Annotated in this window: 35 protein-coding genes and 1 pseudogene (2 of these 36 cut by a window edge); 12 read left to right on the top strand and 24 right to left on the bottom strand. The window is 52.5% G+C overall.

All coding sequences use genetic code 11. The features are described 5' to 3' along the window. Both HF685_RS13685 and HF685_RS13680 read left to right on the top strand, forming a co-directional pair. On the top strand, positions 1–1,474 hold the 3' portion of the coding sequence (locus HF685_RS13685; RefSeq protein ID WP_168820475.1) for a lipopolysaccharide biosynthesis protein. The gene continues 29 nt to the left of window position 1, outside the view; the window shows 1,474 of its 1,503 coding nt (coding positions 30–1,503); its start codon lies beyond the left edge, outside the window; its stop codon occupies positions 1,472–1,474. A gap of 44 nt (positions 1,475–1,518) precedes the next feature. Beyond that, the gene (locus tag HF685_RS13680) at positions 1,519–2,322 is read left to right on the top strand and encodes a sugar phosphate isomerase/epimerase family protein (RefSeq protein ID WP_168820474.1); all 804 of its coding nucleotides are present in this window, start codon (positions 1,519–1,521) and stop codon (positions 2,320–2,322) included. On the opposite strand, the gene HF685_RS13675 is transcribed toward HF685_RS13680, so the two are convergent. Then, positions 2,319–2,747 carry a CBS domain-containing protein gene (locus tag HF685_RS13675; protein ID WP_168820473.1) on the bottom strand — a complete coding sequence of 143 codons (429 nt, stop codon included), beginning with the start codon at positions 2,745–2,747 and terminating at the stop codon, positions 2,319–2,321. The genes HF685_RS13680 and HF685_RS13675 overlap by 4 nt on opposite strands. A 162-nt stretch (positions 2,748–2,909) precedes the next feature. Here HF685_RS13675 and HF685_RS13670 point away from each other — a divergent pair, with 162 nt between their 5' ends. After that, positions 2,910–3,209 carry a hypothetical protein gene (locus tag HF685_RS13670; protein ID WP_168820472.1) on the top strand — a complete coding sequence of 100 codons (300 nt, stop codon included), beginning with the start codon at positions 2,910–2,912 and terminating at the stop codon, positions 3,207–3,209. Beyond that, positions 3,202–3,618 (top strand): acyl-CoA thioesterase, encoded by a 417-nt coding sequence (locus tag HF685_RS13665; protein ID WP_168820471.1) that lies wholly within the window; start codon positions 3,202–3,204, stop codon positions 3,616–3,618. Before HF685_RS13670 ends, HF685_RS13665 begins: the two co-directional genes overlap by 8 nt. Positions 3,619–3,642: 24 nt before the next feature. Here HF685_RS13665 and HF685_RS13660 read toward each other — a convergent pair whose 3' ends face one another. The 3 genes from HF685_RS13660 to HF685_RS13650 form a co-directional block, all read right to left on the bottom strand. Beyond that, entirely contained in the window at positions 3,643–5,217 is a 1,575-nt protein-coding gene (locus HF685_RS13660; protein WP_168820470.1) for a DUF4139 domain-containing protein, read from the bottom strand. A gap of 3 nt (positions 5,218–5,220) precedes the next feature. Further along, positions 5,221–6,600: a DUF4139 domain-containing protein gene (locus tag HF685_RS13655; RefSeq protein WP_168820469.1), complete on the bottom strand. Its 1,380-nt coding sequence runs from the start codon at positions 6,598–6,600 to the stop codon at positions 5,221–5,223. Between the two features lie 61 nt (positions 6,601–6,661). Further along, positions 6,662–8,230 (bottom strand): DUF389 domain-containing protein, encoded by a 1,569-nt coding sequence (locus HF685_RS13650; RefSeq protein ID WP_168820468.1) that lies wholly within the window; start codon positions 8,228–8,230, stop codon positions 6,662–6,664. Positions 8,231–8,406: 176 nt separating this feature from the next. Here HF685_RS13650 and HF685_RS13645 point away from each other — a divergent pair, with 176 nt between their 5' ends. Genes HF685_RS13645 through HF685_RS13635 form a run of 3 tightly spaced genes read left to right on the top strand, consistent with a single transcriptional unit; the run spans position 8,407 to position 9,822 of the window. Then, complete coding sequence (locus HF685_RS13645) at positions 8,407–9,045, top strand: TetR family transcriptional regulator (RefSeq protein WP_168820467.1); 639 nt, start codon at positions 8,407–8,409, stop codon at positions 9,043–9,045. Positions 9,046–9,076: 31 nt separating this feature from the next. Continuing rightward, positions 9,077–9,595: a sulfite exporter TauE/SafE family protein gene (locus HF685_RS13640; protein ID WP_168820466.1), complete on the top strand. Its 519-nt coding sequence runs from the start codon at positions 9,077–9,079 to the stop codon at positions 9,593–9,595. Beyond that, complete coding sequence (locus tag HF685_RS13635) at positions 9,592–9,822, top strand: hypothetical protein (protein ID WP_168820465.1); 231 nt, start codon at positions 9,592–9,594, stop codon at positions 9,820–9,822. The genes HF685_RS13640 and HF685_RS13635 overlap by 4 nt, the downstream gene beginning before the upstream one ends. 22 nt (positions 9,823–9,844) lie before the next feature. On the opposite strand, the gene HF685_RS13630 is transcribed toward HF685_RS13635, so the two are convergent. The 6 genes and pseudogenes from HF685_RS13630 to HF685_RS13605 form a co-directional block, all read right to left on the bottom strand. After that, entirely contained in the window at positions 9,845–10,348 is a 504-nt protein-coding gene (locus HF685_RS13630) for a VOC family protein (RefSeq protein WP_211051212.1), read from the bottom strand. Between the two features lie 111 nt (positions 10,349–10,459). Next, positions 10,460–11,107, bottom strand: coding sequence for a carboxymuconolactone decarboxylase family protein (locus HF685_RS13625; protein ID WP_168820464.1), 648 nt, complete (start codon positions 11,105–11,107; stop codon positions 10,460–10,462). 37 nt (positions 11,108–11,144) lie between these two features. Then, complete coding sequence (locus tag HF685_RS13620) at positions 11,145–11,414, bottom strand: CBU_0592 family membrane protein (RefSeq protein ID WP_168820463.1); 270 nt, start codon at positions 11,412–11,414, stop codon at positions 11,145–11,147. A gap of 27 nt (positions 11,415–11,441) precedes the next feature. Beyond that, positions 11,442–14,119: pseudogene (gene acnA / locus HF685_RS13615) on the bottom strand (aconitate hydratase AcnA). A gap of 218 nt (positions 14,120–14,337) precedes the next feature. Beyond that, entirely contained in the window at positions 14,338–16,605 is a 2,268-nt protein-coding gene (locus HF685_RS13610; protein ID WP_168820462.1) for an nSTAND3 domain-containing NTPase, read from the bottom strand. 123 nt (positions 16,606–16,728) lie between these two features. Then, on the bottom strand, positions 16,729–17,316 hold the full coding sequence (locus HF685_RS13605) for an SOS response-associated peptidase family protein (RefSeq protein WP_168820461.1): 588 nt from the start codon (positions 17,314–17,316) through the stop codon (positions 16,729–16,731). A 92-nt stretch (positions 17,317–17,408) separates the two neighbouring features. Between HF685_RS13605 and HF685_RS13600 the strand changes: the two genes are divergently transcribed. Further along, on the top strand, positions 17,409–18,077 hold the full coding sequence (locus tag HF685_RS13600) for a hypothetical protein (RefSeq protein ID WP_211051209.1): 669 nt from the start codon (positions 17,409–17,411) through the stop codon (positions 18,075–18,077). Between the two features lie 30 nt (positions 18,078–18,107). Here HF685_RS13600 and uxuA read toward each other — a convergent pair whose 3' ends face one another. The 12 genes from uxuA to HF685_RS13540 all read right to left on the bottom strand — a co-directional run bounded on the left by uxuA (position 18,108) and on the right by HF685_RS13540 (position 36,457). After that, a complete protein-coding gene (gene uxuA / locus HF685_RS13595; protein WP_168820459.1) occupies positions 18,108–19,298 on the bottom strand; it encodes a mannonate dehydratase in 1,191 nt (396 codons plus the stop codon). 16 nt (positions 19,299–19,314) lie between these two features. Beyond that, the gene (locus HF685_RS13590; protein WP_168820458.1) at positions 19,315–20,547 is read right to left on the bottom strand and encodes an Nramp family divalent metal transporter; all 1,233 of its coding nucleotides are present in this window, start codon (positions 20,545–20,547) and stop codon (positions 19,315–19,317) included. A 5-nt stretch (positions 20,548–20,552) separates the two neighbouring features. Beyond that, complete coding sequence (locus HF685_RS13585; protein ID WP_211051204.1) at positions 20,553–21,584, bottom strand: sugar kinase; 1,032 nt, start codon at positions 21,582–21,584, stop codon at positions 20,553–20,555. Between the two features lie 10 nt (positions 21,585–21,594). Then, a complete protein-coding gene (locus tag HF685_RS13580) occupies positions 21,595–22,242 on the bottom strand; it encodes a bifunctional 4-hydroxy-2-oxoglutarate aldolase/2-dehydro-3-deoxy-phosphogluconate aldolase (RefSeq protein ID WP_246218624.1) in 648 nt (215 codons plus the stop codon). A gap of 23 nt (positions 22,243–22,265) precedes the next feature. Beyond that, positions 22,266–23,021 (bottom strand): SDR family NAD(P)-dependent oxidoreductase, encoded by a 756-nt coding sequence (locus HF685_RS13575; protein ID WP_168820457.1) that lies wholly within the window; start codon positions 23,019–23,021, stop codon positions 22,266–22,268. A 37-nt stretch (positions 23,022–23,058) separates the two neighbouring features. Further along, positions 23,059–24,360, bottom strand: coding sequence for an MFS transporter (locus HF685_RS13570; RefSeq protein ID WP_168820456.1), 1,302 nt, complete (start codon positions 24,358–24,360; stop codon positions 23,059–23,061). A gap of 2 nt (positions 24,361–24,362) precedes the next feature. Continuing rightward, the gene (locus HF685_RS13565) at positions 24,363–24,731 is read right to left on the bottom strand and encodes a cupin domain-containing protein (protein WP_168820455.1); all 369 of its coding nucleotides are present in this window, start codon (positions 24,729–24,731) and stop codon (positions 24,363–24,365) included. Next, a complete protein-coding gene (locus HF685_RS13560; RefSeq protein ID WP_246218623.1) occupies positions 24,728–26,800 on the bottom strand; it encodes an alginate lyase family protein in 2,073 nt (690 codons plus the stop codon). The genes HF685_RS13565 and HF685_RS13560 overlap by 4 nt, the downstream gene beginning before the upstream one ends. Before the next feature lie 116 nt (positions 26,801–26,916). Continuing rightward, a complete protein-coding gene (locus HF685_RS13555; RefSeq protein ID WP_211051201.1) occupies positions 26,917–29,145 on the bottom strand; it encodes a polysaccharide lyase 6 family protein in 2,229 nt (742 codons plus the stop codon). Positions 29,146–29,322: 177 nt separating this feature from the next. Next, positions 29,323–30,063, bottom strand: a complete 741-nt coding sequence (locus tag HF685_RS13550) for a FadR/GntR family transcriptional regulator (RefSeq protein ID WP_168820452.1) — start codon at positions 30,061–30,063, stop codon at positions 29,323–29,325. Between the two features lie 212 nt (positions 30,064–30,275). After that, positions 30,276–33,332: a TonB-dependent receptor gene (locus tag HF685_RS13545; RefSeq protein ID WP_168820451.1), complete on the bottom strand. Its 3,057-nt coding sequence runs from the start codon at positions 33,330–33,332 to the stop codon at positions 30,276–30,278. 548 nt (positions 33,333–33,880) lie between these two features. Then, complete coding sequence (locus HF685_RS13540; RefSeq protein ID WP_168820450.1) at positions 33,881–36,457, bottom strand: TonB-dependent receptor; 2,577 nt, start codon at positions 36,455–36,457, stop codon at positions 33,881–33,883. Positions 36,458–36,737: 280 nt separating this feature from the next. Between HF685_RS13540 and HF685_RS13535 the strand changes: the two genes are divergently transcribed. Continuing rightward, positions 36,738–37,562: a Coq4 family protein gene (locus HF685_RS13535; RefSeq protein ID WP_168820449.1), complete on the top strand. Its 825-nt coding sequence runs from the start codon at positions 36,738–36,740 to the stop codon at positions 37,560–37,562. Between the two features lie 4 nt (positions 37,563–37,566). On the opposite strand, the gene HF685_RS13530 is transcribed toward HF685_RS13535, so the two are convergent. Beyond that, on the bottom strand, positions 37,567–39,294 hold the full coding sequence (locus HF685_RS13530) for an acyclic terpene utilization AtuA family protein (protein WP_246218622.1): 1,728 nt from the start codon (positions 39,292–39,294) through the stop codon (positions 37,567–37,569). A 161-nt stretch (positions 39,295–39,455) separates the two neighbouring features. On the opposite strand from HF685_RS13530, the gene HF685_RS13525 reads away from it, so the two are divergent. From HF685_RS13525 to HF685_RS13515, 3 genes are read left to right on the top strand one after another with little or no spacing between them, the layout of a single operon-like run. Further along, the gene (locus tag HF685_RS13525) at positions 39,456–40,262 is read left to right on the top strand and encodes a class II aldolase/adducin family protein (RefSeq protein ID WP_168820448.1); all 807 of its coding nucleotides are present in this window, start codon (positions 39,456–39,458) and stop codon (positions 40,260–40,262) included. Further along, the gene (locus HF685_RS13520) at positions 40,259–41,062 is read left to right on the top strand and encodes an SDR family NAD(P)-dependent oxidoreductase (protein ID WP_168820447.1); all 804 of its coding nucleotides are present in this window, start codon (positions 40,259–40,261) and stop codon (positions 41,060–41,062) included. Before HF685_RS13525 ends, HF685_RS13520 begins: the two co-directional genes overlap by 4 nt. Before the next feature lies 1 nt (position 41,063). Then, positions 41,064–42,512, top strand: a complete 1,449-nt coding sequence (locus HF685_RS13515) for a flavin-containing monooxygenase (RefSeq protein WP_168820446.1) — start codon at positions 41,064–41,066, stop codon at positions 42,510–42,512. Between the two features lie 493 nt (positions 42,513–43,005). Here HF685_RS13515 and HF685_RS13510 read toward each other — a convergent pair whose 3' ends face one another. Further along, positions 43,006–43,039 carry the end of a mechanosensitive ion channel family protein gene (locus HF685_RS13510; RefSeq protein WP_211051197.1) on the bottom strand. It continues 1,337 nt past the right edge of the window, so 34 of the gene's 1,371 nt are visible here — the last part of the coding sequence; the start codon falls outside the window, past its right edge; the stop codon is at positions 43,006–43,008.

The following is a 43,039-nucleotide window of genomic DNA, read 5'->3' as shown; positions in this document are numbered from 1 at the left end:
AGATGCCAGTTTCGGAAACCGCGTAAGAAGTGCGGTTTTCTGGCGTTCTGGTACACAAATCCTGGCACAAATCATTGCCTGGGGCTCAACTCTGGTTGTCATCCGAATTCTTGATCCGCATGACTACGGCATTTTCGCTATGACACAGGTCATATTGGTTTTTTTGAGCTTTATGAATGGTTATGGCCTGGCCAGTTCGATAATTCAGTCTGAAAAAGTAGAGCCGCTAGAGATTCGGCAGGCTTTTGGCATGCTTTTGCTGCTCAATGGCGGTATTGCGATTCTTCAACTGATTCTCGCGCCCTTCGCTGCAGAATATTATCGCCAGCCGATTATTGCCGATCTGCTGCGGGTTCAGGCACTTATACTATTATCGACACCCTTTCTGGTTTTGCCCGAAGCACTAATGACGCGAAACCTTGAATTTAGGAAACCCGCGATCATAAACCTTATCTCGGCGGCCGTCGGTGCAAGCACCGCCCTTTATTGCGCCTATAATGGATATGGCGTTTGGACGTTAGTCTATGCGCCACTCTCAATATTCTGGAGCCGCGCCATTTGCTTGGTGATCGCAGTGAAGTTCTACATATTGCCGACATTCAATTTCAAGGGCGCTGGCAAGATGTTCGGATTTGGTGCCACGCTTCTTGCAAGCCACCTATTCTGGACGATCCAGAGCCAGTCCGACATATTCATAGCAGGCCGCTATCTAAACCCTCATGATCTCGGTCTTTATGCAGAAGCGCTATTTCTCACCACGATTTTTGCTGCGAAATTTGTCCCGCCATTGAATGAAGTGGCCTTTCCTGCTTATTCACGCCTGCAATCCAATCCGCAAGCGCTGGCGTGGTCCTTCCTAAAAGCAATCCGCCTGATCATGCTGATCTCTTGCCCGCTCTATATGGGCATGGCGGTGACGGCCTATCCGCTGGTGGAAACTTTATTCGGACCCAAATGGACGGAAATGTCACCCTTCGTGGCGATACTTGCGCTCGCCATGCCGGTGATGACCCTGCAAATATTGTTCACACCCGCCAATAATGCCCTTGGCCGCCCGCAAATCACCGCCCGCACCAATATGTTCGGCGCGCTGCTAATGCCAGTCACATTTCTGATCGGCATCCAGTTTGGCGTCTATGGCCTCGCCTGGGGCTGGGTCATTGCTTTTCCGCTGCTCACGATTTTTACCTACCTGCAATCACACAAGCATATCGGGGTCGACGCGTGGGAAATCACCAAAGCGGTTTGGCCGGGCCTCTCGGCATCTGTCGCAATGGCAGCAGTCGTCTATCTCGCCGACCAATTTCTGCCGAACATGATTGCCTACAAAAGACTCGCCGTTCTGGTCATCATTGGCGCAGCAGCCTATGTCGGCCTGCTCTATATATTGGCGAAACCCACACTGATGGAAGTCATTCAGCTAATCGTCCGACGGAAACCGCCTGAACCGACGCCTGCCGAACTGGCCTCATAAAAGCGTCAATTGCCGTGCGTTCTGGAAAATCTAATCTGCGCAATATGACCCAGATATTATCACTCGCCGCCGGCACATTGCCGGAATTCCAACCAGCTCAGGTAGCAGACGCCGCCGGACAGGCCGGTTTTTCGCATGTTGGTTTCACAATAGAGGCTGACAAATGGGATACTGGAGCGATGAAAGCGACAAAAACAGCAATCGCAGCGCAAAGTCTTTCTGTACTGGACGTAGAAGTCCTATGGATTCCTGAGGGAGGTCAAGTCGGCGACGAACATCATCTGATTATCGATGCCGGCATGGAACTGGGTGCCTCCAATGCTTTAGTCGTAAGTGCGGAGCCCGATAAAGATCGGACAGCTGACGCTTTACACCAGCTATGCGAATGGGCTGATCCGGGCAATATGCGGGTTGCGCTTGAATTTCTTATGATCACCGCCGTGCAGTCTATGGACGATGCACTTAGTATCATCCAGCGCGCAGATCACTCCGCCGCCGCTCTGTTAATCGACACCATCCATTTCCAGCGCGCCGGGCATCAACCGAACGAGCTAGAAAATGTTGATCCGCGTCTCCTGCCCTATTCACAAATCTGCGATGGCAATCTAGCCTGCGAGGCGAGCTTTGAGCATTATCTGGAGGATGCTATCGATCTGCGTTCAGCACCCGGTGAAGGCGAATTGCCAGTTAATGAAATCCTTAGGGCATTGCCGGCGAACGTTCCGCTCAGTCTCGAAGTGCGTTCGAAAGCCTATCGCGAACAATATCCCGACGCGGCGGAGCGAGCGGAAGCGGTTCGCGCACAAAGTTTACGATATTTCGATGCGATCGGCGTATCCGTCAGCTAAGCAGATTGAATATAATCCCGCATCGCCGCCGCCTCGCTCTCGATCTTGTCGATGCGATATTTGACCAGATCGCCAATGGAGACAAAACCGACCAGCTTGTCATTCTCGACGACCGGCAAATGGCGGATGCGGCGTTTGGTCATTAATGATAACGAACCAATTGCGCTTTTGTCGGGTGCCACGGAAATAACATCGGCGGTCATCACATCTCTCACGTGTTTGCCCATGGCATCGCCGCCATATGTCCGGATGCAGTGCAACACATCGCGTTCCGAAAATATGCCTGCGACACGATCACCATCAAGCACCGGCAGCGCGCCGATACGCTTTTCCGCCAATATTTCTACTGCCTCAGCGACAGTCATGTCGGCGGTGCAACTAAAAATATCCCCGCCCCGGTCCTGCAATATCGTCTGAATTGTCATTCGCCTTGCTCCTCACCTTAATTTAGGCCCTCAAATATTCCAGTGAACCATTTTCCGATTCTTCCGATTATTGCACCGCTATAGCATATTTTAGAACCAAGTGGCACTTGAAGCGCCTATGAATAAGGTCCACTAAGGGCCTAACCGAAGGAGACGCTCCACGTGCCGACACCATCCCCTCTCGAGGACCCGCTCAATGCGCATATTGCCTGGACACGATACTGGCAATTGATGCGCTGGATGGCACTAATCACTATCGGCTGCGTCGTGGTTGCCCTCAGCATTTTATTTTATCTGCACGGTCTGGTTTCCATCCATATTTATATTGCTGCAGCGGGCGGTGTCTTTTTTGCGCTGATGCTCACTTCGGCCCTGATGGGGCTCGTGTTTCTTTCCAGCGGCAGCGGGCACGATGATTGTATCGATGATCCGGTCAGCAGGGATATTTCGCCAGATGAGTGAAGATGAATTGCAGGAGCTGGCGAAATTGCAACCGGTATTGCGGGTCGCGCCGCAGCCGCGCGATCTCAACAACAATGGTCATATTTTCGGCGGCTGGGTATTATCGCAGATGGATATTGCCGGCGGCATCATGGCAGCCCGCGTGGCACGTGGATCGACAGCGACCGTTGCCATCGAAGCAATGGAGTTTATCGCCCCGATTCTGACCAGAGACCTGATCTCGGTCTATGCCCGGGTGGAGCGAATTGGCCGCTCCTCGGTAGCTATTAGGCTTGATGTCATTGCATCCCGCAATTTGGGCGAAGAGCGTGTGCCTGTCACCAGTGGCCTGTTTACCTTTGTCGCCCTCGATGAAAATCATCAACCTAGAGAAATTCCGCAAAGCTCAAGAGATAAGTACCTAAACTAATTTGCAGGAATCGCCCACGCGAAACTATTGCCCTTGTACGCTGTAAGTTAATACCTGCTCGCTACTCGGCGGCAGGGTGACAATCCAGATATCGCGACCATCTTTTCTACCCAATTTCTGGTTTGGTTTTCTTATCCGTTCCTCGTCGCTTCGCCCCAATTTAATCTCTACCCTTGCTGCAGTTTCTGACGCATTGGACAGCGTCAACTTCATATCACGCCGAACATTGTTTTTGCCTTCTTCCTGACCCAATTGATCAACCTGCAACCGCACCAGCGGACTTTGGCCGATAGTCACTTCAACTTCTTCATCAATTGCCTTGTCATCCAGACTGCCCTCGCCGAGCAGCATCCGGGCACCATCGACCGTGCGGAATGCAACTAATTTTCCAGCCGGAAGCGGGACTCCCAGTTGATCACGTTTCCTGTTCTGGAACCGCAGGGTTATCGCCAGAGGCTGACTGGCTTGATAGTCCGTCGCCCAAATCTCGCTCTCATAAATCTGGACAAACGGGATCGCTTCTTTTTCTAGAAACGCGACCTGCTTCTGGCTTTGCGCCGCAACCGTAACCGGCACCGGGATGCGATAAAGCTTAAGATCGCCCAAGTCCCCTTGTTGCGCCATTACTTTGCGTGCCGTAACCATGATACTGTCGGCAGCTGCTTCCATCATCGGAGCCATGACGGGAGGGGGTGGTGGAGGCGGAGGTCCGCCAAAACGATTACGTTCTTGCTCGTAGCGAGTTATAATGTCGCTCGTCGTTCCCTCCGGCCAGCATGCAAGATTAACTGCACCACCGCTCGCTCGCGCAATAGTATCGCGGCCTTTATTGGGTTGTCCGGCAACCGTTTGGGTCTGCGCATCAGCAAAGGACGTCTCATCACCGTTGGCGAGTGTCAACCATGAGAACAGGTTGATGCGCTGCCCGTCATCAGAAATATCCGCAACATAATTGGCTTGCCAGTCAAAGCCGGTCGCGAGATATGACAATGTAACAGTAGCGCGTGTCGGTGTTGTGACGCGGCTTCTCACCGATAATGTTGGCTTGGCGGAGAGCCCTTCGGGGATTGCCGGATAGATGATTGCCTCGTTCAATCCGGTACATTGCAGCGCCTCGAACCCATCGGCGGTCTGCATGACCATTCCGCCGCTGGCATCGGTGCGGATGACTGCATCAAATTCCTGCACTTCGCCGGTTGCTCCGCTCGTTCTACGTATTGTAACACCCTGCCCCAGATAGCCATTGAGCAAAGCCGAAGGTGAAAGCAGCGCCGCATCGCGGTTTTTTTCGAGCACATTTTCCGGCAGTCCTGTGACAATCGCCGATTGCGGAATGATGCCGCCCGCCACGCCTTCAAAGCGCAAGTCAATTTCGCCAGCGGGAAGGTCTACCGTGCGCTGCTCCGTCACCAGCGCATAGCCAGCTAAATAACGGAGGTTCATATCATTCGCAGCGCGCCGGTTGGGGTTGCGGTAGATTGTTACAGAAACAGAGGCAGGTCCCTCGGATGTTACCACCTGACGCGAAAAATCGGCTTGCGCAGCGGCTGGTGCCGACAACGCAAAGAGTAAGAACGCAATGAGCGCTCTATACATCATCAACTAGAACCGGGTCTCGAACACAGCCGTCACGGTCGCCTGGCCATTGGCAGGAACAGGAACCTTCCAGACGATGGTATCTGATGAGCGCCGGGTGCTCGCCATGCTCTCCGAGACAATCCGTGTGTCAGCCCAATAGAAATCCAGGCCGTTTTGGATTAGCGAGACGGTTACGGCACCGGGTCGGGCGTTGCTCAGTTCATAGGTCATGCTGGTCCGCCACTTGGAGGGCGAAAGACGGCGGCGCTCGGTTACCGTCGGCTTGATTTTCACATCAAAAGCTTCACCGGTTTTCAGGCCAAGCTCGGACCCCATCGGCGTATGCCCGATATTATTCTCACCGATAAATTGTGGCTGGCCGGAAGCATCCTTCATGTAAACCCGCACTGTGCCAGCGGGCAGCGCATCACCCAGTCCGCCCTCTTTTGACGAACTGAACTCTAGAACAGTATCTGCACTTTGCGGTTCGGTTTGTGAACCGAGCCAGCGATTGGCAAATTCATAGGTCTTCTGTGCGGGCGCACCCATGACATCAAGGAAGCTCACCTGTTTGGTTTGCGCATTGGCAATCGTCGTGCGGGTGGCGAGCGGATAGAGATAAAAGTCTCCCAACGCTTCCCGGTCAGCCGATTCTGTTCCGGCGCGGCGGATATTGTTGCGCGGATCATAGTTGCTCTGGCCGTTAACGCTTGGCGTACCGGCGACCAGAAGGGTTTTCGCGTTATCGAATGTCGTGCCGGTGCTGTTGGTCAAAGTCACCCAGCCTTGCACATCCATCCGGCCCTTCGCTTCATCAAACAAGGCTACATAGTCGGCTTTCCAGCCCATACCTCCGGTTAGGTAACTCAGTTGGGCAGGGCGAGTACCGCTGCGCGAACTATTCAATGTCACAGACAGTGTCGGGCGAGCGCGCAGATTATTGGGGACTTTGTCAAAAATCACCCGTGTCGGCAGCCGGTCATCGCGCAAAACCTCAATGCGACTACCAATTTGCAAGACAACACCGCCATTGGCCGCCAGCACTTTCGCCCGCTCGCTGGTCTCCTTGCCCGTCGCCGGATTGATCCGCACAATGGTGACTGTCTCGCCTACCGCTTTTTCCATCAATTTCTGCGGGGAAAGCAGATCATAGTCGAAATTCTGCTCGATAATCCCGGTATCGTCCGCATTGAAACCCACCGTTTCGGCGCGAATTTGTCCCGATACGCCCGGAAAAGTCTGAACCGACCGGCCCGAAGGAATATTCAAGCGGCGGATATCCTGAACTAATGCCAGATTATTATTGTAGATCGTGACGGATATTTCACCTTGCCCCGATGATTGACTAATTGCCGGAGACGCTATGCTCGCAAGCAATATTCCGGTGAAAGCAAGAAACCGCATAAACTCTCTCCCCTATCGATGGCCAGAGGCTAAACTATTGAAACTGAACGTGACCTAAACATTATGGCGCAGATGTCTCATCCGGCGTGAGCCATTTTAGCCGTACGCCCCGAGAAGGAATGGCAATATCCGTTTTTCGCGTCGTCGGAATGTTTTTCTCTGCCAGCGCTGACTCGGCAATTGCAAGATTTTCCGGCGTACCGTTTATTCCCAACGGTAACCCGGTACGCTCCGCTGCCCAGCTTATCAGAGCCAGGGCTTGGTTCGATTTACCATCCAGCGCCCCATCTATAATAACAAGATCTGGCAAAGCAATGGCCGGGGGTTCAATCTGGATTGACCAGCCTTTTGCCTGCGCACTCACCCGCGCTTCCAGTGTTGCGTAAGTTTGCATAGTCGCTCCGGGTAGCGGCTTGGCTTTTACAACCGCCCGGCGCTTGGCAGCATCGATAGTCACCTCGTCGGCCGAAACACCGGCTATTAGAGCGAGATTATCGCGCAATTGAACCACGCGTACTTCCGCTTCGCGCGCTTGCTCCTGCGCTCGAATCGACGCCAGCTCCGCGCTTGCGGCATCGCTGCCCGTCTCGACCCGATATTGTTCAATCGCGACTGCAATCGGACGATCAAAAGTTCGGCTCAACACCCGTGCGCTTTGCTCTTCTGCCCTCGCGATAATCTTGGGAGTAAAGACCGACGCCGTAATCTTGATCGGTTGCGCATTAAAATCAATGTCCAGTTGTGACACCCGAGCCTGCGCACCAAATTGGTCCTTAATGTAGCCGTTTGCGGAGCGCGAAACATTGGCTTCCCAGGCAATCTGCTGGAGTGAAAACCCGAGCGGCACCGCCAGAGCCACAAACATGACCACCATGAATGCGATCTGTATTTGCGACTGACGTTCGGACAATGTCGACCGAAAACCATATAGCCGCGCCATTCCCGCTGCGGTCAACGCAATGGTCATAAGGTTGGTGAAGAACAAAAGCAGCGCCCCGCCAAATACCGACATGTTGAACGTCGCCAGACCAAAGCCAACCACAGCCAGAGGCGGCATCAAGGCAGTCGCGATGGCGACGCCGACAATAGTTCCCATTCGCCCCCTGATCATCGCATAAGCACCAGCCAAAGCCGAGAACAGCGCAACAGCCAGATCAAACAGATTCGGACGTGTCCGAGCCGCTATTTCGGTGGTGACGGTCTGGAGCGGGGAAAGCGTGACGACGAGTGCCGCAAATAGAATCCCGATCACAGTCCCGATCAAAATTGCCTTGGTACTTTCCTTCAGCCAGGCCGAATCTCCGATCGCCAAGGCAAAACCAGCGCCCATGATAGGTCCCATTAGTGGTGAAAGCAGCATGGCACCGATGACCACAGCTGGAGACGACAGCAGCAGGCCCAAGATCGCGATACCGGCCGACATACAGTTCATAAACGCATAATGCGGGCTAAAGCCCGAATCTTCCTTGATCTTGTCGATCACCGCCTGCTGATCCACACCGGATCGCACGGCCACCCGCCACCAGCGGCGAAACAGCCGGATGCTACCGGTCACAGGCGAAAGCGGGCCGGAATGCTTCTTTGGGTCCGTTTTTTTTGGATTAGCTGCGTTGGCTGGATTATCACTCATATCAACACTTTAGCGCCCGATAAGGCCAGCGAATAGAAAAACATTACCTCACCGGTAATTGAAAAATGAATTTTTTTCTCTTTTATCAGGAAACCGTATCGCTTATATACAGCACGTTGGCGATCAACAGTGGCTATTCCGCCGCAACACATGGAACTTCTCCCAGGAGTAAGAGAATGCCCCGTCCTGAAACCGATATCGAAGCTGGCCGCGAAAAATTGATCCATATGGCGGAGACAATCATCCGCGAGCGCGGTGCGATTTCCTTTACCATTACTGATCTTGCCGCCGAAGCCGGAATGTCGCAATCGAATGTCTATCGCTTCTTCGAAAATAAGGATCAATTGGCGGAGGTGATGGCGGGTCGCTGGTTTGCCGAACTGATTGCGATCATCGAAGATCTGGTGGAAACCGAAATGCCGGCAGAGCAAAAGCTCTATGAATTTTTTGCCCGGAGACTGGTGATCAAACGCGCGCGGTTTGAGGAAGACCCTGATCTGTTCCGGTCATACATGGAATTGGGTGATCAACATTTTGAAGTCATTCGCGGATATGTCGATCTCACCGATCATTACATGGCGAGCATTTTAGCCGAAGCGATGGAGGCAGGTTATTTCGAAGGGCTTGAACTCGACGCCGTCGTATCCTTAGTAAACACTATGGTTCAGCCGTTTTGCAATCCGAATTTGATGATGAACATGATGCATCTGGCTGATGAGGGTCGGTTGCGTCAGGTAATTGATACAATATTGACGGGTTTAAAAGCGCGCGATCATAGCGTTAGCGAAAAACCCGCACTGCATATCGCGCACTGAAGATAGCAATATCTCCGCGCTCGATATCTGGTTGACGGCCCATACCGGACTGTCCTTGCTCTCATTTCTGGCGGTGTGTCTTATCGTTGGCGGTGCCGCTTTTTTTCGCGGGTTGACCGGTTTTGGCTACGCGATCTTGTCGGTCCCCTTTGTCAGCCTTGTTGCGACACCGGAAGTGGCGGTGGTCATGGCGATATTGATGCAACTCATTATCGGGCCATTTGGTATTCGGCAAGCTGCAGGCGTGATTGATATCCCGATGGTCAGCAAGATCGCGCTGCTTGCCTGCCTCGCCACGCCCTTTGGCTTATGGCTTCTCGATATCGTCAGCGCTGATGTCGCACGATTGATAATCACCAGCATCGCCATTGGCAGCTTTTTCGCCTTCATGCTAAAACGCGCACCAGAAATTAATGGCTCGCCGCTGCATATGGCCATAGTAGGCATAGCGTCAGGCCTGCTAAACGGTTTCGCAGCCATGCCTGGCCCGCCGGTCGTCCTTCACTTTGTCCGCAAACAAGTGCCCCCGCCACATCGCGCGGTTCCATGATCACCATATTTTTTGCCACCGCCGCTATTGGCACCACCGTCGCCTTCTGGCGCGGCATGGTTGATATGCAACTGCTCGTTTTAACCGCTCTCACCTGCCCGTTGATGATCGGCGGCAATCATCTCGGATCGAAGTTTTTTGGCAGCGTATCGGAGCCGGTCTGGCGGGGTTTTGTAATCTTGCTGCTGGGAATAGCGGCAGTCGTGGCTTTGATCAGGGTGCTTTAAGCGTCCGCCGCCATCCATTGTTTCATTGATGCAGGCGGGGGGATGCTTGCATTTCTTTTTCGTCCAATGCTGCAATGGCGCGCTTGCGATCATCGTCGGTGAACGTGCCAGTGGTCAGGCAGAATTCGATCATATTGCCATTGGGGTCTTTGGTATACACCGAATGGCACCAGTTGTGGTCGATCTCCAGAACATCGAGCCCCGACGCATTCCATTTTTGACGCCAAGCAACAAGCTCTTCAGATGTATCGACCGAAAAGCTATAATGGTTGGTTCCCTGCGGTGTCCCAGCGGCTTCATTGAGATCAAATTTATAGCGACCCTCTCCCGGCGTATCCATCAACTCCCAAAAGGCGATAAATTTGCTATCATCGCCATCCATCCGGTAGAAAAAATGCTTACCCCAGCCGCCGCCCATGACCGGTGCGATTTCGACTTTGACCAGTTCAAAGCCCATCACGCCTTCGTAAAATGCGTGGATCGCTTTCATGTCTTTTGCGGCGAGCGCGAGGTGGTGGTAAGACATTATTTAGTTCCTTGTCTCATTTGTCATTGCGCGGAGCCGAAGGCGCCGCGGCAATCCAGAGAGGCGAACGATGCCCTGGATTGCTTCGCTGCGCTCGCAATGACAGTTCAGTTATTCCTTTTCACGCTTATCAACCATGCCCATGACATCAGCAGTCGCGCCATCTGGCGCAGGTACTTCCAACACGCGCTCATCGACATCATCAAACTCCAACTTAAGTGCCCGGCTCATCACAGCGTGCATCATATAGGTGCAGGTGATGTAGGTAAGCTCCAGTATTTCAACCTCGGAAAGATGCTTCTTGAGCACGTCAAAAACACCTTCCGGCACCCTACCCCGTTCCAGCACCAGACAATCAGTATAGGCCAGCACAGCGCGTTCCACCTCGCTGAAGCAATCGGCGGTTGACCAGTTCGGGATTGCTGCAACCTGCTGATCCGAATAGCCCTCAAAGCGCATCGCTTTGCTATGTTGCGAGTAAACAAACTGTGATCCCACAGCATAACCCGCCCGGATCTGGCCGAGTTCGCGCAATTTAGGATCGAGCTTGCGATTGGGAGAGCGATAGAAACCGAAACCTTCGGTGGTATGTTTGAAGGCATCTGGAACCTGCGCAAAGACCGTCCACCAGTTACCGGGCGTTCCTGTAGCCGTTCCGGGTTCCGTCACTGGATCGCGTTCGCCAAACAAGTTATTGTACAGCGCAAGGACATACTCGTCGGTTACTTCGGATCTCGGAATTTCGCGCAGTCTGGGCATATATATTCCTTCATATCATGGCGAGATGCCGACAAAATCAGGGTCGCGGACTTTCCGGGAGATGCTTCGCCAATTGCCAAAATGAAGCAAGACCAATTGCCATCCATATCACATTCACCGTGGCCGACGGAATGGCCCCATTATAGCCGCTATTGATTATGAAGCATAACGCGCCAATGACATTCAATCCCTGATACATCCGCGAATTGGCCGCGATTTTTCCGGCAGTCAATAATCCGTACCCGCCGAGTAGCATCAACGCACCGGACCAGCCGATAACCTCGACCGCGATTTTCATCCAGTCCATCACAGTTTCCCGTGAATTTTCCCTGCTCTACCCCGCCAGATTCCGCAGCACATAGTGCAGGATTCCGCCGTTGAGGAAATATTCCATCTCATTGGCGGTATCGATCCGGCAGACGGTATTGAAAGTCGCGGTCGTCCCGTCGGCGCGAGTCATCTCAACTTCGACCTCTTGCAGCGGTTTCAGCGTTGCGACACCCTTGATCGTAAAGCTTTCACTGCCATCAAGGCTCAGAGTTTCGCGATCCGTCCCCTCTGCAAACTGCAGCGGAAGAACGCCCATTCCGACCAGATTGCTCCGGTGGATACGCTCATAGCTTTCCACGATAACCGCCCGAACCCCAGCAAATTGGTGCCTTTCGCCGCCCAATCGCGAGAAGAACCCGTCCCATATTGCTCCCCGCCAATGACGACCAGATCATTGCCGTCGGCCTTGTGGCGCATCGCGGCGTCATAGATCGGCATGATCTCGCCGTTATACTTGGTGTAACCGCCTTCCTTGCCGTCGGCCATTTCGTTCTTGATGCGGATGTTGGCGAAAGTGCCGCGCATCATGACTTCGTGGTTGCCGCGGCGGCTGCCGTAGCTGTTGAAGTCCGCCTTGTTCACCTGATGGTCGCGCAAATAGGATCCGGCGGGCGAATCCTCCTTGATCGCACCGGCGGGGGAAATATGATCCGTAGTGATAGAATCTCCCAATAAAGCCAGTGTCTTGGCATCAATAATATCTCCCACCGGCTCCGGCGTCATGGTCATGCCTTCAAAGTAGGGCGGGTTGGCCACATAGGTGCTCCCAGCGCGCCACTGATAGGTGTCCCCGCCGGTCACTTCAATATCCTGCCACGCCGCATCGCCGTCATAGACATTGGCATAGCGCGACATGAACATATCGCGATTAACCGCCCCGCCCATCGCCGCATTGACCTCGTCATTGGTCGGCCAGATATCCTTCAGATACACATCTACCCCGTCCGATCCCACGCCAATGGGAGTCTCGTACATATCCTCGCGCACCGTGCCCTTCAGCGCATAAGCAACCACCAGCGGCGGCGAAGCCAGATAGTTCGCCTGCACATCCTGGCTCACACGCCCTTCAAAGTTGCGATTGCCCGACAATACCGAAGCCGCCACAATAGCATTATCATTAATCGCTTTGGAAATCGGCGCCGGCAATGGCCCGCTGTTGCCGATACAGGTCGTGCAACCATAGCCAACCAGATTAAAGCCGAGATAATTCAGATCCTCGCTCAATCCCGCCTTGTCCAGATAATCCGTGACCACCTGAGACCCCGGCGCAAGGCTCGACTTGACCCACGGCTTGCGCTGCAATCCCCGCTCCCGCGCCTTGCGCGCCACCAGCCCGGCGGCAATCAGCACGCTGGGGTTGGAGGTGTTGGTACAGCTCGTAATCGCCGCAATCGCGACATCACCATGGCCGAAATCATAATCTTCGCCATCGACAGCGACCCGCCCCGCCTTGTCATCCGCGCCAAAGACAGCGCCCAGATCGCGGTTAAAGCCCTCGTCCAGTTCCGCCATGGACACCCGCTGCTGCGGCAATTTCGGCCCGGCCAGCGATGGCACCACGCTGGTCATGTCCAGCTCCAGCTGGTTCGAGTAGATCGCATCCTTCGCTTCATCCAAGCGCCAGAAACCCTGCTCCTTGGCATAGGCTTCGGTCAGCGCAATATCTTCCTCGCTGCGTCCGGTCAGGCGCAGATAATCCAGCGTCTTGTCATCAATCGGGAAGTAACCGCAGGTCGCGCCATATTCCGGCGCCATATTGGCAATGGTCGCGCGATCCGCGAGGCTCAACGCCGCCACGCCCGGTCCGTAAAACTCCACAAAGCGCCCGACCACACCCACGGCGCGCAGCATCTGCACACAGGTCAGCACCAGATCGGTCGCCGTAATCCCCTCGGCCAATTCGCCAGTCAGCTTGAAACCAACCACTTCGGGGATCAGCATCGATACCGGCTGGCCCAGCATCGCGGCCTCCGCCTCAATCCCGCCAACGCCCCAGCCGAGCACGCCCAGCCCGTTGATCATCGTCGTATGGCTATCCGTGCCGACACATGTATCGGGATAGGCCACTTCGACGCCGTCCTTGTCCTTGCTACTCCAGACCGCACGCGCAATATTTTCCAGATTCACCTGATGGCAAATGCCGGTTCCGGGAGGCACCACGGAGAAATTGTCAAACGCTTTGGAACCCCATTTCAGAAATTCATAGCGCTCCATATTGCGCTGATATTCAAAGGCGACGTTGTTCTCGAACGCCTGCGGCGTACCGAATTCATCGACCATCACCGAGTGATCAATCACCAGATGCACCGGCACCTGCGGGTTGATCTTCTCCGCATCGCCGCCAAGAGCTTTAATCCCGTCGCGCATCGCCGCGAGGTCGACCACGGCCGGCACGCCGGTAAAATCCTGCATGAGAACCCGCGCCGGACGATATTGAATCTCCGCCGCGCTCTTGGCTTCCTTCTGCCAGTCAACCACCGCCTGCGCATCCTTGGCATCCACGGTAAACCCGCCATCCTCAAACCGCAGCATGTTCTCCAACAGCACTTTCAGCGTATACGGCAGCTTGTCAATATTCCCCAGCTTCTCCGCCGCCTTGGCGAGCGAGTAATAAGCATAATCCTTGCCGTTGACGGTGAGGGTTGAACGGGTGCCGAGTGAGTCATTGCCGGTGGTTGTCATGGTGGTTTGCTCCGTTTGAAAATGGTAGTTTCAACCGTTTGGCCTGCCAGTCATAGCCTTGGGGAAGGCTGGGGAAGGTGGCGCGCAAAACGGTTGATGAATCAGGTTCTTCAACGCTTTAGCTTATGTGTTGAAATTGTGAAAGTCTCTCCTCAGAGATGTAACTGATTTTGTTGAGTGGACCGCCCTAAGAAAATTCTACGCTTCAAATCCAATTGTCATATCAAAGTCGCGAATAAATCAGTTACGGAGTCATCCATCTGACTTTCCGCCATCCTCTCTTCCCAAATACTGCTATCAAAATCATCGTCATCTGCTTCATCATCTATCTCCTTAATCCTGTCCACTGCACAGCTTTGGACACTGGAATGAGACAGCTTACAATGTTTAGCTAAACGCTCCGCAATTTCCACAATTTCATCGCACTCAAACTCAAAATTGCTCTGTTGCAATTCTTCTAAAGCCCTTTCTTCAAGCCATTTTTCGACAGATTCTTGAAAGATAGCAGCTTCATCTTCATCTAACTGGCTCGAAGTGTTTTCAATATAATCCAGTGCATTGATCAGTTCTTGCCCCGTGCCCCATGAGGAAATTTCTTCCCAAAACTGCTTTTTAAGTTCCGAGCTCTCCGGATGAAGTTTTTCGTCCTCTTCGATCATAAGAAGTAGCTGTGCGATGCTCTCGATAACCAGCGAAGCATTGCGCCACCGAGGCAACAGTGTTTCGACAACGTTCTTGGTTGAAATGCCAAAATTTTGCAAACCTATTTCACGGCACATTTCGCAGATGGGGACGCTCATGCGCTGAGAGGCTGAAGCTCCTTGGTCAAATTTTCCAGTCTGGCGCTTGTTCATTTCGTCCAACGCATGGGCCATTAACGGCGCGATCGCTTCTCCCTCGTTTTTCAGAAAATCGCGCAATTTCTGTCCTTCGCTGTCCGAAGAAAATTTCCAAATCCTAGCTAGGCTTTCGAAACTAGGCTGAGATGAGATAAGATCCATCACATTTTCAGGCATATCAATGAAAAGTTCATTCATAAAATCGCCGATGGAAGGGTTAATATAGCGGAAAGCTTCCTTCCCCGGGAGAATGAAGCTGTCGGTCAACTCCGTTAACGCGGTCTCTAAGTCATCAACTCTAGTACTGAAATTGTATTTGGTTGCACGATGCCCATGGAATTCCTTAAACCGACGCTTGATCTCATTGTTCTTCAATACGCCATCATTGAGATGCATCAACAGCAGAAGAGACCTACCGGCCTCTGATATTTGTTTTTCAAATGCAAACTTCCAGATTTCACTTGGGTTTTCGAGCAAGCTCTCGATGAATATTGTATATCCATCAGCAGTTACATTATTTAATCTATTTTGGGATGTCATCCATTCAATCAGGCGTGGATTGAAATTTTCATGTTCAACGATTTTTAGATAGAATTCATTTTGTACAATTTTGCTTATGAAGTCCTCAGGCAGTTCCGAAAAATACATGTGGTTGTACAAGATAAGTGCTTTTTCGAACTTTCCATAACTCTTAATCTCCAGATTATATTTGGCCGAAGACAATTTTGAGTGCTTTATTCTTTCTGATTGTTCGAAAGATTGTTTTAAAATGTGTTCTCGTGTGGTGAGAATGAACAACTTATTTTCAGATTCAGTTATTGCATCCACCAAGTCTACAACCTCTCGGTCATGGTTTTTGCCGATAAAGGGACTATTTTCATTAAGAAAAGTCGCTCCCAGAAAATCATCAAAATAGAATGCTTGAGGCCGATCCGGCGCGTAAATCGATTTAGCTTCCGATATTCCGGATTTCAGCACAACCGGCTCGATTCCTCGTTCCAGCAAATAGAACAATATCATCTCTGCCAATGTAGTTTTACCTACACCAGGTGGACCACTGATCACCAAAAAGTGTTCCCGTTCCAAAATTTGCAGGGCATCAGTAAAAGCTGATGTTTTCACATATTTTTTTATATTGCGATGGATTTTTGCAACCTCAAAGTCTGTTTGACAGTGCACTGTACTATTTAGAATCTTCTCCAGCATGGTTGTACTGCCCAACCACAATTTAAAATGAGCCTTTTCTATTTGAGGATTGTCGCTGATCGCGGAGTTCAAATCGTCACACGACCAAATATCAGAGCGAACTAAATTAATTCCTTTCATCGTTTCAATAATCTGATCTTTGTCAAAACTATTCAATGGTAGGCTCGTTACCAGTATATATCTTTGCGCATTAATTTTTACCGCTTTTTCTGCCTCCTTTTTCAAGTTTGACTTGAGAGTTGAAAATTTGGAACTCGCATAATGCTTACATTGAACAATCGTACCATTTTCGTTTGAAGATTCAGCAAACCTTAAATCTACACCCCCATCCTTACCGGGTTTGAAGCGTTCAATCCGAACTCCTTCTTTTGCTTCCAAAAGGTCCGCAGTAAGAATTTCAAAATCATTCGGTGAAAGCTGTTTAAAATCGTAGATTGCCATAGTTAAACCTTGAATTACTTCGATTGGGCATTGAATCACAGCGACATTACACGACTCTCTAAATTCTTACATAAACAAAACCTAATTTTAGAAAAAGGTGCAACAATCCCCAAACTCAAACCATCACCCCACCACCGACATCAACTGCGATGGAAACGGCTCCCGAAAACCTTCCGCATTGTCGCCGGATAGCCAGCGGTCGTAATCCTCCGGCTGCAGGATCACAGGCATCGCTTTTGGGTGAATCGGCTTCACCAGCGGATTGGGGTCGCAGGTCAGGAAGGCGTAGCAATTGCCCTCCTCCTGCTTGCGCCAGATACCGGCGAAGCAGGACACGGGCTGTTCGTTCACGGTAAACCAGACTTCCTCTCGCCCGGCGCGCGGCTTTGGTTCGGCGAACTGGTGGAACGGGACAAGGCAGCGGTTTTCCGCCTTGCCGATGATATTGCGGTAGAGCGGGCTTTGCAGATTGCGGACATTGGTGGTGTTCATTTTCTTTGTGGTGCCGGGGCGCTTGCCCTTGCCCGTCCACGGGAAGCCCCAGTGCATGGTTTCGGCAACTTTCTCGCCCGCCACCTCTCGCACAATCGCGCCCTGCTTTTTCGGCCAGACATCCTCTGCTGCGTCATCGATGCGGAAATGGCTGACATAATCCGCCCAGCTCTCAATCGTCTTTAGCGCGCCGGGGATATTGCGGTAATGATTGCACATGGGCGGGTTATGGCAGCGTGGCGGCGCGGCGTCCAGCGGTTGAAATCCAACACCCTTTCCTACAACCCCCCGTCTCTGATACGCCTTTCCTCATGACAGACTCAGACCACAGCTCGCTCCCGGCGCTCTATGTAGTGCCCGCACAAAAACCCTATCGCATGCGGCATGACGGGTGGACGCCGGAGCGGCAGGGGGTGTTTATTGACAGCCTGAGCCGGACCGGCTGTGTCCGCGATGCGTGCCGGGCGGCGCGGATCAGCTCGACCAGCGCCTATCGCATCCGCCGCCGCCTTCCCGAATTTGCCGACAGCTGGGAGCTGGCGCTGCGCCGGGCGCGGGTGCCGCTGGAGGAAGTGGCGTGGAAGCGCGCGGTCGACGGGCGCGAGACGGTGATCATCCGCAAGGGCGAGGAAGTGGAGCGCCGGATTGCGCCATCGGATAGCATGCTGGCGCTGCTGCTCAAACGCGGCGATCTGGCCGGGGAAAATGGCGGCGGCAGGATCGGCAACCGCACGGCGGACCAAGTGATCACCAAGGAGGAATGGGACGCCGGCATCCGCTTTGACGAAAGGGGCAAGAAGCTCCAGCAACCGAGCCAGGGCCAGATGCGCGCAGAGCTGGAAGCCAAGCTGGGCCGGATGCGCGAGCGGTGGCTGGAGCGCAACCGGGAACTGGGTGATGGCGGCGAGCGCAAGATTAATATCAAGACCGGCGAAGGCATTGATCAGGAGGTGATCGAGGCGGTGCAGCGTTTTTCCTGAAGCCGTTACGGCGGAGAGGATCGGGCAGGTTTACGCCGCCGGAAATGCCGCCGACAAGGCCTTGATGACCCCGCGAATTTCGGCGAGCCCTTTCATCCGGCCGATGGCGGAATAGCCCGGATTGCTGGTGCGGTTGATATCGCCCATCATCAGGTGGCCGTGATCGGGGCGGATGAAAATCTCGCGGCTAAGCGCGCGCTCGTTTTCCAGCAGGTGGCGGATGACGCGGACCATATCAATATCGCTATCGAGATGGCTGGCTTCGTAAAACGAGCGCTGTTCGTCTGGATCACGAGTCACGCCGCGCAGATGGGCGAAATGGATGCGCTGGGCATAATCATGCGCCATTTGCGGCAGATCATTGTCGGGCCGGCTGCCGTAAGTGCCGACGCACAGGGTGATGCCGTTCGCCGGGCTTGGCAATGCACCGAACAGTTTGTCGAGATCGTCGGGCGTGCAAATGACGCGGGGCAGACCAAACATATCCCAGGGCGGATCATCAGGATGAATAGCGAGCTTTACGCCTGCTTTCTCGGCATGCGGCAGAACCTGTGCCAGAAAAGCAACCAGGTTTTTACGTAGCCCATCATGATCCAGGTGCGCGTATTTTGCCAACGCCTCGCGGAAATCTTCCAGCGTGTATGCGTCGGTCATTTTGCCCGGCAGGCCGGCGATGATCGTGCTGGTTAAGCCTGCCATCTCTTCCGCCGTCATTGCTTCATAGACGCGTTGAGCCCGGCCATATTCGTCCTGCGAATAATCATCCGCTGCATTAGCGCGTCGCAAAATAAACAGGTCAAAGGCAGCAAATCGGTCCTGGTCAAACCGCAGCGCATAGGCCCCGTTTGCGAGCTGGTACTTCAGATCGGTGCGGGTCCAGTCGATCACCGGCATGAAATTATAGCAGATGGTTGTGATGTCCTCCGCCGCCAGATTCTCGAGCGTCGCTATCCAGTTATCAATATATTTTTGATTGCCCGGAGCAGCCAGTTTAATGTCGTCGTGCACCGGAATGCTTTCAACCACGGTCCAGTGCAAGGGCGCCATCGTGTCGTTATGTTCTTCAATCATCGCCTTGTGCGCCGCTATGGCTTCACGGGGCCAACGCTCGCCAATGGAAATATCATGCAGCGCACTGACAATATCGGTCGCGCCGGTCTGGCGAATCTCTGCAAGACTCACCGGATCATTCGGCCCAAACCATCGCCACGATTCCCGCATGCACCTGTCCTTTCGTTTAGCCCGCGAGCATGTCCCTCAGGCCCAGAAACCCCATATATCCGGTCAAAAGCGAAAACAGGAACAGGCCTGCGAGACCCGCATTGGTGAGCAGGCTGTTGCGATACGCCCCCATTAAATCGGCGCGATTGCCGAGATAGATAATACAGCCGACAGTCACAGGCAGCAGCACGACATTAAACGCTTGCGACAGGATCAGTACAAAGACCGGCCGAGCATCAAATAGAGGTACGACCAGCCCCAGCAGCGAAATCGCGAACACAAAAACGCGATATTTCCACAAGGTCATATCGCGCGGCGTCCCGCGAAAGTCGCATAGCAGCCACGGGATCATCAAAAGATTGGGAAATTGGGAAGAGACGCCTGCAGCAATGATCCCGATGGCAAAGATCGACACGGCCAGTGCGCCCGCCAGCGGTTCGAGCAGACCGATCATTTGGGATGCGCTATCAAGCCCGATCCCTTCAGCAAACAAACTTCCTGCCGCCGCTGCCATGATTGAAGCGCTGATGACGAACATCATGATCGCGGCAAAGGCCGCGTCTCGTCGCTGCTGCTTATCATGCTCGATCGTCCAGCCAGCCTCTTTCACCAACGTTGTTCTAATGATAAAAAGACCCGAGAAGATGGTGGTGCCAACCATTGACGCGATGAGCAGCAGCGGACCGGTTTCACTGGACGACACTTCCGGCACCGAAGGCACTAACCCCGCTGCCATATCTACCACAGGCGGCATCAGGATGAAGAAATTGAGGACAAAACAGGCCGCCATGATCGCAACTATCACCGCCAAGGCGCGCTCGAAAACCTGCGTGCGCCCGCTCCAGAAGATAAAATAGGCTATGGCACAGAAAAAAGCCGCCCAATAGATCGGAGCAATCCCGCCTTCGATAATGGTTTTGGACCATTCGTAGCTGATCTCGGCCACGATACCCATCACACCCATCACACTGCCGCAAACCCCTACGCCAAGCGCGAGAATGAAAAACACGCCCACTGCGGGATGGATATGCTTGCGGAAGGCCTCAAGCGCAGTTTCGCCCGTGACCAGCGTGTAGCGGCCATAATTGGCAATCATCAGATATGTCGCCGCGCAAGAAATCAGCACGGTCCACAACAGGCTCATCCCATAATTGGCGCCAGCCGTTGCCATGGTGGTGACACTGCCCGTTCCGATATTGAAGCCCAGGAGAAAAATCCCGGGTAAAAAGAGCGCCAGTTTTTCTTTCAAGCCGCTTACCTTTGCACGCGGCCAGAACCATCTCCGCCCATGAGTTTTTCGACTTCATCAACAGTAACACGGTTGAAATCGCCTAAAATGGAGTGCTTGAGGCAGCTTCCCGCGACGGCAAATTCCAGCGACTGCTGGCGATCTTCATAAGCATTCAGACCATAGATCAGAGCGGATGCAAAGCTGTCACCGCCGCCGACGCGATCGATAATGTCGGTAATCTCATAGCGACGCGACAATTTGAAATCGCCACCACGCTCGCGCAAACAGGCTGACCAGCCGTTGCGATCAGCGCTCATGCTTTCGCGCAGGGTAATCGCGATGGTCTTCATATCAGGATAAAGTTCGAGTACTTTTTCCGACAGCGCTTCATATTTCCTGGTGTCGAGTTCACCGGCCTCAACATCAACATCAACGCTGATGCCAAGCGATTTCTGACAATCTTCTTCATTGGCAATGCCGACATCGACATGCTTGACGAGTTCGCTCATCACTTCTGGCGCGGTCTTGCCGTATTTCCACAATTTGCCGCGATAGTTGAAGTCGCAGGAGACGGTAACTCCCGCCTTCTTGGCTTCCTTGACACATTCCAGGCTCAGGTCGGCGGCAGTCTGACTAAGCGCAGGGGTAATGCCGGTGATGTGCAGCCATCTGGCACCTTCATAGATTTTTGCCCAGTCAAAATCGCCGGGACCGCACTCGCAGATCGAAGAACCAGCGCGATCGTAAACCACTTTTGACGGCCGCTGGTTCGCGCCTGATTCCAGATAATAGATGCCAACGCGATCGCCGCTGCGGCGGATCATCGAGGTATCGACGCCAAAGCGGCGCACTTCGTTGATCGCATGCTGGCCGATATCATTATCGGGCAGTGCGGTGACAAAACCGGAGTTCAGGCCATAGTTACTCAGCGCCACCGCGACATTGGCTTCGCCACCGCCAAAGGTAGCTTCAAATTCCGGTGATTGAAAAAACCGTTCATGGCCTGGCGTTTTAAGCCGCAGCATGATTTCGCCAAAAGAAAGAAAATCGGCCACTTTAAATCTCCTAAGGACGCGCTTGACGGCCGATGGCGACCGCTTCCCGCGCAAGTTTGGTTATTGCATCATAATTGCCTGCCGCGATTTCATCGGCAGGGGTGAGCCAGCTGCCGCCACAAGCGATGACTGAAGGTACGGCAAGAAAATCAGCAAGGTTCGCTGCTGAGACGCCGCCTGTCGGCATGAAACGCATTTCCCGGAAAACCGAGGATAGCGCTTTTAGCATCGGAACGCCGCCCGCCAGCGATGCGGGGAAAAACTTGACCGTGCGAAGACCGAGCGCATAGGCGCGCTGGACTTCACCGGCGGTCATGGTTCCGGCATAGAGCGGAACATTCTGTTTCAGGCAATATTCCGCCACGGCATCAACCAGTCCGGGACAGACGATAAACTGTGCGCCCCGCGCCACGACCTCTTCGGCTTGCGCGACTGTCAGAACCGTCCCGGCACCGACGATGAGTCCCGAGGTTTGCTTCGCGATCGCTTCCATGCAATCAACCGCTTCGTCGGTACGAAGCACCACTTCGATCACGCCAAGCCCGCCCGCATTGAGCGCATTGGCGGTCTCAACCGCTACCGCAGTATCGTTCGCTCCGATGAGCGGCACGACCGGCGCATTCGCCAGCCGCGCTTCGAGTTCCTGTTCGATGGTCATTTTCGTTTCGTTACTTTCATTGATCAAGAGAAGAACAGACCCCCATTAATGTCAATATTTGTTCCAGTGATAAAGGATGATTCATCCGATGCCAGATAAGCCGTCGCGTCGGCGGTTTCTTCCGCGCGGCCCTGACGACGGAGTGGTGTCGAGTTGGCAACATTTTCACGCACGGCGTCAGCAGTGAATGTATCGTGGAACGACGTCGCGATCATGCCGGGGCAAAGCGAATTACAGCGGATGCCCTTGGGCCCCAGATCTTTTGCCATGGCGCGCGTGAAAGTCATCACAGCACCTTTGGATGTTGCGTAAGCTGCGGCACCGGGACCACCGCCATCTCGGCCAGCTAGCGAGGCGAAGTTGATGATCGATGCGCCTTCCTTCATGTGCGGAACAACCGCCTGAGTGGCAAGAAAGCAGGATGTTACGTTGAGGCGCATAACCCATTCAAAAAACTCGGCGTCCATATCGGCAAGACCTTTGCGTTCAACCATACCACCTACGACATTAACCAGAACGTCAATCTGATCGCCATAGGCGGCTTGTGATGCGGCAACCAGAGCAGCCACGTCATCGGCCTTCGTCATATCCCCTTTGACAGAAATCGCAGTCCCGCCAGCAGCTTCGATTTCGGCCAGCGTTTCATCAGCCTGTTCCTTGTTGCTGTGATAGTTGACCACAACCTTGGCGCCTTCGGCAGCCAGTTTTACAGAAACGGCCCGACCAATATCGCGGCTGCCGCCGGTTACGATTGCTACCTTGTCTTTCAGTTTAGTCATGTTTTTTCCCTGTTATTCAAATAGGAGGAGGTTGTGGTTAAGTTGTTTTGGGTTTGAGAGGCTTGATCTCGCCGCATAATATCCAAACACTGGCAATCGCAGTGAGCGCCAGAAATGCACCAAGGACAAAAACGGAGAAGTAATTGGCTCCGGCCGTCATGATCGGGACAAGAAACGTTAATGCCGCCGCCGTGAGCTTTGCCGCCATCCCGGAAATACCCGATAATGTGCCGACAGTCCGTTTGCCATAGAGGTCACTTGGGAGCGTTTGTACATTCCCGATAGCAGTCTGGAAGCCAAACAGGATCGTGAACATCAGCCCCAAAGCCAGCCACGGGGTGGACGCCACCGACAGAGCCAACAAAGCAGGCAGCATGATCAGACAGCCCAGCGTGATCGTGAATTTACGTGTCTTGTTAACAGTCCATCCGGCACTCAGCCGATTTTGCGCCAATATGCCGCCAAACCATGCGCCAAACATTGCGCCAACATATGGCAGCCATCCAGATGCGACCAAATCTTTGACGTTGAAATTATGGACTTCGAACAAATATGTCGGGATCCAGACAATGAACAACCACCAGATCGGATCGATCGCGGCAGATGCTATGATAACACCCCAGCTTTCTTTACGCGAAAGAAGTTCGCCGGTTGACGGATTATACCCATCATCATCTTCACCACCGACATCCTCAGTTTTTTGTCCGGTAAGAATATACTCACGCTCTTCATCCGACAGCCAGTCGTGAGTCTCGGGCGGTCCTTTTACGATGACCATCCAGGGCACAAGCCAGAGCAGTCCGACAACACCAACAAGAATGAAGATAATCTTCCAATCCAGATAGAGCGCCATATAGCCGATCAATGGAATCGAGATAATTCCACCAATGGCTGCGCCGGAATTAAATATCCCCTGCGCCAGCGCGCGTTCCTTTGTCGGGAACCATTCTGCGTTCGCCTTTGTTGCGCCGGGCCAGTTACCTGCCTCTGCAACACCAAGAACAGCGCGGAAGAAACTGAAACTGAGGACGCCTTGCGCAAAAGCATGCGCAGCAGTCGCTAAAGACCAGACCCCGATCGACAATACGAAACCCAACCGCGTTCCGATCCAGTCAAAAATTTTCCCGAAGATCGCTTGACCAGCCGCATAGGCAAAAATGAAAACAGTGGAGACAATGCCGAGAATATATTTGTGGCCATCTGCATCCATTTCCGGAAAGAGATCCGGGGCGATATGTGCGGGCCACAAAACATTGATCGTTTGCCGGTCAATATAATTGATAATTGTCGCCAGCGCGACAAGCCCAACAACCCACCATCGTAATCCATTTGTTTTCATGATCAGTTCCCCCCTCCGAGAAAATCTTCCCTGACGGGATTGAAAATGTCGAGCAGCGACCCTGCTTCTATGCATGTAATTCCATGATCGGTATCGGGCGTGATTGCGACGCTGTCGCCAGCCACCAGCTCCTGTTCCTTTCCGCCCGTCATCGCGCGAAACCGGCCGGATTCAATATAGCTGATCTGGCTATGCGGATGCTGGTGAACGGTGCCAGCGACGCCAGAATCAAACCATAGTCGGCAGAGCATCAGATTGGGACCATAAGTCAAAATCTGTCGTTTGATTCCCGGTTCAAGGTCTTCGACCGGCGCTTCGGACGCATGGACAAATGTTTCGCTTCGATGTGTCTGCGTTAAGGTATCGCTCATTGGGAACCTCCACCCAACCGGATGTGATCTGCGAAGCCTGTCCAGTTGACTTTCGTGCCATTTATCATGGCATTATGTTTTTTGGTCTCATCCTGATCATAGGAAATCGCGAGCACCGATTTTTCGCCCGTCAGTGTTTCGATTAGCAGCAGATCCACGTCGCCATCGCGCGTATGTTGAATGGACTTAATCTGGCTGTCACTATCCGTCGTCCGCTCCGCTGCGCCATCATAACGGCCATGGGCCTCCAGCACACTTGCAAAGACTGAACCTCCCGCTGCCTTGACCCGCTGGACAATCATTTGCTCGCGGCGGAGATTGAACTCGGGATCATTGGCACCACTTTCGGCCAATATCGCTTCGCTGCCCGCCTGCGGAATCCAGCGCGACGTATAGAACCGATCATCGTTGATCCATGTAACAAAGGCCTTGTCGGCGCTTTCAGGATTGGCTGTGGCATCGACCCAGATGTGCTGATAACCATTGTCGCTGCCCAGCACTGGCCGACTTTCAACATTGGACTTCAGATCAAATCCTACCCGCATGATATGGCCGTTATAGTGAAGCGGCATGTCATATTGATGGCTTCCCTGGCCATTCACCCGCATTACGTCTGCAACCAACGGATGGTTCAACCCATCCAGCTCAAGCAGCGCCAGGGTGCGGGTAAAATCTACTCCGGGATAAGCACCGGTCATTTTCGCAGTACTGATCTGGCTCCCCGCCTTGTCAGAAAAATGTAACTGCTCGGGCGCTAATTTATCTGCTGCTTCGGCATCACCATCAAAGTGGCTTTTCCCATCAACTACGAGCGTATTATGCGCGATCGTCTGTTTACCCCAAGTCTCGTTTTCGGGGAGATAACGACCGCCGTGCTTGGCCTCGATATTCAAAAACCGCGCCGCGCCATAGTCGCTGACAATTTCATGGCCATTGTCATAATATTGCCAGCTTAACTTATCGAAATGGCCATGCCCCATGCCCTGCGAGCTATTCTTGGCAATCAGCGCCTGCCCGCTTGTGCTATCACCATTGCGCAGGACTGCGACTGCACCCTGATCGCCTTCGCGGCCATCACTGAGCAACATGGATTGGAAAGGAAATGGTTTCGCCTTGCCGGCGGCCAGATCATTCGCAACCAGCTTGCCAGCATCAGTCAGCACCGTGCGTCCTTGCCATTGCGCGATAGACAGCAATCCGGGGTCCCGTGTCTTGCTATAGGCAACCGCGACGCCGTGATACAGTTCGTCGGTTTTCAGACTTTTATCCCGGATCGCATCGTTAAACGGGAAAAAATACCCGTCATAGGTCAGCTGGATAGTGGTGCGCAGCGCCTTGAGCAAAATGCCGTCGCGATGCTCGAAAATCTTGCGGGCCGGATCGTTATTTTCAATCGCACCCGCAAAAACCACAAAGGGCTTTAGCGCAAACCGCTGATAATAGGGGCCTTCGGTATAATAGCCATCGGGCGAAAAGAGCAGTTCGCTTTGGCGTAAAAACCCGGTCTCTCCGTTTTTGTCGAGTCCAAGCAGAGCGATATCGACCAGTTCCTTTTCACCCAAAACATAGCCTGTCATGCCAACGCCAGCCGTCGCCCATGTCGCATGGTTGTGAATTTTGCTAAATGTCACTGCCGAGCCAGTAGAGAGAAACTCTGCCGCCTTGCGGAACAGATTATCGTCGATATTTTTGCGGTCAACTTCAGAGAGGCTATCGCGAATAGCTTCATATCCCTGAATGCTATCTACCATCCACATCGCGTCGTTCAGCACCTGCCAGAAAAGCCGCCCCGAACCCTGACTATCTTTGCGAGCAGGATGCTCGCCTAATGTTGGATAGATTTCAGCATAAGCAAGCAAAACATCACGTACATAGTCGGCATATTTCTGTTCGCCGGTTAGCTTGTAAAGCTGTCCACCCTGATAGATGGCCGTGTAATTTTGCTTATGCTGTTCGTGGGTGTAACCGCCGCCTGGATCTTTTGGGACTGGCACGACAACGCCGGCATCCATCATCAGCGCCAAGAATTTTCTGGAGCGCTCGACTTCTTGTGCGAATAGTGGCGCCATATCCGTTTTCAATGAGTTGGCCGCTACAACTGAACTCACCTGGGAGGAGGTTGGGGTTTCAGCAGCAGCGGCCGTATATGCGGTGCATAGAAATGTGATTAAGAGAAGCGACCCTCTCATTTCGACACCGCATTGGAAAAAATATTGTCGGACAAATCGACACGGGACGCCCCTTGATAGTTCAGTTCCTCGACGACCGGAGCGGGCGTATTTTCAAACTTATTGTCTGCCACTTTGGTTTCCGGCGTGCCGACCGTCTGGATGATTTTCAGCGGAGCCGAGTCGATGAAACGGTTATCCGTGATGTCATTATACTGAACGCCGTGCAGCACGATTGATGCTCCAGAACTGTTGTTCGCGCTCTTGCCGACATTTTCGACTGTGGAATCCCGCATCGTGAAATGTGGACCAAAAGTGCTTTCATCCCGCCCACCGCGATAGATATTGGCAATTGCGCTGTCGATGTTGCGGAATGTCGTGTCCGAGATGTCGACATAATCGGCATTATACTGGCCGTAATCTTCGGTTTCCGCTGCCGCCTGAATGATTGATCCCGAAATCTTGTCAAATATACTATCCTTGATCGTTACGCGGTCCGCCATCGAACTTTTGCCCAAGCTTATGACATTGAAGGACTTGTTCACGGACAGATTGGTAACAGTCACGTCTTCCAGCCGGATTTCAAAGTTTGACTGGATCGGATAGCTGGTCGTCCGGATCACCGAATTACCAACCGAGTCCGGGGCTAAATCGCCGATTATTTTGAGATTGGAAAGCTTGAGATTGCCACCTTCTTTTATCTCGAACAGATTGGGCCGTGCAAAACTGATCGAAACAATCGACGCTCCGGTTTGCTTTGCGGGGCCTTGAAGCGTGATGGCTTTATCGAGGGCCATTACTCTATTGACGATATAATGACCGGATGCGAGCGACAATGTGTCGCCATTTTTCGCAGCAACAAATGCTTCGGTCAGGCTATCTTCACCGGGCGACACTTCGACAGTTTTGCCGCCACCAAAGGGATCATCATTTTTTGGCTTGGGATACCAAGAGACGCCGACCTGATCGAGCGTGACCGGTTTCAGGTCACGCGATGCGCCCATTTTTGCCAGTGCGGGATCTTCGGGATAAACTAGGCCATTCTCACCGCGCGTCATGGCAACAGCCTGCCGCTTAATTCCTGCGATTGGCTGTGCCGCCTTGCCCTTGACCAATATGTTATTGGTAAATTTGATGCCCGAAATATCGGCATCAATGTCTACCAAATTGCCTTCTGACGAGCCGCCCAATATGTTGTTGGACAGCCGACTGTTGACCGGCGCAGCGGAACGCTCTTCATCCGCGCCTGCTCCCAAAGTAATTCGCTTGCTGTCGATAATCGTATTATTTTCAATCACCGCGCCATCAACCTGCACATAGCGATTAACCGGCGAATTGGGTACGCCGTTCATCACGGTCAACGCGCTCACAAAGCCGGTTCCGTCCAGCCCTTCCATATAATTGTTGCGCACCGTCTGGTTGCGGTTGATCACCCTGATGCCGCCGGTATGCGCCTTGCCTCTGCCCAGAAAAACATTGTTCTCGACCAGAGTGCCATCGCCATGCCGAAAAACCAGCGCGCCGCGTGACTGATCGAAGACATTGCCGCGATAGATATTATTGCCTGATTTGGAGGAGATGATTTCCACCTCTCCATCGCAGCGATCAAAATAATTGTTCTCGACCAGCGTGTTTGAATTGAACATCGAATAATGGCTGGTCCCGATCCGTAGCGTCTCACCTCCATTCGAACCAAGCACCGGGCGAGGTCCAAAATAATTATGGTCGATGCGATGGCCATTTTCCTGGCTTTCTTTGCTGTCGAGCCGGACAGCGAAGGTCACGCCCTTATTGGTTTTGCCAACCAGATGATTATGATCAAACCGGTTATTCTTGCCGTACATGGCAACCCAGTAATCGTCATCATAGCGGTCAGGTTTGCTAAAATGGTCAATCACCACTTCGGTTACACGGCTGTTCCGTGCTAGATCATCTTTTGAACGGCGGAACGAAATGACTTCACCGGTCGGGCTATAACCATTTTTGAAAACCAGACCGGAAACCAATATATATTCGCCGCCAATGCGGAGGTTTGATTGACCGGTCAGCAATACTTTGCCGGGGTCTTGGGAGGTCAGGATAATCGGCTTGGCCTTGGTGCCCTTGCCTGATATTTTAATTTCAAAATCCTGCCATTCGCCATTGGCCAAAGTGACAACATCACCGGCCACTAGCTTTTTGGCTGCGTCGTTATATTCGGCCTGGTTTTTGACGAGATATTGCTCGGCATGAGCGGGAACCGCCACCAGCCAAAAACACGAAGTTACAAGGCACAGCCTCGACCACATTCCCCGTCATCCTCTCTACATTCTTGTCGAATCTGGCTATCAGGCAAACACTACCGAGTCAACCAATTGGAGCTACCAAATATCAGTTTTTGTTAATACCAATTGACATAACCAATTAGCATGGAGGTCTGACCCTTAGCCGATCTTGGCAGACGTCAAAAAGCGCTCTCGGCTCTCATTGGCACGTTGCTGAACTTCTTCCATTGCCCGCTTTTCCGTTGCATCAAGCATCGCCTCAATCAGGCGACGAAAATGACTATGCATTGCTTGCCTCGCTGCCAAGGGGTTGCGTGCCGCAAGAGCATTGTAAATTTCCTGATGCTCGTTGGTTCTGGTGCTGGTATCCAGTTCACAAATGGATTCGTAAGCTGCCTTTACGTCGGGAAGCTCCTCGCGCATCCTCCAGAGCGTTTTGATCGTATGAACGATCGCAGCATTACCGGAAGCCTCAGCAATAGTAATATGAAATTGCTGATCGGCTTCCGTCGAAACATCCTCGTCGCTGGAACCCATTGCCTTGATAAACTTTCCCAATTTGGCAATGCCCTCATCGGAAATATTCTGCGCAGCCAGCGCTGCTGCCTCGGCTTCAAACAGCGATCTTGCTTCGGTCAGCTCAAAAGCGCTGACATCTGGCAATTGACTTTCGTCTTCAGGTTGACTCTCACAAACATAGACACCGGAACCCGTTTTAATCTCAATCCGGCCGATCGCCTGAAGCGCGATTTCGGCTTCGCGGATTGTGACCCGGCTGACCCCAAATCGTTCTGCCAATTCCCGTTCGCCGGGAAGCCGTGCACCGGCTGGGAACACGCCTTCTCTAATAAGATCGGTTATCTGTTCTGCAACACTGTGGAAAAGTCGCTTTTCGCTCATTCTATCACTCTATCCCATTGGCAAACCAAAACTTTGCGCCGCTTTTGAACCCTACCTTATCTTCTTACCAATTGTCTACTCCAGTGACACTAGCACATTAGGTGCAAAATGGCGCAGCAGGTTCAAGCTCCCGCTACGCCACCCCCCTGTTGGAGTTCTGGTAAACCGAAGTCCTGAGTCGCGAGACTCAAAACCTGCGGTTGATATATATTCTAGAATTTGATGCTTGCACCAAATGTCAGTCTGCGGTCTGGCAGTCCCTGGAAGCAGAGCAATGCACCATCATTGACACAATATTGCTCAATCTTGGATTTGGTGAGGTTCACACCCTCAACGCCAATGTTGATATTATCCGTGAGATCATAGGTGATGCTGCCATTCAGCTGCCCTCTGGCCGCGGTAACGACCGGGAAACCAAAGGTACTCGTAAGCGTGGCACCACCGGCGGTATCGTTTGTCCGGAATGCGCTACGCCATGTGTAGCGCGCCCGTGCCGACAGGCCATATTTCTCATAGAATGCGGTGACGTTGTAAGCATGTTTCGAGAAGTCGAGAAGACCCTGCACCGCAGAATAGGTGACAAAATTATTGTCATTATAAATGCCGTTAATCGCGTTGAAAATATCTCTTCCGCGAGGCGCAGCATTATTGGTCGCAGTACCTCCACTGAATTTCTGGTAGGTATAGTTTGCTGCAAGACCAAATCCTGATGCAAACCCGATGCTATCCTCGAAACTGGAAAGATCATACTGAAATGCAACTTCAACGCCTGTTTGCTTTGTGCTTCCGGTGTCGTTTATTTTGGTCAACCTTCCGACACACAGCCCGTTGCCCGGGATATTCGACAGAACGTTGCGATCAGGAATCGGGTTATAGATACCGCCACCTTCACAAGGAGGTGTGATGTCGACAAATCCGTTAATATCAACTGCTGGCGGATCCAGCTGATCGACAAACAGGTTTTTACGTTTCTTGTGGAACACACCGACGCTGATTACCGCCGCTGGCGCGAAATACCATGAAAGCGAAGCATCATAAGATGTTACGGTTTCAGGTGCCAAACCTGGATTACCAATTGCCACCGGGTTATTCGGACCGGTACCAAAATTAACAGAGGTAGATAGGTCGTTAAAGTCCGGACGGTTTATATCTTTACCGAAGCTTGCGCGGGCAACCAGTTGATCGCTCAAATCTGCGGTCAAATTGACACGTGGCAACAGTTCATCATATTTGCCAGTCGTGCTAACCAGAGCCACGCCACCGGGTGTAATTTGGTTTCCCAATGAAGTGATATTCGTCATCACATACCGCAAACCAGCGTTACCGCGGACGGGTCCGAATTCAAAATTCAATTGCCCGTACACAGCATTCGTTGTTTCGCTGATGTCGAAGAATGCACCGGGATCCGAAACCGGATCACTCAACAAGGGATTGCCTGCTGCGAGACGGGTTATTCCGGTAGGAGTTGAATTAAGGGCGGCTTGCAACTTGGCTAATGTGCCCGCCTGATCAGAGAAAGCAAGACCCTGATCTACGACAAGAAAGTCACGGAAAGCCAGCTCTCTACCATCGAAATCGCCAAAGGTGGATTTGCCGGGAACGAGAATATCCGCGAACAGTGTACCACGCGGGCTCTGTCTGATATCGCCCGTACCGAATGTCGACCGGATTTGGTCAAATTTAGTTGACGATTTGTTGTAACGATAACCCCAATCAAACGAGGTGATAAATCCGGTCACATCGTCAAGTTCGAGCGACATATCAAGGCGCGCAGCGGTTTCATCATTCTTGGTTTTGTTGTTGCCTACAGTTACGGCATCCAGAACGACATTGGCCGGATCAAGCAATTGAGCGGTTGTTGGCGCGGTTGGTGAAGCAGAATTGATACCGAACGTCAGCGCTCCACCGGTAAAATCATATGCAAACGGCGTGGGATTTTCGTTCTGATTGCGCGTGAGAGCAAATCCGTTGGGATTGATAAAGTTCACCGTGGTGCTCAAATTGGGATTGGTCGTCTTGGAATCTGTTCTTGACAGTTCTGCACGAGCCGAAAAGCGACCGCTTTCAAATTCCGCGCCGCCTCTGAAGAGCGTGTTGGTCGTGAGACGCGCACCTGTATCGCTTGAAAAGCGCAGGTTAGGGTCTTCATCATCGGCAGCCAGAGTCGCTTCAAGCGTACCTTTTGATGCGACCTGAATACTGCCCAGCTGCACACCGTCCAATGTGCCAAAATCTACGGTTTCGAAAGCGGTGGGAACGCTAAAGTCCAGAAGACTACTTACACCCGACCCCTGAACCCGCGAACTCTCTTGGCGACGCGTCTGGTCGTTATAAAAACCGTCAAAATAGAATTTAAGGCTGTCGCTTGGAGCCCATTCCAGCGACCCGGAAATATTATAGGTTTCATATTTGAAATTCTCCAGCTCCTGGTTGAGGAATTGAATTCCGACAAAGTCGAAGTCTTGCGCAGCAGGACGGGCAGCCGGAAGCTGCGTGCTGGTGCCTCTGACCACTGTCGCATTCCTGTTTTCAACAAGGCCACCATCACGATCGACACGGGGACGGAAGGAGGTTGAATCCAGTTTGGAATAGTTTCCGCTGACCACAATCCCCATTTCACCGTCACCAACATCCCATTTTTGCCCGAAGCTACCGGAAATTCTAGGTGTGATACTTTTTGATAGTTCACTATATTCGCCTTGGGCGCGGAACGAGATTAAAGGATCACGCAAATCAAGCGGACGAATGGTACGCAGATTGATGGTACCACCGACAGACCCTTCAGTCGTCATCGCCGTTGGCGCCTTCGTGACTTCGACAGCCGCGATAATAGAAGCAGGAACATCTTCAAAGCTGATGCCGCCACGGCCCGTACCCGATCCCACTGTGCCAACGCCGTTTATTTCAATCCGGTTATCATTGGTACCGCGGATCTGAACGCCAGTACCGACACCTGCTGTTCTGGTGATCTGGACACCCGTGATGTTTTCGAGAACTTCGGCAAGGTTTTGATCGGGCAGCTTACCAATGTCTTCCGCCTGGATCACTTCGACGAGGCTATCGGCATTGCGCTTCTCGTCGAGCGCCTTTGCAAGGGAACCGCGAATACCAGAAACAATAATTACGTTATCATCCGCAGGTGCATCAGCCTCAGCTTCCTGGGCGAACGCCGGCGTTGCCGCCATCGTCATCGCCGTACCTGCTAAAAGCACAGCCGCCAAGCTCCGCCGTGAACTGCTGTTAAATGCCGAAATTCCTGCCTGTTTCATCGAATCTTCTCCCATGTGTTTTGGTATTTGATCGGGAATTGCCTTGGACTAACCTATTTGTCAACCTATAACATATACCTTTATAAATTTTTCTGTCATACCAATTATACATACCTTACAGAAGTTCGAAAATGCGCCGCCGCTAAGTCGCAACTGCCAGAATACCGGCCCGCAGCGTTGCTCGGCAATTTTTAAGAATATTTCTTTTGGAACCAGCACCGTCATCCAAACGCCCGGACCTCAAGCGCAATGTGGCGAATATTTTGCGTATTGAGCTAATCTTTTTCTTTTCTCATTTGCTCGACGCAACGGCGGGACCGAAGGAAAAAAGAACGGCGTCATGCTCAACGCGGGTTGGCGCAAGGAACTGGAGCGGGCCGAGGCATTGGCGGCAATCCCCGTTGATCAGCAGGCGGAGGCTGAAAGCAGTCGTTTGGCCACCTAAATATGGCAGACGACAATGCCAAGCTTGTCTAATGGCTATGGCAGAAAAAGAGCCGGAGAATCGAAATTCTCCGGCCCATATCATTGATCAACGAGGAGGCTGATCAGAATTCAAATTCCAAACTCAAACCGTATGTTGCGGGGTCACCATAAATGACTGAACCAAAGCCGAGTTGGCCAAAGTCGATACCGCGAGAGACATATTCTTTATCGAGAATATTCTTGCCCCAAAGTTGCAGCGAGAACTCGGCACCACCAAGATTAATATCATCCAGTCTCAACTGAGCATCCACCAATGTGCGCGCACCCCCTCCGGTCTCCTGTTGGAATGGTGATGTCAGCGGATTGCCGAAAAACAAGATCGACGAAACATGGCTGGCACCCACCCGCGCTGTCAGGCGAGTATCGCCGTCTCCAATGGGAGCGCTGTAGGTTATACCGGCGTTGGCCGTGGTTGATGGCGAGTTACCAGCCACAAAGGCGGACCCGATATTTTGAACCACGCCGTTGACATCGGTTGAAGGGAATTCCTTGGTTTTTTGATCAATATAGCCAAATGACCCATCTATCGAAAAGGCGTCTGTGATCTGCCAGCGGGCTTCGACCTCAACGCCGAGATATTTGGTTTTACCCGCGTTCACAATCTGGGTCCCGAAGCTACCGCCACCAACAATTGGAATGGGAACCGTCGCCTGTTGATCTTCATAGATGTTGTAGAAAACTGCGCCATTTAATGTCAGTCCGGGGATCAACTGCGTCTTTGCACCCAGTTCATAAGAGGTGATTTTTTCCTCGTTAAACGGAATCAAGCCGACATTATTGGCAACGCTGGTCGCTTGACGGGCGTTGAAACCGCCGGTGCGATAGCCTCGGGCCGCCCGTGCATAGAGATTTACATCGTCATTTGCGCGGTAGTCGATGGTAAAGTGACCCGTTGGCTCTGAAAACTTAGCCGAATTCGAGTTTAGCGCCCGTTCGGCCGGAGTGGTAAAGGGAACCGCGCCGTTTTGCGTGACTGTCATCTCTTTCTTGTCCCACGAATAACGCAGGCCAAGAGTAATACCTAGAGCTCCGTCTTCACCGCCAGGTCGGTAAGTGCCCTGACCGTAGATCGCGTAGGATTCACCCCTGACGTTATATCCCAAGGTCGAAGCCTGAACCACAGCGCGGAATTGTGTTCCGTTTGCTGTATTGGCGGCTCTTAATCCTGGACCAAAATTCGGACCGAAATTTGCGTCGCTGAACACCGCTTGGTTGGTATCCAGGATGAACGCAAAGGTTTGCGGATTGAGTTCCGTCCCCGTTTCCTTGAAATAGAAACCACCAACAACCCATTCAAAATTGGTTCCGGTTCCGCCGATAATTTCGACTTCCTGGCTGAACTGACTTTGTTCCCGATCGTTTCGCGCCTGAAACAATGGCTGGGTTGTGGTCGGAACAGCTTGCCCTTGCAGGAACAGAGCGGTCGGATTCATAGGTCCACTAAATGGCGGAACAAGGAAGCCGGTGATCGAAGCAGGCAGGCCATTAAAAGTGCTCGTCTGGGCAAAAACCGGACCAGCGATTGTTCCAAGACCGTCAAGGTCACTGCCCCGAATTTCATTTTTCCATCCCCGGAACGCGGTGGTAGAACGAACCGTCACGGTATCAAGATCGAGCTCCAGCCGCGTCATATTTCCGCGAATAATGTCCGTGGACAGGCCTGCGCCTTCCAGACAGATGGAATCGAGGCGCGCACGTTGCACGCTAGCCAGCGGCACGCCGCACTGTGGTTCCAGTGCTGCTGTATTGGCCAGATAACCACCAACATTTGCGGGCTGAACCTGAGAAAATGTATTTCCACCGATTGTGACATTGGGACGGAACACACCATCACCGACACCGGACAATTGGTTTGCATGAGGCACGCCATCAATTTTCGACCAGTCAGCAATATTGGTGAGTTTCAAATTATCGGTAATATCGAGTTCGAATGCCAGGCGTGCGGCGTGCGTTTCATTTCCGCCCGGATCGAGGCTTTTGTCGGGCTGCAAAATATTATCAACAACGCCATTCCGCTTCTTGTACATATATCCCAGCGAGATCCGTCCGGAATCAAAAATCGTACCGCTGTTCAGGATGATACGGGCTTGCTTTTGATTGTAGTTACCGTAGCCCAGCTTCACTTTAGCGCTGGCTTCTTCGCTTGGTGCTTTGGTGATGAAGTTTACTGCACCACCAGTAGTATTCCGTCCAAAGAGCGTACCTTGCGGACCGCGAAGAACCTCGATCCGTTCGATGTCGGCAACCTCAAACGAGGAAGCTGACGAACGCGCCAGATAAACGCCGTCCAGATACAGGCCAATCGGGGAGTCGAAACCCTGCGTCTCATCCGCGTTTGTTGGAATGCCCCGGATCGTAATCACCGATGCCGTTGCATTGGTTGTGCCGCCATTGACCGCAACATTCGGAGCGAGGCCGCTTAAATCTTGCGTCTGGGTGATGCCCTGCAGTTCAATGGTTTCACTCGAGAGAGCCGAAATCGCGATCGGTGTCTCTTGTAGATTTTGCTCACGTTTATTGGCAGTCACAATGATGATATCATCTCTGACGCCGCCTTGATCCTGCGCGTATGCAGGTGAATATAATGCCCCCAAAGCGGCGCCCGCCAGCAGTGATTTCATAACCCGATATTTTGCCATTAAAATTATCCTCCCAGATGCTCGAAATTGCGCGTTTCTTTTACTTATTACCAATCCCGTCCCAGAACTCGTAATATTTGTCAATAGATATTCCGCAATATGCTAGCCAAAACAAGCTTGAGCGCCTATGTGCGTAACATGATTATCGCAACAATCCGCATTCAGGCAAGCATCTGCAATTTTTCTGATCATCCCGATTATACCGAATTTTTCAATATTGACCCTGATTTGCGAAATCATCAAAGTTGCGTTTTCACACAGTAAACCATCGGAGAAAAAAATGGATGATACCCCCTATCTCGCTCGCGGCGTACAAATGCTTGGCACAGATTCCTCCATTTTGATCTCATCATCGAAATATCTGAATGACCCGCGACTGCGCGAATGGGTTGCCAAAATTGCGCTGAAAAAAAACGGATCCGACTACCCGCCGGCTGCCGAGATGTATGAGCTAATCAACATATTGAACGACATGCGTGATTATGATCGGCTGGAAGCGCTGCTCAAGGAAGAGCGAAAGGATAATCCTCTTCTCGATAGCTGGCTTGCGGAAGGCTATTGTTCCGATTATGCAATTGATGACTTGAAGGATTGCGCACCGGGAACGGTTGGCGGCATCTACTATCAGGCTGCAACAAAAGGCAGCTACGAAGTACAGATCGTCCCCAATTTCAAACCGCAAAATCAATGGCAATATTACTCGCTGCGTGCCGGGCAAACGCATGATTACGAACATATTCTAACAGGCGCGGGTTTCAATTATATCGGCGAACTACTCCCCTACTGGTTCCGCCTCGCAACCATTGATACGCATATCAAGAACAAGGAGCTGGCCGGTGAGATGAACGTCATGGGGATTTTGGGCACAACGCGTTACTTGATCCGCACCGTACTGCATTATCCCGAGACCTGGGGTGCGGCGCTGAAATGTATCGAACAAGGTATATCTATTGGCCGCAATTCTGATCCGTTCTGGATGGCAAAGATGGAAGATGTCTGGAATACGCCGCTCGAAGAAGCGCGCGCGCAGCTGGGCGTTCGGGGAGCGGTCGATCTGGATACTGAAGCAGAGGGTGAAATTTGGTCGGGATTGAAACCCAAATGATTAGCTAAACCCTGCGTATTCGGGGTGGCACAGAAACAGGAAAGTTCATCAGCCGCTGCGCAATGGACTTGGCCGCCGGATCAAGCCGCTGGCTTTGGTTTATTCCGCCCGGCAACGCGCCATCAAGCGTGATGTTAAAGGCGTCGATACCCGGCACATCATAAGTCGTCACCGTAAACCGGCCCAGATCGGTAAACCAATCCGTGAGCGAAGCCTCCGTTAGCGAACTACGCAACGATGCAAGATTTTCAGGCTTGCGGGCGATGATCGCGATGTTGATCATCTCACCCTTTTCGCCGCTTCTTGCAAACGCCAGTTTTTCGAGCGGCACCGTCTCAAGCGTTTCGGTATCGAGCTTGGGCACTGGCGGGCGCTCTATCATTGCTGGCGCAAATCCCGACTGAACATTCTCTAAAAAATTTTCTCCATTAATCTGCGCGATCACACCAGTTTTCGGAACCAGAAATGATCCCAAATGCATCACCGGCTGTATCTGTATACCGAAGCTAACGCTCGTCCCCGGCGACATTGCAGAAATCGAAGAAAACTGTTCACGGGCAAACATCTGACAGGGCAGCATATCGTCATGTTCGACGATTAGCTTGAGCAGGATTTCTTCATTGCCACCAATCATAACAGCTTCTGTCCGCAGCCAGTCGGCCATTCCGCGACCGCGCAGCATCATGCTGCCACGCGCAAACATTGCTGCAGCCTGCTTCTTTGCCTTGGCACGGGCGTCTGGACCGATTATCGGCTGATAAGCAATTCCGCGCCAACCATCATCCCAGGTTGCGCAAGCCTTTAAGCTATCTGTCGCCGAATAACCTTTAGCACCGGTAACGCGCACCCGGTCATCGCCGACTTGCTCCAAGGTAACCTGAGTGAAATCGCAAACTACATCAGGCACAAAATAAGTCTGCGGATCGCCCACTTCATACAACAATTGTTCGGCTACCGTACCAACGGACACTAGCCCGCCACTATTCTCTGGCTTGGTAATTATACAGCTGCCATCGGCACGGCATTCTGCAATGGGCGAACCAATATTCTCCCATCCCTCGACATCGCGCCAATCGGTGAAGGTTCCGCCTGTCACTTGTCCGCTGCATTCAATCAAATGGCCTGCAACCGTACCAGCGGCAAGCCGATCCCAGTCATCGACGGCCCAACCAAATTCATGAATTAGCGGCCCCAGTGTCAGCGCGGAGTCCACCGTGCGGCCGGTGATTACGATATCCGCTCCATCCGCCAATGCTGCCGCTATTGGCATTGCACCCAGATAGGCGTTGATACTCGTATATCCTGATGAAGGTAGCAGTGCACCGGTGAACATGTCCGGTGTGCCGGCTAAGTCTGCCGCACGATCCATCAAATCATCACCTGAGATGCAGGCGACTTTGAGTTTTAATCCAAGTTCGTCAATCTTGCTTCGCACATCGCTAGCCAAACCAGCCGGATTAACCGCGCCCGCATTGGCAATAATACGCACGCTTTTTTCGGCAATCTGTTGCAGAAACGGCCCGACATGGACATCCATAAAATCGGAAGGATAGCCGCTTTTCGCATCCTCCTGCCGCATCCGGCCAAACAGCCCCATCGCGCCCTCGGCGAGATAATCAAACATTATGTAATCTACATTGGTAGCGAGAAGTTGGGGCACCGCCATGGCGCTGTCGATAAAGAACGCGCTACCGCCACCAATGCGAACAACTTTATCTATTGATTGATCCAAAATACTCTCCACTCAACATATTCGTAATTAATTGACTTGATTTTTACGCAAACAAACGCGTAAATGCTATAAAAATCGTTAAACGCGTTAAAAAATGATATGTAAATTGAGAAATATGCCGAATTTCTTGACGCTTCCAATGCCTCGAAGGGGAACAGCCAATGAATGCACCGGTTCGAAGCAACCCCATGCTCCAAAAGCTGGCTCCAAGACCAGGCCGCTATCCGCTGCTACCCGAATTGACCGCGCATCAGGAACTGGCACTATTGTGCCGGGCACTACACCGTGAAGGATATGACGATCATGTTGCGGGACATGTTACCCTCGCAGAACCGGATGGCAGCTTTCTCGTCAATCCCTGGGAACTCGCATGGGACGAAGTGACCGCCGACGACATCATCCGCTTGGATGGCAATGGATCAGTAATTGAAGGGGAATGGAACGTCACCCCGGCTATCGGACTGCATTTGGCGGTGCATCAGCGTCGTCATGATCTGAAAGTCGTCATCCACAATCATCCGCGCTGGGGGTTGGTGTGGTCAGCTTCTGGACGCGTACCACCAATCTATGACCAAACATCGGGTCAGGTCGAGGGCGATCCGGTTTTTTATGACGAATATGCCGGAACGGTCGATGGCGCTTCAGAGGCTGAGGCCGCAGCTGAGGCTCTTGGCAACGAAAAATGGGCGATCCTGAAAAACCATGGCGTGTTCGTGGTCGCCAAAGATATTAGTCAGGCGCATCTGCGGGCGATCACGCTGGAGCATCGCTGCCGGTTGGCGTGGCAAGTCGAGGTGCTAGGCGGAGGGCAACACATCACCGATCCCGAAAGCTTGCGCATGGCACAAATGTCCGATGATCTTGGCTTCCCGTTTCTGTGGGAAGCAATGGCGCGCAAGGAAATCCGTCTGGACGCTCGCGTGCTTGGTGAGGATGGAGCGAACGCAATCAAGGAGAGCGGAGCATGACAGTTGCGGTAATCACAGGTGCGGCAAGCGGCATTGGAGCGGGATTGGCGCACCATGCGGCATCGCTCGGTATGAAACTGGTGCTGGCGGATTGGGATGCGCCGGCGGTGAAAGAAGTGGCGGATAGTCTCTCAACCGAAGTCATTGCTGTTCCCACCGATGTTCGCGATGAGGCCGCCGTTCAATCGCTAGCCGAGGCCGCCTATGACCGGTTTGGCGAAGTCGATCTTTTGTTTAACAATGCCGGCGTCCTGTCCAGCGGACTGAGCTGGGAAATTGACGCTGCGACTTGGCAGCGCTCGCTCGACATTAATATTGGCGGTGTGGTCAACGTAATCCGCGCCTTTGTGCCGCGTCTGATTGCAGCGGATCGTCCGTCGCGCATTATCAACACATCCTCTGTGGGCGGGTTTTTGACATCCCCGTTCATGGCACCCTATTCTGCGACCAAATTTGCGGTTGTCGCCATTTCCGAAGCACTGGCGGGGGAACTCATAGCAACAGGCAGCAAGGTTCATGTCTCGCTGCTCGCTCCCGGTCCGGTGAAAAGCGCGATTATGGATGAGCATGCCCCGGCGGCGACCGCTGAATTTATGACCATGTTGCGGGATATGAACGACGAAAATGGCATGATGCCCGATGAATTTGCTCCGCTGGTTTTTGACGCCATTGAACGCGGCGAATATTGGATTGTGCCGCAACCCGAAGCGCTCGACCCAGCGCTGCGTGAACGGACCGAAATGATATTGGAGCGGCGGCCTCCAGCCAGTTTCAACCTATTAAGCGGGGATAGAGAATGAGATGACAAAACGCTTTGCAATTATCGGTGCCGGCATGTCCGGAATATTGGCGGCCATTAAACTACGCGAGGCGGGCCATGAAAATGTCCGGATATTCGAAAAGGCTGATGAGATCGGCGGGACGTGGCGGGACAATGTTTATCCCGGTCTGAACTGCGATGTTCCTGCGCATTGTTACACTTATGAATTCGCTCCCAATCCCGAGTGGAGCGCGCTCAATGTCTCGGGACCAGAGATACAGGAATATTTCAAAAAGGTCGTTGCTGACTATAATATCCGTCCGCTGATAAGCTTTAACGCCGAAGTCAAGCGCATGGTCTGGAGTGATGGCCATTGGGATATGGAACTGTCCAATGGTGAGAGCCATCATGCGGATATCGTTATCGGCGCTACCGGCGTCCTGCACCACCCGCGCTGGCCTGACATTGCGGGTCTTGATAGCTTTGCCGGCACGGCAATGCATACGGCGCGATGGGATAATAGTGTCGATCTGTCGGGCAAACGGATTGGCATTATTGGCAATGGTTCAACCGGTGTTCAAATGGCAACCGCGCTGGGCAAGGCCGGACATGAGATCAAGCATTTTCAACGCTCGCCGCAATGGATCATGCCGATCCCCGCCCAAGAATATAGCGAAGCAGAAAAGGCAGCATTTCGCGCCGACCGCGCCGCGATAGATGCCATTCGCTATGACGAAGAATATTGGTTCCGCGTACGCCGTTTCACCACCGCCATCGCAAATCCGGATTCTTTGGAGATGGCGGAGATAGAGGATTTTTGCCGCAGCAATCTCGAACAATCCGTGGTTGATCCTATATTGCGTGCCAAGCTGACCCCCGATTATCGTGCCGCCTGCAAGCGGCTGATCTATTCGCCCGACTATTACCAGGCCGCGCAACTACCAAATGTGGAAACGATCGTCGGAGAGATCGAGCGCATTGTGCCGGAGGGCATCGTTATGGAAGATGGCACGCTCCACGAGGTTGACATTCTTGCGATCGCAACCGGATATCATAGCGACCGTTTCCTTCGGCCCATAGAAATCAAGGGGCAAAATGGAGCAGACCTGGAAGCCGCATGGGCGGAACGCTGTGTTGCCTATTACGCGATTATGATCCCGGATTTCCCCAATCTGTTTATGCTCAACGGACCAACGTCGCCGGTTGGCAATTTTTCACTGATCGATATTGCCGAGAAACAGTGGGATTATATCGAGCAGCTGCTCGCACCGTTGCTGACTGAAAACGCAAAAGCCGTTACCGTGACAGACGAAGCTTTGGCCACTTACGAAAAAAAGCGCGTCACTGCTGCAAAGAACAGCATATTCGGATCGGGCTGCACAAGCTGGTATCTTGATAGCACCGGCGTTCCGATAACTTGGCCCTGGGATTATCAAGCATTTGAGGATGCAATGGCCAAGCCAGAGCTTGAAGCATTTGAATTTTCATAGCGGGTTAACCTTGGCACCCATTTCAAGACCGGGGGCCTCCCCTTATGTTCAACGGGCCTATCTCGGCGTAATCCATGTATTTATGAGTCTTGTCGGCATGGTGCACCAAAGAGAAGCATGATTTTCGAAGTCTTTTCAAAGATAAGAATTCAGCCAAGAACTCTGCTAATCCAACTATTCGGGTTGCTGTATCGCAAGCTTGCCGCTTAATATCAACCAACCAGATGGAACCAATGCTCCGCTAAATTGCGCAGCCGTCAGTGCCAAATGTACTGACGACGGAGAGGATGCTCACGCGTGGGTCATGGTCGGTCCTATAGCTTTATGCGGCGGTGATGGCTTCGAAAAATACACCGTCGTTCGCTGCTTCATTACCAACGGGCTGGATGTGTCAGGATGATTTTGAGATGGAGAGCCAAAGAAGGCGGAGGGACTTCGGTCGTTTTGCAATTAACTCCTGACCTGCTGCGTTGATCAAATCAGAGAATAGTCCCTAGTCCTCGGTGGCGTTCTTGATCATATGCAGA

The sequence above is a fragment of the Parasphingorhabdus halotolerans genome (assembly GCF_012516475.1).
In the GTDB taxonomy this organism is placed as follows: Bacteria; Pseudomonadota; Alphaproteobacteria; order Sphingomonadales; family Sphingomonadaceae; genus Parasphingorhabdus; species Parasphingorhabdus halotolerans.
The sequence above is the reverse complement of the archived record's forward strand: the minus strand, read 5'-3'. Positions and strand labels throughout refer to the sequence as shown.

What these genes read in the sequence shown, in the direction of transcription:
- HF685_RS13665 (WP_168820471.1), top strand. Translation starts at nt 3,202, where the DNA reads ATGAGTGAAGATGAATTGCAGGAGCTGGCGAAATTGCAACCGGTATTG.
- HF685_RS13645 (WP_168820467.1), top strand. Translation starts at nt 8,407, where the DNA reads ATGCCCCGTCCTGAAACCGATATCGAAGCTGGCCGCGAAAAATTGATC.
- HF685_RS13660 (WP_168820470.1), bottom strand. Translation starts at nt 5,217, where the DNA reads ATGATGTATAGAGCGCTCATTGCGTTCTTACTCTTTGCGTTGTCGGCA.
- uxuA (WP_168820459.1), bottom strand. Translation starts at nt 19,298, where the DNA reads ATGCGGGAATCGTGGCGATGGTTTGGGCCGAATGATCCGGTGAGTCTT.
- HF685_RS13680 (WP_168820474.1), top strand. Translation starts at nt 1,519, where the DNA reads ATGACCCAGATATTATCACTCGCCGCCGGCACATTGCCGGAATTCCAA.
- HF685_RS13625 (WP_168820464.1), bottom strand. Translation starts at nt 11,107, where the DNA reads ATGCCCAGACTGCGCGAAATTCCGAGATCCGAAGTAACCGACGAGTAT.
- HF685_RS13550 (WP_168820452.1), bottom strand. Translation starts at nt 30,063, where the DNA reads ATGAGCGAAAAGCGACTTTTCCACAGTGTTGCAGAACAGATAACCGAT.
- HF685_RS13580 (WP_246218624.1), bottom strand. Translation starts at nt 22,242, where the DNA reads ATGACCATCGAACAGGAACTCGAAGCGCGGCTGGCGAATGCGCCGGTC.
- HF685_RS13610 (WP_168820462.1), bottom strand. Translation starts at nt 16,605, where the DNA reads ATGGCAATCTACGATTTTAAACAGCTTTCACCGAATGATTTTGAAATT.
- HF685_RS13635 (WP_168820465.1), top strand. Translation starts at nt 9,592, where the DNA reads ATGATCACCATATTTTTTGCCACCGCCGCTATTGGCACCACCGTCGCC.
- HF685_RS13520 (WP_168820447.1), top strand. Translation starts at nt 40,259, where the DNA reads ATGACAGTTGCGGTAATCACAGGTGCGGCAAGCGGCATTGGAGCGGGA.
- HF685_RS13600 (WP_211051209.1), top strand. Translation starts at nt 17,409, where the DNA reads ATGACAGACTCAGACCACAGCTCGCTCCCGGCGCTCTATGTAGTGCCC.
- HF685_RS13515 (WP_168820446.1), top strand. Translation starts at nt 41,064, where the DNA reads ATGACAAAACGCTTTGCAATTATCGGTGCCGGCATGTCCGGAATATTG.
- HF685_RS13655 (WP_168820469.1), bottom strand. Translation starts at nt 6,600, where the DNA reads ATGCGGTTTCTTGCTTTCACCGGAATATTGCTTGCGAGCATAGCGTCT.
- HF685_RS13545 (WP_168820451.1), bottom strand. Translation starts at nt 33,332, where the DNA reads ATGAAACAGGCAGGAATTTCGGCATTTAACAGCAGTTCACGGCGGAGC.
- HF685_RS13575 (WP_168820457.1), bottom strand. Translation starts at nt 23,021, where the DNA reads ATGACTAAACTGAAAGACAAGGTAGCAATCGTAACCGGCGGCAGCCGC.
- HF685_RS13540 (WP_168820450.1), bottom strand. Translation starts at nt 36,457, where the DNA reads ATGGCAAAATATCGGGTTATGAAATCACTGCTGGCGGGCGCCGCTTTG.
- HF685_RS13605 (WP_168820461.1), bottom strand. Translation starts at nt 17,316, where the DNA reads ATGTGCAATCATTACCGCAATATCCCCGGCGCGCTAAAGACGATTGAG.
- HF685_RS13620 (WP_168820463.1), bottom strand. Translation starts at nt 11,414, where the DNA reads ATGGACTGGATGAAAATCGCGGTCGAGGTTATCGGCTGGTCCGGTGCG.
- HF685_RS13650 (WP_168820468.1), bottom strand. Translation starts at nt 8,230, where the DNA reads ATGAGTGATAATCCAGCCAACGCAGCTAATCCAAAAAAAACGGACCCA.
- HF685_RS13535 (WP_168820449.1), top strand. Translation starts at nt 36,738, where the DNA reads ATGGATGATACCCCCTATCTCGCTCGCGGCGTACAAATGCTTGGCACA.
- HF685_RS13565 (WP_168820455.1), bottom strand. Translation starts at nt 24,731, where the DNA reads ATGAGCGATACCTTAACGCAGACACATCGAAGCGAAACATTTGTCCAT.
- HF685_RS13560 (WP_246218623.1), bottom strand. Translation starts at nt 26,800, where the DNA reads ATGGCGCCACTATTCGCACAAGAAGTCGAGCGCTCCAGAAAATTCTTG.
- HF685_RS13630 (WP_211051212.1), bottom strand. Translation starts at nt 10,348, where the DNA reads ATGTCTTACCACCACCTCGCGCTCGCCGCAAAAGACATGAAAGCGATC.
- HF685_RS13675 (WP_168820473.1), bottom strand. Translation starts at nt 2,747, where the DNA reads ATGACAATTCAGACGATATTGCAGGACCGGGGCGGGGATATTTTTAGT.
- HF685_RS13570 (WP_168820456.1), bottom strand. Translation starts at nt 24,360, where the DNA reads ATGAAAACAAATGGATTACGATGGTGGGTTGTTGGGCTTGTCGCGCTG.
- HF685_RS13525 (WP_168820448.1), top strand. Translation starts at nt 39,456, where the DNA reads ATGAATGCACCGGTTCGAAGCAACCCCATGCTCCAAAAGCTGGCTCCA.